The following is a 55,540-nucleotide window of genomic DNA, read 5'->3' as shown; positions in this document are numbered from 1 at the left end:
TCGGGCGCTGGGACATCGTCCGCGGCGATCCGTGGACAGGTGTCGAGGGTGTGCGGGTCGAGGGCCAGGCTCTTGGTCTGGCGCGTGGAGAGCGCGCAGCCCAGCGCCTGCACGAGCGGGCCTTTGGGGTCGATTTGTCCGCAACACCCTTGAGCGAGGCTGATCGGCGGGTCGTCGACGGCTTTGCGCGGGAGATGTTCGACGATCTCCTGGCTGGCCTCGAGCGCGCTTTGAGTCTTGGCGATTTTCGTCCTGAAGCCGCGGCCACGTGGGACGGCGGGATTAAGATCGGACTGACCGACGACAGCGGCGCGGTGCTGGTCTGGCTCGTCGCACCCTTGGCGGCCGTCCTGCCGATCTGCCGCTCGGCGCTAGCGCCGCCAAGACCTCGCGCGCCGCCGCTTGGCCGCCGTGCGGCGCTGGCCGCGGCCGCAGTGAGACTGGATGTGATATTGGGCTCGGCGGATCTGACAATCGGCGAGCTTCGCACCCTGGCCCCAGGCGACGTCCTGGTTCTTGATCGGGGTCTGCACGATCCCGTCGCGCTTGTCATTCCGGGCTCCGAGCGGCCGTTCCTCAACGCACACATGAAACCGGCTGACGACCACACGACCTTGAGCCTTTTGCCGGCCTGACGAAACGAAAAGACATGACCCTACAAAGTAAGATCACTCCACCCGCCGGTACCGCTAGCGGCGCGGCCGATGTCGGCGCCCCGCTGGTTTCCCTAGAGGCGGCCCTGTTCCAGGACGTCAAGGTCAAGCTGCGGGCGCGGCTTGGCGAGATCGAGATGAGTGTTCAGGAGCTATTGGCTCTGCGATCGGGCGAGGTTCTCAAACTCGACCGCCGGGTCAGCGAACCGGTGGACCTCTATGTCAATCAGGCCCTGATCGCCCGTGGCGAGATCGTCGCCGTCGACGATCATTTTGGCGTACGGATCGTCGAGATCGCCGCCGCGCCATGAGCCCTCTCAGGACTTCGCGATTGGGCGGGTTGACCGGGCGCTCTGTGCCGACGCTTGTCTTGGTGGCGGTTCAGGCTGGACCAGCTTTTGGCGGGGTCCTGGGCGGCGCCGCCCCAAGCGACGTGCCCTGGCTGCGCTTGGCGGCCGCCCTGATCCTGTGCCTTTTGTTGGCCCTGGCCGGCGCCCTGATCCTGCGAAAGCGCCTGGGGGCGGGCGCTTCCGCGCCCATCAAGTTGAAGGATCTGCTCGCCAGCCTTGGCGTTGTCACGCCCTTGGCGCCGCCTCAGCGTCGTTTGCGTTTGGTCGAGACTGTCAGGCTCAGCCACAACATCGACATCTGCGTCATGCAACTGGATGATCGCGACATCCTGGTGGCGGCCACAGCCCAGGGCGTCGTGCAGTTGGTTCCTACCGCCGCTAGCGAAGCGGCGAACCAATGATCTCGGTTCTGTCGCGCGCTGCGCTGATCTCGCTCTTGCTCCTGCTGTGTGGCGGCGCGCCGGCCCTGGCGGCCGTCGGCGCCGCGGTGGCCCAGCCGGTCGTCGCGGCCGTTGAGCCGCGGATCGAACCCACGACGGTTGAACCTACAACGGTCGCACCCGCGGCGGCCGCGCCCAAGACGATCACGCCCAGACCCTTCCGAGAGGCAGCAACGGCGACGCCGCGTGCGACCAGCGTCGAAAAGACCAAGACCGCTGACGTCATTCGCATCGCCGTGGTCCTGACCCTGGCCGGCATGGTCCCGATCATCGCCATCTGCATGACGCCGTTCGTGCGCATCATCGTGGTGCTGTCGATGATCCGCCACGCCTTTGGCATGCCCGAGACGCCGCCCAGCCAGGTCTTGGTCAGTTTGGCGCTGTTCCTCACGGCCTTTACTATGATGCCGACCTTCACCCAGGTGAACGACAACGCCTTGCGGCCCTTCCTGGACGGGGCGATCTCAGTCGAGCGGGCCATGGACGAGGGGGCCGAGCCAATGCGGCGGTTCATGCTGCGCCAGGTGCGCGACAAGGATCTGCAGGCCGTCTACGTTATGGCCAAGAAACCGCTGCCGGCTTCGGCCCAGGAGGTCGGGCTGATGGAGCTGACCTCGGCCTTCATGCTCAACGAGTTGCGCGTCGCCTTCAAGATCGGGTTTGTGATCCTGCTGCCGTTCCTGCTGATCGATCTGGTTGTCTCGGGCATCCTGCTGTCGCTGGGCATGCTGATGGTGCCACCCTCCACCCTGGCCTTGCCGATCAAGATCTTGATGTTCGTCCTGATCGACGGCTGGACGCTTGTGCTCGAAGGCGTCGTCGGAAGCTTTCGATGACCGACCGCTCCGAGCTGCGCGCCGCGCCGGACTCGGAAAGCCTCGACGCGGAGGCGGCGCTGTGGCGCGCGTTTGGCGAGACGCGCGCCCAAGGCGCGCGGGAGCGCCTGTTCAACCGCCACATGGATTTCGCCAAGATGGTCGCGGCCCGGCACTTTCGTCGCGGGCGCGCGCCTGACATAGAATTGCTCGAGCTGCGCCAGCTGGCCTATGCCGGCCTGCTGGAAGCGATCGATCGCTTCGATCCGGCCCAAGGCGCGCCGTTCAGGGGCTATGCCGCGCGGCGGATCATGGGCAGCATTCTAAACGGCGTGGCGAAACTCAGCGAACTGCGCGAGCAGATCTCCTTTCGCAGCCGAGTGCGGGCCGATCGGCTGCGCTCGTTGACGGCAAACGGCATGGGTCAGGCCGATGCGGCCGATGCGTTGCAGGCCTTGACCGACCTGGCCGTCGGCCTGGCCATCGGCTTCATGCTTGACGGTTCGGGGCTGGTTGCCGCGCCTGGCGAGGCCGATCCGGCGCCGAGCGCCTATGACAGTCTGGTCTGGCGCGACATGCTGCGGCGGCTGACCAACGAGATCGCCGCCTTGCCCGAACGCGAGCGGCTGATCGTGCGCGGCCATTATCTCGACGGCGTCGATTTCGAAAGTCTCGCGCGCCTGTTGCAGATCAGCAAGGGCCGGGTCTCACAACTTCACAAGGCCGCCCTAGGCCGCATCCGCGCGCAACTGGCGCGCGCCGATGTTTTCAGTTTCAGACCGTAAGGAGATCGCCATGCAAAGTCCCTCGCGCCTTTGTCCCCAACCGAAACTGACTGCGGCGCTGCAAGCGGCCGGGCAGGGGGACGATGCCGGCCTGGACGCCGTCAACGCCTTGCTGCGCGACTACTGGGACGATCCGACCTTGCATTTCCTGAAAGGATCGCTGCTGGCGGCCCTCAAGCGCTATGACGATGCGCGACTGGCCATGGGCCGGGCCCTTGAGATCGCGCCTGACTATCCCGTCGCCCGCTTCCAGCTGGGGCTTCTGCACCTGAGCTCGGGCAACGCGGACGCGGCGCGCCAGGTCTGGGCTCCGCTCGACGGCCTGCCGGCTGAGGATCCCTTGCGCCTCTTCGCGCGCGGCCTCGATCTTATGGCCCGCGACGAGTTCGACGCGGCCAGAACCCTGCTTGAGGCCGGCTTGGCCGCCAACGGCAACGGGCCGATGAATGCCGATATCCGGCTGATCTTGGAACAGATGGATCGTCCGGGGCCGGTCGCGGGCGGGGAGGGCGATGCGACCTCTTCGGCGCACTTTCTGCTAGCCCAGCAGGGCGCGCGGCGCACAACGCACTAGCTGGCGCCGCCGTGCATCATCTCGGCTAGATCGACCACGCGCCGCCGCAGCCGCCGAATCTTTGGGATCGTCTCTCCGCAGGGGTCACGCGGAGCTTGGTCGATTGAATGTCCGAAATCTGGAGCTGCTCCAAGGGCAGCTATTGGCGCGACCTCGACCATTACGAGCTCATCAGGATTGGCTGAGAAGATCGGCCCGCAAATCGCTGAAAGAGCGACGCCCGCCCGCCTTTCCTCACCCCTAAACTCGCCTCTAGGTTTCCTAGAGCGCTTGGCCACTATAGGGAGGGGGGGCGGCACGCGGTCGCGAGTGGGACGCGCGACATGGAATGGCCATTCCTCCTTGCGCTCGGCGTATGGGTTTTTCGGCAGCAGAAGGCGATACAGGGCCTTGAGCGGCGCCTGGATGACGCGGACGAGCGGAAACGACTGACGGTAGACGATGCAGCAAGGCCTGAACCCGTCTTTCCGCAAAGATCGCCATCGATCGTCTCGGCGGCGTCTGTCGGGCAGCCCGATCCAGGGTTCGCGCTCGCACCGTCCACGGCTTCGACCAGGTCTGTTGAGGCCGTTGTTGAAGACGCAACCGACCCTGCGGTCCCGCGGTCCATCGAGGCTACGCGCACACCAGAGCCCGAACCCCTCTTCATCTCAGCGCCCGCTACGGAGCGTGCTCGGAAGACGCACCCAATACGGCCGCCGGTCACGCGCGAGGCGATCTCCACGTGGTTGTCGGAGAATGGTCTGGCCTGGATCGGCGGTGGCGGTTTGGCTTTGGGCGGTCTGCTGCTGGTCGGTTACGCCGCGCAGCGCGGGTTCTTCACGCCCGAACTCCGCATTACCTTGGCGGTGATATTGGGCGCTCTGATGCTCGCGGCCAGCGAGTGGATCTTGCGCCAGAAGCAGTCAATCGCCGGCGGGCGCCATCTGTTGGCGGCGGCCGTTTCCGCCGGGGCTGGCGCAGTCACGTTGTACGGCGCGGTCTGCGCCGCCCACGGTCTCTACCAATTGATCCCACTGGGCGTGGCGGCGGTTCTTGCCGGAGCCATATCTCTGGGGCTGCTGGGACTTTCGTTGCGGCACGGCGAGCCCTTAGCCCTGGTCGCTCTGGTCGGCGCGGTGTTCGCACCAAGCTTCACGGATTTGGCCCATTGGAATTCCTTTGCACTGACAGCCTACGCCCTCCTGATCGGGGTAACGGGCTTTTCGATCGCCGCCGCGCGGCGGTGGGGCAAGGCAGGCGGCGCGACAACGATCGGCCTGTTATTGTTGAGTGTCTCGTTCATCGCCGAACCGTCATATCCTCGCGCCGATGTCCGTCCAGGCCCTGGCGGCCGTCGGTCCGTTTGCCGCGACGCTGTGGAGGAGGCGCTTTGCCGCGGACGCCGCCGGCGATCCAGCGGGGCGCGATTTTCAACGCTTGCCTGCCGTCGCCTTGGTTCTGAGCTCCCTGGCCTCGCTCAGCCTGTGGTTCGCCACCTCGACCAACGCCGTGCACCTGCCGGCCGCAGCCTTCCTGTCGGGGCTCTTAGTGGTGCTGGGCGCGATAATGGTGGCGCGCGACATTGTTCGACCAGCGCTGTTCGCGGCCCCGGTGGGCATGGCGATCACCTGCCAATTGCTGGTCATGGCGTTGATGGCCCGTTCGCCGACCTTCCCGGCGCAACTACCTTGGTTGTACGCCCTGACCAGTCTGATCCCCGCGGCCGCTCTATGGGTCGCCTTACGCTTGGCGGTCGAGCCCCGCACGCGGATGCTGGCCATCGGCGGGATGGGCGTCGCCGTGTTGGCCAGCGTGACCTGGCCCTTGCTTCGCGCGGCGCATATCGACTTCGGCTGGATCCCGGCCGCCGTACTGGCCACCGCCATGTTCGCTTTGTCGGCTTTGATCGCGCGCCGCGTCGAACAGGCGTCGGTTGATCGCGGCTTGGCGATCTGGTTGGCGGCCGCCGCTGAATTGGGCTTCCTGGCAATTCACGCCGTTACCGCCCCGCGCTTCGAACCCACAGCCTTCGCCCTGGCCGCCGCGCTCTTGGCCCTCGCCGCGTCACGCTTGCCTTGGCGAGGCCTGGCGGCGACCAGTGTTGCCGGCGGTCTGCTGGCTTTCGCCGCCATGCTGCGGCCCGAGTTCATCGGTGCGACCCTTGAGGGGCGCCTTCTGCTGCCGATCATGGCGGCCATCAGCGCCTCGACTGCCCTGCTGCTGGTTGCCGCGGCGCATTTGATCTGGAAGGGCGGAGGTGAAGCGGCGCGTAACGAGGCAGAGGCTCAGCGCGCGGCCGGATTGCTGGTTACCCTATTGGCCTTGTTTGTTGGCCTCCACGTGGTGCTCGCTGGGGGCGATCGTCGGGTCCAGGACGGCTTGTTCGAGGCCTCCATGCGGACGCTGCTATTGCTGAGTGCAGGCCTATTGTTGGTATTGCGCCAGCGCGACGACGACGGGCCGATCGCTCGTTGGCGCACTGTGATTGTGATCAGTTTGGGCGTCGCCCATGGCTTGGTGCTGCAGGGCCTGGTCTGGAATCCCTGGTGGGGCGCGGGCCAAACGCCGGCTGGACCGGCCGTGCTCAACACCCTGATCCTTTCCTATCTGGCGCCTGTGGGACTGCTGGCGGCGGTCGCCTGGCGTCGCAGGCCGGCCATTGATGCGTGGACCAGAGGCTGGGTCCTGGCCGCGCCAGTGTTTGGCTTTCTATGGGGCCTACTGGTCCTGCGTCACTGGTTCCATGACACGGAAATGGCCCAAGCGGCCTGGGGGCGACTGGAGCTTGCCGCCGACGCGGTGCTGCTAATGCTGACCGCCCGCGCCCTTTTCGAACCCCGCCTGGGCATGATGTCGCCCCAGGCGGCGTGGCTGCGCGCCGCAGCGCCGATCGTGGGCGGGCTGGCCCTGGGCGTCACGGCCTTGGTCTTTGGCTTGCTTGTGAGCCCATGGTGGGGCGCGTTCTCTGGGCCTATCACCTTGGCGAGCGGCGCCCTGCTGTTTGCCCTCCAGACCGTGGCCATCGCCCTGGCTTGGGAGGTCAGCCGCAAGGAGGCGACCGTCGGTCGGGCCGCGCTGGTCGTGGCGGTGGCTTTGAGCCTGTCGTTGGCGGCGCACCTGATCCGCTGGGCCCTCCACGGTCCGTTCCTTTCGGTCGGGGTGATCGGTCGGATCGAAGGCGCGGCCTATGCCATTCTCGCCTTGGTCGCGGCGCGCCAATTGATGGCGCCGCGTCTGGCCAATCGACCCAGCACCGATTGGCTAGTCCGAGCCGCACCAGTGGTCGGTTGGCTATCCTTGGTCGTCGCCATCTTGGTGTTCGGAATGAGGTCCAGTCCCTGGTGGGGGCCGTTCAGTCAGCCGCTGGTGCCGGCGGGTTCGGCGGTCCTGCTCTTTGGCCTTTACCTGGGCGGAGCGGCGGCCATGCTCTGGCTGCGCCGGGGGGACGGTCGGTTCGACCGCGCGGCTTTAGCGGCGGCGATCGGCACTCTGTTTGTGTTGCTGACCTTGGTGATCCGTTACGTTTTCCACGGTGCGTCCATGGGCATGGCGATGAGCGGGGAGAGTCTCGAGACCTGGACCTTCTCGGCCCTATGGGCGGTGTTTGGCCTGGTGGTCCTGGGCCTTGGCGCCGCACGCAAAGATATCGTCCTCCGCTGGTCAGGCCTGGCGACGCTGTTGTTTACCGCCGGAAAGCTGATGTTGTTTGATCTGGCCCGACTTGAAGGCGTGACGAGAGCAGCCTCATTTCTCGCCGTTGGAGCGCTGTTCGTGGTCGGGGCCTTGGTGGCTCGCCGGCTAAACGCTCGGCACAAGTCAGCACCCGAAGCTGCGAGTCCTAGCCCTTAGGAATTCAAAGGGCCGAATTGTCGGTAGAACGCGCAGCCTCGGTCGAACGCTGCCCCAATGTCCGGAATCTGGAGCTGCCCCAAGGTCAGCTCATGGCGCATCTCGAACATCGGCGGCGCGCTAGAGATCGACGTCTCCATCCTCGTCCGCGAAAACAAACTGCGAGACTCCGAGAGAACATTTCTTCGTGTTTCGTCGGCGCGGCTTTTTGATTTTAATCTCGAAAGAGTAGTTCGCACGCGTGTCCAACATGGCGCGCCACCGCCTGATCAGGCGGTGGCGCGAGGCCACATCGCGCGCTACAGCCTATTTTGTCGTTGGGGTCATATCAGCGCCCAGCCATCGCTCGCGAAACGCCAGCTGCGCCTTGGTCGGTTTCAGTTTGGCGGCCTCGAATCGAACGATCTCGAGGGAAGGATCGGCGGCGACTTTCAGCGGCGCTTCGCGGGTCTGGCCGCGCTGGATGAAGCGCACCCTGGTTGCCTCATCGGGCTTCAGCCGTTCCAGCGCGTCCTGCCAGTCTGCTTCGGTGGCGAATTCGAACCGTCCGACGCCAAGAATGCGATCGCCGGATTCCATGCCAGCCGCATAGAGGGGGCTGTCCGGCGTCGGCGCCTCGGCCAGCAATACCTCGGACCCGTTCACGCGCACCCGCTGGGCGCCCAGCCAGGCGCGCTTTGGGGCTTTGCGCTGAAGTTTCAGTCCGGCCTGGGCCAGTAGCGGCTCGAAGTCGGGCAGATGCGAGCCCTCGACGCTGGCCTTGAAAAAGCTGTCCGCGAAGGCTGCATCGCCCGTCAGCGCCGCCAACGCCTGACGCAGGTCCGCAGGCTTGTAGGGGATCTCCGGCGCCCCGTGCGTCCGCCAGAGCTGGCGCATGTAGTCGTCCAGGGTCAGGGCGGTGGGACGGCCTCGCAACTGCAGGTCCAGCGCCAGGCCGATCACCGCGCCATAGGGATAGTAGGACGTGAAGATATTGGCGTTGGTCGGGTCGAGGGCGGCGGCCGCATCGACGAAAGGCGCGCGCAGGCTCATGTCCTGAGGTGAGCCGTAGCTGCGCCCGGGACCAGTGACCACGCCGTTCAGCGTGCCGGTCAGGCCTTTCAGATACTCGTCTATGGTCGACTGGCCCGAGCGGCGGATCAATAGCGGCCCGTAGTACTGGGTGAAGCCTTCAGCCAGCCACAGGGACGGGGTTGGATTGGCCTTAGTGAAGTCGAATGGCTCCAGTTCCGCCGGTCGGAGGCGCTCGACGTTCCAGGCATGGAACAGCTCGTGGCTCGCCGTGCCCAACTGGACGAAGTTGCCCCGGAACAGCGACTGGGAATTGCTGATGAAGGTGGAATTTCGGTGCTCCATGCCGTCGCCGGTGATCTGCGGCATGTAGTCGGCGATGAAGGTGTAGGTCCCGTGGTCGAACTTGGGCAGATCGCCGAACACCTTGATGTGCTCCGGCACGATCTTCTTCAGCTTGTCGGCGAACTTGTCGGCGTCTTCATCCGTACCGGGATGATGCAGGGCCAGGCGGAAAGTGTAGGTCCGGCCCGCATCGGTCACCTGCCATTCGCGCAGCGCGAAGTCGCTGATCTCGGTCGGGCTGTCCATGAAGTACTGAAGGTTTGGCGCCCAGTAGGTGTCCGCTTCGCTGGTGGCGGGGAGCTGGGTGGCGACCTTCCAGCTGGGGTCGGCGCGCTTGAACCGCACCCGGATCGGCTTGTCGTCATAGCCGCTGGCCCACAGGAAGGTGGCGGGCATGTTGAGGTGGGCGTGGGTCGCATCGATCTGCGAATAGGTGCCGTCGCCCCGGTCGGCATAGAGGGTGTAGGTGACCTGAACCGTGCCGTCGTGACCGGCAATGGTCCAGCTGTACGGGTCGGTCCGCTCTACGGTCAGAGGCCGACCTGCGCTGTCAGCGGCACTCACCCGATAGACGTTCTTGGCGAACTCATGGATGGCGTACCGCCCTGGCGACGAACGCGACATCTGTACCCGTAGCGGCCCGGTCGGAACCTTGCGGTAGGTCGCGGTGATCTGCGCCTCGTGGTGGCGCGCATTGTCGAACGCCACATCGTAGTGCACGGGCGCGTTCGCGCCTGGGTCCTGCGCCATGGCGCCGCCAGCGGAGAACAGAGCAAAGCCCGCCAGGCCGATCAAAGAGTTCCGCATTCGTCCCCCGAAGGCTGCCGCCAATAATTCGCGGCCAGTAACAGGCAACATGCGAGGTAGGCGCAGCGGTCGCAAGGGCCGTATGCGAGCGATCGTCCGTCATCCCGCCCGAGGTGCGGCGGGGCATAGGGTCTCGTCGCCTGGACCGCTCGCGATCAGTGGGGGGTGGGGTTACCAACCGCAGGACGTCTCCAGCCCGCGACCAGACGACGAGAAAATAAGAATACGTCTAGTTAAAACTGGAGTCAAATAGCTTCGAGCATTTTTCCCACATGGAACCTCTTCGCGACGGCGGGGCGAACGCCGATGCGAAGAGCGCTAAAGCGCGCGTCATGAGTTCCCGCACATCATTCAATAACACGTTGCATAATTACTGGTTTCACCAGAAAATACTCCCCTTCGTCCGCGTTGCAGATGTCACGAGTCCCGATGCCCCGAGCCACCCCCGATGCCGCCAAGGCCGCGCACACCAAGCTTTTGCGGCAGGAAGCCGGTCGATGGCTGAAAGCGGCCCGGGAGGCCGCAGGTCTCACCCAGGCCCAGCTCTCTGAACAGGTAGGGCTGCGCTACTACACCTTCGTCTCCCAGGTGGAGAGCGGCGTCGGCCGCCTGCCGATCGAGACCCAGGCCGCCTGGGCCAAGACCCTGCATCTGGACGAGGCCGACTTCGCAAGGACGCTGCTGGCCTATTATGAACCCGAATTGCACCGGCTGCTGTTCGAGAGCGACGCCTCTCCCAGCCGGGCCTCCGCCTAGCGATCGCTGAGAGTCTTTCGTCGTGGGCACAGTCCTTTCGTTCGCCAATCGCATCTTCGGCGCCGTGCAATGGACTGCGTCGGAACGGAGCCGTCTCGAGGCGCTGACCGAGCAGTTCTTCGGCGCCGCCGACGACGGCGCGCCGTGGTGCGCTGTGACGAACGAGGATGACTAGGTGCTGGCGCACGTCGCCCGCGTCGCCGACCAGTTCCTGGTGCATTTCGTGGCGGAAGACGTCATGGCGCGCGGCGCCAATCTGCGCGACGCCCTGGGTCAATGGTTGAGCCCGGAGCCTCAACGCACCGGCGTGGTGGTGCCGTTCAACAGGGTGCATAACGGCGCGGATGTGCTGGTCCTGCTGGCGGTCGCCACCTTCCTGGAAGACCAGCTTCGCTTCAGCGCCCCGCATCTGGCGGATGGCGGGGCGTGGCTGGCGGCCGCCCCATCCGTGGTGGAGCCTGGGTCGCAGCCGGAGCTTCACGCTGAGGGCGAGCCGAAAGGCGAGGGGGCGGCGGGGCGCGAGCCGCCGTCTGACCGACCCTCTGGCCAAGCCGCAGAACCGCAGACCCACGCCGAGCCCGGTCCCGATCAGGCAACGCACCGATCACAGCCCGCCGGGATCGCCGAGGCTTCTGTTTCGGCTGAATCCGCCAAGCCCGGCATCCAGGCGGCCACGCCGAGGGAAATGCCGCAGATGCGCGGCGGCGACGGAGACGACGCGATGGTCGGCACCTCGCGGGCGGAGCGGCTGGTCGGTGGTCCGGGGAATGACTTGCTGATCGGCGGTGGCGGGCGCGACATCCTGGACGGCGGTCCCGGCGATGATCGGATTGTCCTGACCTCCGAGGCCGCCGCCTTTGGCGGGACCGGCGCCGACACCTTCGTGATCAGCGCGCCAGCCGTTCTGGACCGTCCAGACACCCTGCTGGGCACGATTTACGACTTCAACGCCAGCGAGGGAGACCGGCTCGTGGCCTCCGGAAGCGACCTCGTCATTCTGGGGCGTCCGGGGGGCGAACCGGCCGACCTTGGCTTTGCGTCGAAACCGGATGCCGACCAGCGCGTCTCGGTCGATCTCGACGGCGACGGTCGCGCCGACAACTACATTCTGCTCACCAGCGCCTCGCCCCATGCCGCGGCAGCCACGCCGCCGTCGTGCTCGCTGGCGTCTTTCCGGACTGGACCGAAATCGTCGGCTGACGGGGCCCTGGCTCCGCCGTAGATGCGACATGGTTTGATATATAATAAAAACTAGACATGATATTACTGGATATCGTTGCGTTGTCCTGCGCCACCCGCGCGCCGATCAACCAGTCTGGACCCTCCCATGACCCTGCACAGTGAACCCAGCGCGCGCGGCGTGCTGGGTGTCGACGCTCCGCCCGTTGCGCCGGTCCCCTGGCCCCGCGTGTCGGTAGTCATCTGCACCCTGGACGAACACGAGGCCATTGGCGGGGTTCTCGACGATGTCGTCGCCGATCTGGCCCACGTCCCGCACGAGATCATCGTCGTCGACGATTCGGTCGTCGATCGGACGGCTCAGGTCGTTCGATCCCGCGCCTGGTCGAATCCCGACATCCGACTGGTCCGCCGCGAGGGCGCGGGCGGACTGGCCTCGGCCGCGATCGCCGGCTGGGATGTCGCGCGCGGCGATGTCCTGGCGATCATGGTCGGCGACGCACAGCACGATCCGCGTTTGATCGGCCGCATGGCCGGCACGCCCGTCGATGTCGCCGTGGCCAGCCCTTATATGGCCGGCGGCGGCTCGGGCTTGGCGGGTTACCGCCACTGGCTGAGCCGCGCTGGCGTTAACGTCACGGGTCTGCTGCTGGGTTTGCGTCTTGCCGATCCGATGAGCGGCTGTTTCGTGATGACCCGCGCCTGGTACGAGTCAGTTCGGCCGCGCCTGTCGGGCCTGGGCTTCAAGATCCTGATCGATATCGTCGCCTCTGATCGTCGTCGGCCCCGCCTGCTGCAGATCCCGACCGCCTTGCGGCCGCGCGCTGGCGGCGTGTCGAAGCTCGACCTGCGCGTGGTTTTCGATCTCGTCGCCCTGCTGGTCGAAAAGCGGACAGGCGGAGCGCTGCCGGCGCGCATGACCCAGTTCCTGTTTGTGGGTTCGCGGCTGGTACGGCGGGGGCCTTGCTGGGCGCCTTCTGGAACTATGGCGCCGTGCAGCGCCTCACCTGGCGGCCGCTGACCGTGGCGCAGCGCGCCCGGGCGCTGATCGCCAACCTCGCGGGGAGGACAGCGCGTTGATTGCAAGCCTCAAGACCCGACTGCCGGCGCTCGATCGCCGGCGGCGCTGGGCATTGGTAGGCGCAGTCTTGCTGCTGGCCGCCTTCGCCATCCGCAGCGGGCAATTTGGCAATCCGCTGATTCACGTCGACGAGAACTTCTACCTGCTGGTCGGCGACCGGATGCTGCACGGCGCCTTGCCCTATGTGGACATCTGGGATCGCAAGCCCGTCGGCCTCTTCCTGCTCTTCGCCGCCATCCGGCTGCTGGGCGGCGACGGGATCGTCCAGTACCAGGTGGTGGCCACCCTGTGCGCCGCCGCTACAGCTTTCGTCATCGCCCGCATGGCCGCGCCCATGGCGGGGCTCAAGGCCGCGACCGTCGCCGGTGTCGTCTATCTGCTGCTGCTGGGCCTCGTGGGAGGCACGGGCGGTCAGGCCCCGGTCTTCTACAACCTCTTGGTCGCCGGGGCAGCCTGGGCGACGCTGATCGTCTCGACCCGCCCCGGCGTCTCGCCCGGCCAGATCCGCCGCCATGGCCTCATCGCCACGGGCCTGATCGGCCTGGCCATGCAGATCAAATATACGGCGGTCTTTGAAGGCGTTTTTCTGGGCGTGTCGCTGATGTGGGCGTTCTGGCGCTGCAGCGAATGGCTGTCGCATCTCGCGATCGACACCGCGCTCTGGATCGGCCTAGCCTTGGCGCCGACCCTGGCGGCTCTGGCCCGGTACGCCTGTCTGGGTCATACCGAGGCCTTCCTCTACGCCAACTTCCTGTCGATCGGCGACCGCTCCGGCGCGTCGCCGGACGAACTTCTGTATCGCCTGTCCAAGGCCTGGAAGGCTCTGCACATCCCGCTGTTCGCGGTTGTCCTGGCGGCCGTTCTGGAACCCTGGCGACGCTTTACGGCGGGGCCAGCGACCTTCGGTTTCGCCCTGATCTGGCCAGCGGCGGCGGTCGGCGGTTATCTGGTGTTCGGCACCTAGTTCGACCACTACGCCTTGCCGCTGTTCGCGCCTCTGGCGCTAGCCTGCGCGCCGCTGTTCGCCTACCGGCCCTACCGTTTCGGCGCCGTTGCAGCGGCGCTGATGATCCTGTCGGGCTCTGTCGCCAATGCGGTGATCATCCGCAAGATCCAGCTCAAGCGCGGTCATCAGGCCGAGATGACGGCCCTGGTCGATGCAATAAAGCCGCGCCTCAAGGGCTGTCTCTATGTGTGGAACGGCGACCCGATGCTCTATCACCTGAATAGATCGTGCTTGCCGACCCGCCACCCCTTCGCCGGACATTTGAATCTGTTGCGGGAGAATGGCGCCATCGGCGTCGATCAGGCCACGGAGGTGCGACGCATCCTGGCCGGACGGCCAAGCGTCATCGTTGATCATCAGCCGGCCGCCCGGGACTTCAACTTCGAGGTCGTAGAAATCGTTCAGACGGAGCTTAAACGGGCCTAAAAACCGGTCAAGGTCGTCCCGCTGAGGCGGACTCGGCTGGTCGTCTACGAACGGATACCGGGTCGCTGACGCTTCAGCGATGCGGGCGTTATTGTTCGACGTCGCCGGACCGTCAAAGAGTGGCAGAACTCGCGATACCGGTACCAATTTTGGCTTCTCTTCCTGCCGGCCGCCATGCTTATGTCCCGCCGCCGCGCCCGCTGCGGAGATGATCGGCAAGATCGCGAAAGGGAGAAAACGATGATGCGTCTAGCGAGCCTTGTCGTTCTGTTTGCCGTCAGCGCGCCGCTGGTCGCCCAGGCGGCGCCCGTCGAACCCTATCGCGACCCTGCCCTGAGCGTTCAGCAACGCGCTGCGGATCTCGTCGGACGCATGACCCTCGAGGAGAAGGCCGGCCAGTTGCGCGACGTTGCTCCAGCGATCCCCCGTCTGGGCGTCTCGCGCTATAACTGGTGGAGCGAGGGCTTGCATGGTGTCGCGCGGGCTGGCAACGCCACGGTCTTTCCACAAGCCGTCGCCCTGGCCGCGACCTGGGACGCGCCGCTGATTCATGACGTGGCCGACGTTATCAGCACCGAGTTTCGCGCCAAATATGTCGAGCGGGTCGGGGCCGATGGCGGCTCGGACAAGTATCGCGGCCTGACTGTCTGGTCGCCCAACATCAACATCTTCCGCGATCCGCGCTGGGGCCGGGGGCAGGAGACCTATGGCGAGGATCCGCACCTGACCTCGCGGATGGGCGTGGCCTTCATCCATGGTCTGCAGGGCGACGATGCCAAGGTCTTCAAGACCATCGCCACGGCCAAGCATTACGCCGTTCACAGCGGTCCCGAGGTCAACCGCCATCGCGACGACATCCATCCCTCGGCCTATGACCTGGAAGACACCTATCTGCCCGCGTTCCGCGCCAGCGTGGTCGAGGGCAAGGTCCAAGCCTTCATGTGCGCCTATAATGCGGTCGACGGTGTGCCGGCCTGCGCCAATCGGCCCTTGATCGACCCCCTGCGCAACACCTGGGGCTTCACCGGGCACGTCGTTTCGGACTGCGCGGCGGTGTCCGACTTCCACCGTGAAGACGCTCACCGGTGGGTCAAGACGCCCGAGGACGCCGTCGCGGCCGGGTTCGTAGCCGGTATGGACCTGATCTGCGGCGAGTTCGGCCCCGGCAAGAGCGCCGACCCGCAACCCATCATCACCGTGGTCCGTGACGGACGCCTCGCCGAGGCCGTGATCGACCAGGCCGCGCGGCGACTGTTCGAGGGCCGCATCAGCCTTGGCCTTTTCGATCCGCCCGGGGCCTCGGCCTATGCGCGTATCCCGGCGACCCAGAACGACACGCCGGCGCACCGCGCGCTGGCGTTGGAGACCGCCAAGGCCTCGCTGGTGCTGCTGAAGAACGACGGCCTGCTGCCCCTGAATGCCGCGCCGCGTCGCATTGCGGTGATCGGTCCCAATGCCGACAGCGTCGATGCTCTGGTCGGCAACTACAACGGCACGCCCTCGCGACCGGTCACCCTGTTGACCGGGCTAAAGGCCCGGTTCCCCCAAGCCGATATCGCCTATGTCGAGGGCGCGGGTCTGGTCGGTTCGCCGATGGCGCCGACCCCGGACGCCATCTTCTGCGTCGGTGAGACCTGCACCGCGCCCGGACTGAAGGTCGAGACGTTCGAGGGTCTGGAGCTGGCCGGTTCGCCGACCGAGGTCCGCGCCGAGACAAACGTCCTGTTCAGCTGGGGAAGACCGGCGCGTAATGCGCGGAAAACCTCGATGCGATGGACGGGCTACCTCACCCCCACCGAGACGGGCGAGCACCGGCTGCGTCTGGCGACCAGCAGCGGCTATCGGCTTTATGTCGACGAAAAGCTGGTGCTGGATGTCTGGGGTGAAGCTGCGCCGGCCGCCGCTCGGGAAGCTTCCGTTTCGCTGCGCGCAGGTCATCGCCATGCCTTGCGGATCGAGACCACCCAGACAGGCGACCGAGGCGATCAGCGCCTGAACTGGAGCCTGCCAAGCCAGGGCGCCGAGGCGGCCCTGGCCGCCGCCAGTCAGGCCGACCTAGTCGTCTTCGCCGGCGGTCTGACGGCGCGTCTCGAGGGCGAGGAGATGCAGGTCTACGCCGACGGTTTCGCGGGCGGCGACCGGACCAGTCTCGACCTGCCGGCGCCCCAGCAGGTGCTGCTCGAAAAGCTCAAGGCTGTCGGCAAGCCGGTCGTACTGGTGCTGATGAACGGCTCGGCGATGAGCGTGAACTGCGCGGACCAGCATCTGCCCGCGATCATCGAGGCCTGGTACCCGGGCGGCGAGGGTGGTCACGCGGTCGCTTCGCTGATCGCCGGCGACTTCAGTCCGTCGGGACGCCTGCCCGTTACCTTCTATCGCTCGGCCGAGGAGCTGCCGGGTTTTAGCGACTACGCCATGGCTGGGCGCACCTATCGCTACTTCACGGGCGAGGCGCTCTATCCCTTCGGATATGGCCTGAGCTACACGCGTTTTGACTATGCCGCGCCCGTGCTTGATCGCGTGCGCGTAAGGGCGGGGGAAACAGTCGCGGTGACGGTGGCCGTCACCAACAGCGGCGCCCGCGACGGCGCCGAGGTGGTCCAGCTCTATGTCTCGCGACCCGGCGAAAAGGGCCCGATCCGCGCGCTTCAAGGGTTCCAGCGTGTCGCCCTGAAGGCCGGCGAGGCTCGACAGGTTCGGTTCGCGCTGGACGCCCGGGCGCTCAGCGTCGTCGACGCCGCCGGTGCGCGCCATGTTGAGCTTGGACGCGTCGACCTGTGGATTGGCGGCGGGCAGCCAGGCGGACGCAAGGGTCTAGTCCCGCCATCAGGTGTTCCAACCAGCCTTGAGGTGTCGGGTCGAACAACGCTGGAGCCTTGACCCGCTACTGTGCTGTCAGGTCGGCCTCGGACTCCGACGCAGAGGCTTCGGCGGTCGCCTCGCCAATGGCCTGCACCACGGTCCAGGAGCGGCTCGTGATGCGGGTCGCCAGGGCTTTCTCGACGATGTTGTTGCTGAACTTCGACGCGCCGAGGCCATTGGGATAGGTGACGTAGAACTGCCGACTCTCGACGCGCAGTTGCTCGCCCTCGGTCAGCTTGGTGCGCAGGGCGCCGATCACCTTCTTGTCCGGCGGATCCTTCAGGAACAGCGTCATCAGCAGGCCCGGATCGGCTTCCGCGAATTCCGCATACGGATTGGCGGCGATAATCGCCGCCCAGGCCTGGGCGGTGCGGACATAGATGTCGGTGCGCAGGCCAAGGCGGGTGTGGATCTCGGTCTCAAGGAAGTTCTGCAGATCGGCGCCGGTGCGCTCGGGGCTGTCGAACACCAGATTGTTGGCTCCGCCGACCGCGCGCACGTCGCTGAAGTCCAGCTCGCTGAGCAGCTCTACGAAGGTCTCGGCCGCGATCGGCTTCTGGCCGCCGACGCTTGTGCCGCGGAGCAGGGCGATGTGGGTGGTCATTGAGGTCTAGGCCTGACTGTTCAGAGCGGCGAACCCGCGCTCCAGATCGATGATGAGGTCGGCCGGAGTCTCCAGGCCGATGTGCAGGCGCAGCAATGGACCTTCCAGTCCGACGGGGAAAGAGCGGCTTTTCAGTTGCGGATCGCAGTAGATGGCCAGGCTTTCATAGCCGCCCCAGGAGAAGCCCAGGCCAAACAGATGCAGGGCGTCGAGGAAGGCGTGGACCGCCTTTTCGCGCACGGGCTTCAGCACCACGCCAAACAGGCCGCAGGCCCCGGTGAAGTCGCGCTTCCACAGGGCATGGCCGGGATCGCCGGGCAGGGCGGGGTGCAGCACCTTCGCAACCTCGGGCCGCTCTTGCAGCCAGCCGGCGATGGCCAGACCGTTTTCGTGGTGGCGGGGCAGGCGGGTGGTCAGGGTGCGCAGGCCGCGCAGCATGGTGTAGGCGTCGTCGGGCGACACCGACCAGCCGATGTCCCACATGGCGTTGCCGAGCTGGTCGCCGATCACGGTGTCCAGCGTGGTGGCCGACCCCATGAAACAGTCCGAATGGCCGCCCACATACTTGGTCAGGGCTTGGACGCTGATGGTCACGCCATGGGCCAGCGGCTTGAAATAGAGGCCGGCCGCCCAGGTGTTGTCGATCAGGGTCAGCATCCCGCGCGCATTGGCCGCCGCCGCGATGGCTGGGACGTCCTGCATCTCGAAGGTCAGAGAGCCAGGGGCCTCCAGCAGGATCATCCGGGTCCTGGCCGTGGTCAGGGCCATCAGGTCGTCGGGCGTCAGGGCCGGGTCGTAATAGCTCGTCCTTACCCCGAAGCGGCTCAGCACACGGTCGCAGAACCGGCGGGTCGGCTTGTAGGCGCTGTCGACCACCAGGATCTCGTCCCCGGCCTTCAGCACCGCTAGCATGGCGCCGGTGATCGCGGCCAGGCCAGAGGGATAGAGAGTGACGTCGGGCGAGCCTTCCAGTTCGGCCAGGGCCACCTGCAGGGCGGCCGGCGACGAAAGACCCGTGATGCCGTAGCTGATCTGGTTATCGTCATAGAGCGACGCCGCATTGGGCATCAACACGGTCGAGCCGCGCTGGATCGGCGGATTGACCGTCCGCGCCGGCAGAACCGACGACGCGCCCGTGCGGATCAGGCGGGTTTCTTCATCCATGGGGTGCTCTCGGCGACGCGGCGAAGTCGTGGTTTAGGACGGCTCGCCCGATGCGCCAAGACGTCAGGCGGGTCCAGTGATGACCGGGGTATCTTCAAGGCCGCCCCATTCGGTCCACGAGCCGTCATAGACGGCGGCGCGGGGATAGCCGAGACGCGCCAAGGCCAAGGCGACGACCGAAGCCGTGATGCCCGAGCCGCAGGTCGCGGCGACCGGCTTGGCGACATCGACGCCGGCTTTGGTGAAGACTGCGCCTAGCTTGTCAGCCGCTCGCATCGTGCCGTCGGGCGCCAGCATGTCGCTCAGCGGAATGTTGCGCGAGCCGGGCATATGGCCGCCGCGCAGTCCGGCGCGGGGCTCGGGCGTTTCGCCTGTGAAGCGCCCGGCGGGGCGGGCGTCGATCACCTGCTCGCGGCCGGTGTCGAGATTGCGCCTCATCTGCTCCACCGAGCGGACGATGTCGGCCTGATAGCGGGGGGTGAAGTGGCGTTCTTGCGGCATAACGGGGCCGTCCTCGACCGGGTGGCCCTCGGCGATCCATTTGGGCAGGCCGCCGTCCAACACCACCACATCCTCGTGGCCCATGGCCCTGATGGTCCACCAGACCCGCGCCGCCGGCAGGATGCCGGTGCTGTCATAGACGACGATGCGTGCGCCATCACCCAAGCCCAGCTTGCGGACCCGCGAGGCGAACTTGATCGGGCTTGGCAGCATGTGCGGCAGGTCGGAGGTCTGGTCCGAAATCTCGTCGATGTCGAAAAATACCGCGCCCGGAATGTGGGCCAGCAGGAACTCTTTCTTCGGATCGCGCGGCGTGCCCGGCATGAACCACGATGCGTCGACGATGCGGACGTCGGGCGCCTCCAGGTGGTCGCGCAGCCAAGTGGTGGAGACGAGAGGGTCTTGGGTCATCTGCTGCGCCTTTCGGGGTCTGACTCGCCCCTGTTGGAGAACGACAGGATCGCGGCAACGGCCTTGCGGGGCAAGCGGTTCAGCACCCTTAAGCGCTGACGACATTCCAGCTGAAAAGGAGCCGCTGGATTATTTGATCTCGTGACCATCCCGCAGCAGCAGAATTGCCTGCCACCGCCTCCTGCAGGAAGACAGTTTCACCACCCAAACCGAGGAATTTCTTCAAGGCGATAGCTGCCGCCGCATCTGCTTTCGGACCGTCGGCAATGGAAAGCTCGTGGGCGAACACTGCCACGCCGACATTAGGTGACTCCCAGAGCCCCTCAGGTCCGTTCACTTGGAGATCCCCACCGAGGCTAACGAGGCCAACTGCTCGGCTGGTTTCAATGACCGCGGGTATCATCTCGATTGGCCAAGCCGCTCCACCACGTGCGGCTTCATTGACCCGAGGAGATCCGGCGGAAGATAGATGGCAAAGAGCGTTGGACTGCCCATTGCCTACATCCAGCCCGGTGTTGGCAGGCCCTTTTCGGCGAGGAACTCGGGATTGAACAGCTTGCTCTGATAGCGCGAGCCGTGGTCGCAGAGGATGGTCACGATGGTGTGGCCGGGGCCCATGGCCTTGGCCATGTGAATGGCGCCGGCGACGTTGATCCCGGACGAGCCGCCCAGGCACAGGCCTTCGTGCTGGACGAGGTCGAACACGACCCGGACCATCTCCTCGTCGTCGATCCGGAAGGGGTGGTCGATCGTCAGGCCTTCAAGATTGGCGGTGATCCGGCCCTGGCCGATGCCCTCGCTTATCGAGGTTCCTTCCGATTTCAGCTCGCCGTCCCTGTACCAGCTGTAGAGAGCCGCGCCGTGCGGGTCGGCCAGGCCGATCTTCACCGACGGCTTGCGCTCGCGCAGGGCGGCGGCGACGCCCGCAAGGGTGCCACCCGAGCCGATGGCGCAGATGAAGCCATCGACCTTGCCGTCGGTCTGCTCGAAGATTTCCGGCCCTGTAGTTCGGTAGTGGGCCTCGCGGTTGGCGACATTGTCGAACTGGTTGGCCCAGATGACGCCGTTGGGCTCGGTCTTCGCCAGTTCTTCGGCCAGGCGGCCCGAATAGCGGACATAGTTGTCGGGGTTGGAATAGGGTACAGCGTCCACCTCGACCAACTCGGCGCCGAGCAGGCGGATGGCGTCCTTCTTCTCCTGGCTCTGGGTGCGGGGGATGACGATGGTGGTCTTGTAGCCCAGGGCCGAGGCGACCATGGCCAGGCCGATTCCGGTATTGCCGGCCGTGCCCTCGACGATGCGGCCGCCGGGCTTCAGCAGGCCCCGGGCCTCGGCGTCGCGGATGATGCCCAGGGCGGCGCGGTCCTTGACCGACTGGCCGGGGTTCATGAATTCGGCCTTGCCCAGGATCTCACAGCCCGTCGCCTCGCTGGCGCGGTTCAGGCGGATGAGCGGGGTGTTGCCGATGGCGTTCAGGATGCTGGTCTTGATGGTCATGTGCGCGGATCGGGGAAGCTGAGGGCTGCGGGGCGAAGCGAACATGGTAGATCGTGTCGCGGCGAACCGAAGCAAGCCCAGTTTTCCTTAAGGCTGGCGCCAGGCAGTGAGCAAACCATGACGGAACAGGCACAGGGCGCGCTACGGCTGGTGCTGGGCGACCAGTTGAGCGAGGGCCTTTCCGCCCTGGCCGGGCTGAATCCGGACATCGATATCGTCCTGATGACCGAGTCGGTGGCCGAGGCCACGGCCTGGAAGCACCACAAGCAGAAGCTGGTTCTGGTCTGGTCGGCCATGCGCCAGTTCGCCGAGCGCCTGCGGGCTAAAGGCGTCCGCGTTCGCTATGTGACCCTGGATGATCCCGCCAATACCCGCTCGATCGGCGGCGAGATCGCGCGGGCCTTGGCAGATGAGTCGCTGGGTCGCGTGATCCGCACGGCCTGCGGCAAGTGGGGTCTTGAAGACCACCTGCTGACCTTGGCCAAGACCCTGCCGGTTCCGATGGAAACCCGCGAGGACGATCGCTTCCTGTGTTCCAGCAAGCAGTTCGGCGCCTGGGCCGAGGGGCGCAAGGAACTGCGGATGGAGTATTTCTACCGCGAGATGCGCCGCTCTACAGGCCTGCTGATGGACGGCGACAAGCCGGTCGGCGGGCAGTGGAACTTCGACGCCGAGAACCGCAAGAAGCTGCCGGCCGGCGTGCGGCCGCCGGAGCGCCTGAGAACACCGCCCAACGCCACGACGCGGGAGGTGATGGCCATGGTCGGGTCGGGGTTCGACGACCATTTCGGCCGCGTCGACACCTTTGCCTGGCCGACCAATCCCGAGGAAGCCGAAGCGATCCTCGACCACTTCTTCGATGACATGCTGGCAGGCTTTGGCGACTGGCAGGACGCCCTGAGCTGGGGGCGACCGTTCCTGTGGCACAGCCTGATCTCGCCGGCCCTGAACATCGGACTGCTGGACCCGCTGAACATCTGCCGTCGCGCCGAGGCGGCCTATCGGTCGGGCAAGGCGCCGCTCAACGCGGTTGAGGGCTTCATCCGCCAGATCCTGGGCTGGCGGGAATTTGTGCGCGGCGTCTATTGGCTGAAAATGCCCGAATACGCCCTGCGCAATGCGCTGGACGCCGAGGGCAAGCTGCCGTGGTTCTACTGGACCGGCGAGACCGACATGGCCTGCGTGGCCGACGCCGTGAGCGCCGCGCGCGACCACGCCTATGCCCACCACATCCAGCGGCTGATGGTTACGGGCAATCTGGCCATGCTGCTGGGCGTGCATCCCGACGCTGTCGACGACTGGTACATGGTGGTGTTCGCAGACGCCTATGAATGGGTGGAAATGCCCAACACCCGCGGCATGGCGACGTTCGCCGACGGAGGCATCGTGGGCTCGAAGCCCTATGCGGCCAGCGGAGCCTATATCGACCGGATGAGCGACTACTGCAAAAGCTGTCGCTATGACGTCAAGGACCGGCTGGGCGAAAATGCCTGTCCGTTCAACGCGCTGTACTGGGATTTCCTGGATCGCCACGAGAAGCGGCTCGCAGGCCTGGGGCGCATGATGATGCCGCTCAAGACCCTGTCGCGCATGCCTGACGCCGAACGGGTAGCTTTCCGCGCCAAGGCCGCAGCGACCCGCAAGGCCATGGGCGTCTAGAGCCCTTTCCGACCTGATGGCTTCATCAAGGGCGGGCGAAAAGGGCTCTAAATCAAAAGTTTAAAGCCTTTTTCGATCCGATAACCGTTTTACGCTTATCGGAAAATGCTCTAGCTGGCGCTGGCATGGGTCTCGATGACGTTCAGCAGCGCCAGAGGTCCGCCTGCCGTGGTCGCCGCGCACCAGACATTGTGCAGGCCTTCCACCTCGACCAGGCGGTTCTCGACGGCGTCGATCATGATGCCTTCGGCGATGTCGGAGGACACCTCGCCCAGAAGTTGCTCTTCCTGAAGCTCGTTGCACCAGGCGGTGACCGCGTCGACCGCCGTCGCCGCGTCGAACTGGGTGATGTAGGTCCCCCCGTGGAAATCCAGGACCATGGTGTAGAGGTTCATTGGACGCGACCTCGATGTGCTTTCGACCATCTACGCACAACGAAGATCAGGACGCGAAGCCCAAGTTTCTAGGCCTTGATCAGCCCCAGCTGGATCACATTGGTTCGCTCGGTGCGGAAACCCGCCTCGCAATAGCTGAGATAGAACCGCCATAGCCGCCGGAAGCGCTCGTCGAAACCCAGCTTGGCGATGTCCTCCCAGGCCGCCTCGAACTGGCGCGCCCATTCGGACAGGGTGTCGGCGTAGTTCTGGCCAAAGCGGTTGATCTCGCGCCATTCCAGCCCGGCTTTGCTGGTCTCGGCCTTCAGGCGTGTCTCGCTGGGTAGCATGCCGCCCGGGAAGATGTAGCGCTGGATGAAGTCGGTGTGGGTCCGGTAGTGCTCGAACAGCTCGTCGCGGATGGTGATGATCTGCAGGCCGGCGCGACCGCCCGGGCTGAGCACCTCGTTGATCTTGCCGAAATAGGTCGGCCAGTAGGCCTCGCCGACAGCTTCGAACATCTCGATGGAAGCGACGCGGTCGAAGCGGCCCTGCACGTCGCGATAGTCGATCAGCTGGATGTCGGCCTTCTCGGCCAGTCCCAGGTCGAACAAACGCTTGCGGGCGAAGTCGTGCTGGGCCGGCGAGATGGTGATGGCGGTGACCTTGGCCCCGACCTCCCTTGCCGCGAACTCGGCGAAACCGCCCCAACCGCAGCCGATTTCCAGCACGCTTTGGCCCGCCTGCAGGTCGAGGGTTCGCGCAAGCGCCGCATACTTGGCGTGCTGACCCTCCGCCAGCGCTTGACCTGGCTTCTCATAGAGCGCGGAGGAATAGGTCATGCTGGAGTCCAGCCAGCGAGAATAGAAGGCGTTGCCCAGGTCGTAGTGGGCGTGGATGTTCTTCTTCGAGCCCCTGCGGTCGTTGCGATGGAACAGGTGATAGAGGGCGTTAATGGCCCGCATCACGATATTGCCCTCGACCAGGTCATGCAGGCGGTCGAAGTTCAGCGAGAAGGCCTCCAGCACCGTCGACAGGTCTGGCGTGTCCCATTCGCCGGCGATGAAGCCCTCTGCGAAGCCGATGTCGCCCGAGGCCAGGGCCCGGCGCACGAAGCGGTAATCGCGCACCTGAATCACCGCGCTGGGGCCAGGCGTCTTGCCGTGGATGTCGAAACGCTTGCCCGAGGGCAGGATGAAGCTGAGGGAGCCGACCGCCCAGTTCTCCGCCGCGACACGCAGTGCCGTACGGAACGCGCTGGGCGCGCTCCGCAGATCGGGGTCATTCGAGAGCGCTGTGTCCAGGCAGGTCATGGCGGTCCGCATGCAGTCTCCTGGGCATTAAACGCTCTTGCGACCGTCGCCGTAAATCCCTCTTAACCTCCCTTGAGGCTTTGATAGGCGGCCAGGGCGCGTTCGCGCGCCTGGCCATGATCCACGACCGGTCGCGAGTATGTACGCTTGGCTGCCGGCGTCAGATGCGCCACCGCCGTCCACGGGCTGTGGATAAGCTTGTCGGGCAGGTTTGACAGCTCCGGAACCCAGCGGCGGACATAGACCCCGGCAGGATCGAACTTCTCGCCCTGGGTGATGGGATTGAAGATCCGGAAATAGGGCGCGGCGTCGGCGCCGCTGCCGGCCACCCACTGCCAGTTTCCGACATTGTTGGGCAGGTCGGCGTCCAGCAGCGTATCCCAGAACCAGGCCTCGCCCTGCCGCCAGTCGATCAGCAGGTGCTTGATCAGGAACGAGGCCACGATCATCCGCACCCGATTGTGCATGAAGCCGGTGGTCCAAAGCTCGCGCATGCCGGCGTCGACGATCGGATAGCCGGTCTGTCCCTTGGTCCAGGCCTCGAACGCCGTGTCATCGCGGTTCCACGGGAAGGCGTCGAACTCCGGTCGGAAGTTGGCCGTGACGATGTCCGGGCGATGGAACAGGATAGAATGGTTGAACTCGCGCCAGCCGACCTCGGACAGGAACTTTTCGCCCTGGCCCGCCGTAACGTCGCCGGCGGCGATGGCGCTGCGGGTGGCCGCCCAGATCTGGCGCGGGCCGATCTCGCCGAAGTGCAGGTGCGGCGACAGCCGTGAGGTGACCTCCACGCCGGGGATGTCGCGCTTGTCGTAGTCCTGAACTTTCGAGGCCAGGAAGGTTTCCAGGCGCTCGGCCGCGCCCGCCTCGCCGGGCGTCCAGATCGAAAAGCCCGTCGACCAGTCCGGCTTGGTCGGATGCAGCTTCCAGTCGTCCGGACGGTCGCTGGCGGGCTGTTTGGCCGAAGCGGTCAGGGCTGCCGGCGCCGGCGTCACATGGACCTCGCCGATATGCTCGCGCGCGGCGCGCCAGTAGGGCGTGAACACCTTGTAGCCTTCGCCCGAACCGTTCTTCACGCTCCAGGGCTCGTTCAGCAGGCTGGCGTTGAAGCTCTTGCAGGTCAGCCCCCGGCCCCGAAGGTCGGTCTTGATGGCGGCGTCGCGGTCGATGCTGGCCTTGTCATAGAGGCGGTTCCAGACCACCCCAGCCGCGCTGGTCTCGGCGATCAGGTCGTCCAGAACTTCAGCCGCCTTGCCGCGCCGCAGGACCAGCTGGCCGCCGCGCTGCTCGATATCGGCCGCAAGGGCTTTCAAGGACTTGTCCAGCCACCAGAGCGAGGCGGCGCCCATCGCTCGCACGCCCGGCGTTTCGTCCAGAATATAGAGCGGAACCACGGGCCGTCCGGTCGAAACCGCCGCGTCGAGCGCGGGGTTGTCGGTCAGCCGCAGGTCCTTGCGAAGCCACACCAAGATGGGTCCGTCGCCGTCCGTGTCGATCCGCACTTGCACCGTTCCGCTTCTGAGGCCACCTGTCTGGCCTGAAAATCACACTTGTCGGAAGTCTTGCCTTGAGTCAGCCCCAAGCCGTAGCCCCAAACGCTGTTGTCGAGGTCAAGACCGCGACTGGCGCGCCCGTCCGCATCGGCAACGGCGAGAAGCTGTCGATCATCGCCGGCCCCTGCCAGATGGAAAGCCGACAGCACGCGCTGGAAACGGCCCACGCCCTCAAGGAAATGGCTGCCCGCCTCGGCGTCGGCCTGATCTACAAGACCTCCTACGACAAGGCCAACCGCACCTCGGCCAACGCCCGGCGCGGCATCGGGCTGCATGACAGCCTGGCGATCTTCCAGGAAATCCGCGAGGTCACCGGCCTGCCGACCCTGACCGACGTCCACGAGATCAGTCATTGCGCGCCGGTCGCCGAGGCCGTCGACGTGATCCAGATCCCGGCCTTCCTGTGCCGCCAGACCGACCTGCTGGTCGCCGCCGCCCAGACCGGCCGGGCGATAAACATCAAGAAGGGCCAGTTCCTGGCGCCCTGGGACATGAAGAACGTCATCGCCAAGGTGACGGGCGCGGGTAATCCCAATGTCATGGCTTGCGAGCGCGGCGTGTCGTTTGGCTACAACACCCTTGTCAGCGACATGCGGTCCCTGCCGATCATGAAAGAGATCGGTTGCCCGGTCGTCTTCGACGCCACTCACAGCGTGCAGCAGCCCGGCGGCCTGGGCGGCTCCTCAGGCGGCCAGCGCGAGTTCGTGCCGGTTCTGGCCCGCGCCGCCGTCTCGATCGGCGTGGCCTGCGTGTTCGTGGAAACTCACCCCGATCCGGACAACGCCCCCTCCGACGGTCCCAACATGGTGCCGATGAGCCAGTTCGAGGCCCTGATCGCCAACCTGCTGGAATACGACGCCCTGACCAAGCGGGCCGCATGACCCGCCGGACCGTTCTCGTCACCGGCGGCGCCGGCTTCATCGGCTCCAACATCGTCGCCAGGCTGTGCGAGGATCCGGCCATCGACGTTGTGGTCTGCGACCGCCTGCGCGAAGCGGCCGGCGGCAAGTGGCGCAACCTCTCCAAACACGCCATCGCCGACTTTGTGGCGCCCGAGGACCTGATGGCCTGGCTGGCCAGGCGGGGCGGCGACGTCGAGCTGGTGATCCACATGGGCGCGGTGTCGTCGACCACCGAGCCGGACGCCGACAAGATCATCCAGTCCAACTTCGTCCTGTCGCGCGACCTTTGGGAATGGTGCGCCGAGCGTGGTCGCCGCCTGATCTACGCTTCTTCGGCGGCGACCTATGGCGATGGCTCGCGAGGCTTCGATGGTCTCGATGATCTGGAGTCGCTCAAGGCCCTGCGGCCGTTGAACGCCTATGGCTGGTCCAAGGCGCTGTTCGATATCTACGCCGTCCGCGAAGCCTCGCGTGGCCGCGCGCCGCTGCAGTGGGTGGGGCTGAAATTCTTCAACGTCTATGGCCCCAACGAGGACCACAAGGACGGCATGAAGTCGGTCGTCGCCCAGATCTGGCCCAAGGTCGCGGCAGGCGAGGGGGTCAAGCTCTTCAAGTCGCACAACCCGGACTATGCGGACGGCGGCCAATTGCGCGACTTCGTCTATGTGCGCGATGCGGCCGACATCGTCGGCTGGCTGGCCGACAATCCGCAGGTCAACGGGATCTACAACCTCGGCTCGGGCAAGGCGCGGACCTTCAAGGACCTGGCTGAGGCTACCTTCCACGCTGTGGGACGCCAGCCCGACATCGCCTATGTCGATATGCCCGAGGTGCTGCGCGGCAAGTACCAGTACTTCACCGAGGCGCGCATGGAGCGCCTGCGCAAGGTCGGTTACACGACGCCGATGACCTCGCTCGAGGACGGTGTGGCGGACTATGTGGGGGGTTATCTGAACACGGACGATCCGTATCGGTGAGCGAATATAGGGTGCGCGGCTAACGCCACGTCACACTTGCCGACCCCTTCCGCGAGCGTAATCTGACCGCCGATAAGTCGCGGCCTAACGCGACGAGGGAGCGGAACATGGTCGGCATCGCCGCCTGGGGCGCCTATGCGCCGCGTCTACGTCTGAGCCGCAAGGCGGTGGTTGAGGCCAATTACTGGGTCGCCCCCAACCTCAAGTCCAAGGGCAAGGGCGAGAGATCCATGGCCAATTGGGACGAGGACGCCCTGACCATGGCCGTCGAGGCGGCCCGCGACGCGCTGGGCTCTGACGACGACCGCAGCCACATCGACGCTCTCTATTTCGCCTCCACGACCGCGCCGTTCGCCGACCGGCTGAACGCGGGGATCGTCTCGGCCGCCCTGACGCTGGAAAAGTCGATCACCGCCAGCGACGTCACCGGCTCTCAGCGTTGCGGTCTGACGGCGCTGGCCGACGCGCTCGCCGCCGTGTCCGGCGGGGCGGCCAAGACGGCGCTGGTCGCGGCCGGCGAACATCGCAAGGCCCGCGCGGTCTCGGCTCTGGAACTCGACTGCGGCGACGGCGCAGCGGCTTTCGTCGTCACGGCCGAGGGGGGCGCGGCCGACTTCCTGGGACGCGGCAGTGTCACCGACGACTTCGTCGATCACTTCCGGGGCGCTGACAGCAGTTTCGACTATGGCTGGGAAGAGCGCTGGATCCGCGACGAGGGCATCGTCAAGCTGGTCCCGCCGGCCATCAAGCGCGCGCTTGAGGCGGCCGGTGTCGCCCCCGGCGACGTAGCCCATTTCTGCTTCCCCTCGACCTTCGCAGGCATGGCCGTCACCCTCGCCAAGAGCTTGGGCATCCCGGCCGAAGCCGTTCGCGACAACCTAGCCGCCCTGATGGGCGAGGCGGGTAGCGCTCATGGTCCCTTGATGCTGGCCCACGCCCTGGAGCAGGCCAAGGCGGGCGAGATCATCGTCGTCGCCCAGTTCGGTCAAGGCGCCGAGGCCCTGGTGTTCCGGGCCACCGGCGCGGCCAACGTCAAGCCGGCGCGCGGCGTCACCGGCAGCTTGGCCGACCGCCAGGAAGAGACCAACTACCTGAAGTTCCTGATGTTCAATGGCCTGGTCGACTGGGACAAGGGCATGCGGGCCGAGAAAGACAACAAGACGGCCCTGACCACCCTCTATCGCAACGAGGACATGATCCTGGGTTTGGTGGGCGGTCGTTGTCGCGAAACCGGCGTCGTGCAGTTCCCGCGCACCCGGATTTCGGTGGCCCCCAACAACCCCGCCGTCGACACCCAGGAGCCGTACCGCTTCGCCGAGCGCAAGGCGTCGGTGCTCAGCTATTCGGCCGACTACCTGACCTTCTCCATGGCCCCGCCCAACCACTATGGGATGATCGTCTTCGAGGGCGGCGGGCGGATCATGATGGACATCACCGACGTCGCGCCCGGCGACGTCGATACCGGCCTGCCGGTCAAGATGGTGTTCCGGATCAAGGACATCGACGAAAAACGCGGCTTTACCCGCTACTTCTGGAAGGCCGCGCCGGATCGTTCCGCCCAGGCCGCTCAAACCGCCGTCGCGGCGGAATAGGAGAACGATCATGGCGCAAGGCATCCGCGACAAGGTCGCCATCCTGGGGATGGGCTGCAGCAAGTTTGGCGAGCGCTGGGATTGTGGACCCGACGACCTGATGGTCGAGGCCTATATCGAGGCCATGAGCGACGCCGGGATCGAGCCCAGCCAGCTCGACGCGGCCTGGTTCTCGACCCATGTCGACGAGATGGGCACGGGCAAGGGCGGCACGCCGATGTCGATCGCCCTGCGCCTGCCCAATATCGCCGTGACCCGGGTGGAGAACTTCTGCGCCTCGGGCTCTGAGGCCTTCCGGGGGGCGGTCTATGCGGTGGCGTCAGGCGCCGCGGATATCGCCATTGCCCTGGGCGTCGAGAAGTTGAAGGACACCGGCTATGGCGGCCTGCCGGTGGGCAATCCCGGCACCCTGATGCCGCAGGTCATGCCCAACGGCTCGGCGCCCGGCAACTTCGCCCAGCTGGCCAGCGCCTACAGGGCCAAGCATGGCGTGAGCAAGGACGACCTGAAGCGCGCCATCGCCCACGTCTCGGTCAAGAGCCACGCCAATGGCGCCAAGAACCCCAAGGCGCATCTGCGCAAGCCGATCACCATCGAGCAGGCCCTCAACGCTCCGATGATCGCCGAGCCGCTCGGCCTGTTCGATTGCTGCGGCGTGTCGGACGGCGCGGCGGCGGCCATCGTCACCACGCCCGAGATCGCCAGGGCCATGGGCAAGAAGAACCTGACGATGGTGAAGGCCATCCAGCTGTCGGTCTCCAACGGCTATGAGAGCCAATATAACGGCTGGGACGGTAGCCACTTCCATACCGCTCGCATCGCCGCCGGCAAGGCCTATCGCGAGGCTGGCATCGAGCGGCCGCGCGAGCAGATCTCGATGATGGAGGTGCATGACTGCTTCTCCGTCACCGAACTGGTGACGATGGAGGACCTGTTCATCTCGCCCGAAGGCCAAGGCTGGCGCGATGTGCTGGACGGCTTCTACGACGCCGACGGCGGTGTGCCCTGCCAGATCGACGGCGGTCTGAAATGCTTTGGCCATCCGATCGGCGCTTCGGGCCTGCGGATGCTCTACGAGATGTACCTGCAGCTTCAGGGACGGGCTGGCGAGCGGCAGTTGAAAGACCCGGTTTTCGGCATGACCCACAATCTGGGCGGCGCGCCGGCCAGCAATGTGTGCTCGGTGGCGATCATCGGGCAGGAGGGGGCTTAAACCCCATCAAAGCTTGGTGTACGCCAAGGTTATGGGCGACCGCTTCAAGGGCTTCAAGCGCTGGATCTTCGCGGGGGCGGTGCTCTTCGCGGGGCTGCTGGTCGCCGCCGCCTTCGTGTGGCGCTACGACATCCTCAGCAACGCCCTGGACCCCAAGGTCCCGTTCCTGACCTATGAGCCGCCGTCGCCGCCGCACTATGCGCAGATCTCGTCCTGGGCGGTGCGGCCGAAGGATCCGGCGAGCTCAACGCCAGCCGATCTTCCCGCCGATGTGTTCTTCGTCCATCCCACGACCTTCGATGGTGGGCAGGACTGGAACGGCGCCATCGACCAGCCCAAGGCCCAGCGGTTCCTGAGCCGCGTGGTGTTGCCCAACTATGCCGGCCCATTCTATCGGGTAGGCCGGGTTTTCGCGCCGCGCTACCGGCAGGCCAGCCTCTATACCTACCTCACCCTTCGCGACGACGCCCGGGATGCGCGGCGGTTTGCCTATGGCGACGTACGCGAAGCGTTTCGGCTCTATCTGGCGCGCTACAACAATGGCCGGCCGTTTGTGCTGGTCGGGGTCGAGCAGGGTGGAGCGATGTCCGCGCGGCTGCTGCGCGAGGAGATCGCCGCTGATCCGGCGGTGAAGGCGCGTCTGGTCGCCGCCTATCTGATCGAAACCGTCGTTCCGGCCGAGGAGTACGGCCTCGTCTCGCCCCTGCCTGCCTGTGAGCGGCGCGAGCAGGCGGGTTGTGTCGCCGCCTGGGCCTCGGTCCCAGAAGGCGACTTCCAGCGGATCCAGGAACTGACCCACCGGTCGCTGATCTGGGACTCTGGCGACCAGCTGATCGACCTGAACGGCCGCCGGGCGCTGTGCTTCAATCCGTTGCTGGGTGGCGTCAGCCAGGAGCGGGCGCCCGCGCGCCTGAACCTGGGCGCCGCCAATGCCACGGGCCTGGAATGGGGCGCGCGACCAGCGTTCCTGCAGCGCCAGATCTGGGCGCAATGCGAGGATGGCCTGCTGCACACCAGCCGGCCCAAATCGACCTCGCTCCGCGATTCCGGCTCGTGGGCCGACCGCCGCAAGGTCGACAGCTTCAACCTGTTCTATGCCGATATCGAGGCTGACGCTCAGGGCAGGTTGGCGACCCTGACGGGCAGGTCGGTTCAGCCGTCGAGCAGCGCCTCGATCCCGCAATAGCCTGGCTGGTCGATAGCGATCCGAGCCATCGCTGTCGTGCGCAGATGGGCCAGCAAGGCGGGGTCGCGGGGTTCCATTGCGCCGGATCGGAGAGCGTCGCAGAGTTTCCGGTTCAGAACGGTAAAATCGCCTTCCACGCCGAGCAGGGTCGCAAGCCGTGCGCGCTCCCCGGCTTCGGCGGCCTCGCCCAACGCCGCTTCCCGCTGCAGTAGAGCCCGCGCGTTGTCAGCCACGCGGGCCAGGAAGATGCGGCGAGGGTCGACGGGGCCGGCGTCGTCGCGGTCAAAGGCGACGAGGGCCGACTGAAGTTCGCCGGCGGTCGGGCATCTCATCATTCCATGAGCTCCATCAGCCTAACGAGGTCGATCTCGGTCTCGCTGACCCGCCGGCCGATCATGGCCCGCTCTATCGACGGATCGGCGCCGCTGGCGAAACTGGAATACATCATCAGGCACATGACGCCCCATTTCAGCGAGCCCAGGGCCTGCCAGAACTGCAGGCGCGCCAGTGGGATCTCCTGCCCACCCGCCTGCGCATAGCCGTCCAGCAGCGCCTGATAGTTGCCAAAACCGCCTACCGGCTTGCGCCACTGCCCAAACCGCCAAGAATTGACGCAGATCCAGCCCAGGTCTTCGGCCGGGTCGCCCAGATGGGCCAGTTCCCAGTCCAGCACCCCGACCAGGCCGTGCTCGGGGTGGATCATCAGGTTGCCGTTGCGAAAGTCGCCGTGGACCAGCACGGGCGCGACCGGCTCCGGCGTGGACGCCTCCAGCCAGCGGAAGGCGGCCTCGAAGGTCGGGCGCTCTGCGGCGTGCTGGCGATAGACCGCCTCGTAGCGCGCCAGCTCCCCAAGGGCTTCGGACGTCGCCAACGGCGGTAGGCCGTCCAGCGGCGCGCCATGGATCTGGGCCAGCACCTCGCCACAGCGGCGGGCAAGGCCGGGCCGCACCGCGTCGAAGGCAGCGTCGCGCACGATCCGCTTGCCCAGGGTCTCGCCTTCGAGGCGGCGCATGACAAAGGCCTCGCCCAGCCCGTCCTCGGGACCGCAGACATGCTCGACCACGGGAACCGGAGCGCCGGTCCTGGCGGCGGCCTGGATCAGAGCGGCCTCGTAGTCCAGAGTCAGAGCAGCATCCCGCATCGCTCCACCTTCGGGCCGTCGACGCAGGATCAGCGGCGCGCCATCGTCGAGATCGAAGGCCCAGGTCTCAAGGCTTGCGCCGCCCGACAGACGCCGGGCGTTCACGGCCGTGGTCGCTTTTGGCGACAGGCGCGGCGCGAGGCGGGCGAGGGCGGCGGGAATGTCCATCGAAGCTAGGTTTCAGGCCTCACCCAGCGTCACGCAAGGGATCGCGTTGTCGACTTTCGGCGCGGATCATCACACCTTGGGCTCTCACCCAGTCTGTTCCGACCATCGAGAGTTTCATGCCTTCAGGTCTCGCCGCACTGCTGGACGATGTCGCCGGCATCACCAAGATCGCCGCCGCCTCGCTGGACGACATGGCCAGCACGGCCGGCAAGGCCGGGACCAAGGCGGTCGGGGTCGTGGTGGACGACGCAGCGGTGACGCCCGGCTACGCCGTGGGCTTCACACCCGACCGCGAACTGCCGATCGTCTGGAAGATCGCGGTCGGCTCGTTCAAGAACAAGCTGTTATTCCTGCTGCCTGGGGCGTTGCTGTTAAGCGCCTTCGCGCCGTGGGCCGTGACGCCGATCCTGATGGTGGGCGGGGCCTATCTGTGTTTCGAGGCCACCGAGAAGATCCTGGAGGCGCTAAGCGGCAAACACACCGACGACAAGCCCGAGGAACTGGCGCTCAGCGGTCCGGAGCTCGAAGCCCAGAAGGTCAATGGCGCGATCCGAACCGACCTGATCCTGTCGGGCGAGATCATGGCCATCGCCTTGAACGACGTGGCCGGCAAGCCGCTGGTCATTCAGGCCGGCGCCCTGGCGCTGGTCGGCATTCTGATCACCGTGGCCGTCTATGGCGTGGTCGGGCTGATCGTCAAGATGGACGACATCGGCCTGCACCTGGCCGAGCGCAAGAACCCGGGCGTACGCGGCTTCGGGCGCGGTCTGGTCAAGGCCATGCCGATCACCATGGAGGCGCTGACCATCATCGGCACCGCCGCCATGCTTTGGGTCGGCGGCGGCATCATCGTCCACGGCCTGGAACACTTCCATCTGACGCCGATCCCCCATTGGGTGGAAGGTTTCTCGCACTGGGCGCACGGGGCTCCCGGCGTGGGCGCCGTGACGAGTTGGCTGGCCTTCGCGCTGGGCTCCGCCGCAGTGGGCTTCGTGGTCGGCGGCGTGATAGCAGGGGCCATGCACCTCTGGCATCACCGCAAGGGCGCGGCGGCGCACTGAGCCGCCTATTTCCTGCGCCTGGACGTGGCTTTGCGGGTCGGAGGCTTGGCGACCTCCGGCGGCTGGGGCGGCGGCTCCACGAATTCCTCGGCGATCTCCCAGGTCGAGCCGTCAGCTGTTTTCCGCGCGCGTAGAATCTTGGAGACACCCTCCGCAAACTTGAACTCGCCCAAGCCCTCGGGCTGCGGGAGGAACGGCGTCGCGTCGAGCGAGATGACGCCGCCGATCCACTGCGTGCCATCGGCATACTGAATAACGCCGGCCGTTTGGGGCCGGCAGCGGCTGCCTTCGCCAGCATAGCGCATGATCCCGCCGGGACCCTGACCGCCTTCTCCGGCCTTGTAGGTCAGCAGGGTCGGTTCAGGCGTCGCCGAGACCAGCTTGTTGCATTTGGTGTTGAACGAGCCGGCCGGGAAATTGCCCCGGGCGTTGATCTCGACGACCCGCGACGGGGTCCAGCCGATCGCGAACCGGGATTTCCGGGCGGCGACGTCGGCCTTGTCCTTGTCGGTGACGATGACGGTCTGGAGCGGCTGGGCGGCGATCTGGGCGGCGCTCTGCCTGGGCGTCGGGGGAGCGGGCGCGACGTTTTGCGGTGAGCCGGCGACGTTGGCGAATACACCAGCGATGCCGGCGATCGCACGGGTCGTTGCGGGGCTGGGCGGCGGAGCCTGAGGCGGCGAGGGGAAGGCCTCGACCGTGTTGGGCGGTGCGGTCGGAATGACCTTGTTCTTGGCGTCGACCTTATGGATCACCACGGTGAATGGCCTGAAGGCGGCGCCCGCCGCGTTGCGGATCATCACGTGATATTCGCCCGCCGTCAGGTTGGCGATAATCGTGCTACTAAAAGTGATAACGCCACGGTCCGGCGCGTCGTGCCGGGCGAGGACTATTTTCTGCGGCTTGGTCCCGATCAAGACGATGGAGGCGTTCATCCACATCGAACCGTCGGCCTTGATCCGCACGCGCGTCGGCTCGTCGATCATCAGCCGGAAGGTCTTGTAGCGGTCGGAGGGGTTGGCGCCGCAATCTGCGACGCTCAGGGCCGATTGTGTCGGCACGCCCAGCACAAGATCACCATCCTTGGCGATGGGCCACTGATCAGGCGTGGTATCCGTGCACTTGCCGATGAGGTTTGACTGGGCGGCGGCCCAGCGATTGGCCTTTGCCTGGGCGATCGCTTGGTCAATGCTGTTGGTCACGCTCTCTAGCGCGCCATAGATGATCGGCGCAGCCTGCACCATGGCTGCGTTCATCTGGATCTGGCGCTGACGCTCAGCCTCGACGGCCGCCAGTTGCTGCTGATGATAGACCCGTTGCTGCTCGGCCAGCCGCTGCTGCGCCAGGATTCTGTCGGACTCGATGGCTTTGTCGCCCCGCTGGGCGTCGGTGAGAGGGCGCGGCGCGGGCTGCGGTGATGGCGAGGCCTGCTGCGGCGCATACCCTCCGCCTTGCCCCGTCGGGGTGCGCGAGACAGGCTTGGCGGCCTCGGCCTTGCGACGCTCTTCGGCCACGCGGCGAGCCTCGGCCGCGGCCTTTTCCTGACGCTGCTGATTGTCGACGGCGGCCTGACGGGCGCGATCCTGGGCCTTCAAGCGGCTCTCCAGCGCGCCATCGCGCACGGGCCCGGCGGGTTCAACCCTGAGGGACAGACTGTTGAGGAAGTTGATGATCTGGTCAGGCGTGGCGCCCTTGCCCACCCACGGCCCCATCATCCCGACTTTCTGAGTCTGGCCTGAGATACAGCCCTTGGCGCTATAGGACCCTGCATAGGGGTCGGCGAAACTGCCGATCACCTCGCCGCCACGCGAGACCGTGCCGGCGAAACGAATGGAGCTTGGCTGGGGCGCAACCCCGTCGGCAACATAGGTCTTGCCCGCCATTAGATAGACGTCGCTGGTCTTCGCCGTTCCGGCGGCCACACTGTAACCGATGTGGATTTCGCCGAAGCAGTTCAGGAAGGCGTAGGAAACACCGACTTGGCCGCCGGTATAGCCATCGCCGCTGACAGGAGGGCCGAAGGGCACATAGGCGTCGCGCTGGCTGGACGACTGGGCCGCCGCCAGACCGGGCGCGACCGCCAGGCCGACAAGCAGAGCCGCCACGGCCGCGCCTGCGCCGCTGCGCGGATTACCGTGCCACATCAGGTTCCCCCCAAACTTGAAGCAAGCTTAGGCGTGGCGGCTGTGGGGCGACAAGTCGAATTACTTCAGGGGTTTCGCGTAGCTTGTCTTGCTGGTCCCTGACCGGCGCCGACTAGACCGTTTCGGTTACGGGGAAGTCTGGCAGCGTCAGCAGGTCGTGCGGCTCGTTACGATCGTTGGCCGTCTTCAGATAGCGGCAGCCTGTGCGGCTGGTCTGAGCCTCAACCTTTACCTCGACGTCGTCGCGCATGACGAAGAAGCGCCACTTGCCGCTGTCGACCAGCTTGATGGCTTCCTTGATCGTCAGCTTCCAGGGCTTGGCGACGCCGCCGCCGATGTGGGTGATCCGCTCATAGGTGCTGTGACGGTCGTTCTGGGCGGCAAAGCTGATTTCGGCGCGTTGAGCCATGGTATCTTCCGGGTCCGCGCAGGGTAAGCAACGGCGCCGGTCAGTTTGCGTCTGCGCGCAAAGCCGGGGCGCCAAGAAGGCCTAGTCTGCTGGTGCAATGAGCGTCGATGGTTCAACGCGTTCATTAGTATAGCAGCTAGACCTGTCTTTGGGTGATCATTCGACACACAAGGTTTGCGCTTTACCAAGCTCTACCCTGCGTCGTGCTGTGGCGAGGTCGGTTTCCAGTCGAAAAGTTCCTGAAGCGTCCGCACGGCCTGACCGCGTGGCGAGGTCAGATCGGGGTCGCGAGCCAGGATCAGGCGGGCGTCGTCGGCGGCCACGGCGATCAGGTCGCGGTGGGCCACGGGGTCGGCCAGGCGGTAGGCGGGGAAGCCGCTCTGCTTGAGGCCCAGCGGATCGCCGCCGCCGCGCAGCTCAAGATCCTTCTCGGCGATCTCGAAGCCGTCATCGGACCTGCGCAGGATGTCCAGCCGCTGCTGGGCGGTGTCGGACAGGGGGAGGTCGTAAAGCAGCACGCACGAGCTCTCCCGCGCGCCGCGACCCACTCGACCGCGCAACTGGTGCAGCTGGGCAAGGCCGAAGCGCTCGGCCTGTTCGATGACCATGATGCTGGCATTGGGCACATTGACCCCGACCTCGACCACGGTCGTTGCAACCAGCACCGAGACCCGGCCATCGACGAAATCGGCCATGACGGCGTCCTTCTCGGCGGCGGGCATCTGGCCGTGTACCAGACCGACCGACGAACCGATGATCTTGCGCAGGTCGGCGGCGCGGTCTTCGGCGGCGCACAGGTCGATCTTCTCCGATTCCGAGACCAGCGGGCAGATCCAGAAGGCCTGGGCGCCACCTTCAGCAGCGCTCTTCAGGCGAGCGACGATCTCGGGCAGGCGCGGCATCGGCACGGCGCGGGTGGCGACCGGCGTGCGGCCAGGCGGCTTCTCGTCGATGCGCGAGACGTCTAGGTCGCCGAAGACTGTCAGTTCCAGGGTGCGCGGGATCGGCGTGGCCGACATGGCGAGGAGATGAACCCCTTCGCCCTTGTCCTGCAGACGGCGGCGCTCGTTGACGCCGAAGCGGTGCTGCTCATCGATGATCGACAGGCCCAGGGTTTTGAATACCACGTCGTCCTGGAAGAGCGCGTGGGTGCCGATGGCCACAGCGTGCGAACCGTTGGCCAGGCCGGCCAGCTTGTTGGCGCGGCCCGCGCCCTTGTCGCGGCCGGTCAGCAGCACCACCGACAGGCCCAGGGCCGTCAGGGCCGGGGCGATGGTCTCGTAGTGCTGGCGAGCCAAGATCTCGGTCGGGGCCATGAACGCCGACTGCAGGCCCGCCCCGGCCGCATCGGCAACGGCCAGCATGCCGACCACCGTCTTGCCAGAGCCGACGTCGCCCTGCAGCAGGCGGCTCATGCGTTCGCCGGACGCGAGATCGCCACGCACTTCGGAGAGGGCGCGGATCTGGGCTCCGGTCAGCTTGAAGGGCAGCGCCTTTTCGGCGTCCGCCGCCAGACTGCTGGGACCGACGCGGGGCGCGGGCTGGGCGCGGCGTGAGGCCTTGCGCTGTGCCAGGGCCAACTGGTGAGCCAGCAACTCGTCATAGGCCAGGCGGCGGCGATGCGGCGCCAGCGGCGCGACGTCGGCCTCGCCGGCGGGATTGTGGGCGGCGGCGAAGGCTTCGCGCCAGCCAGGCCAGGCTTCGCGGGCCTTCCAGGCCGGGTCCTGCCATTCGGGCAGTTCGGCGGCGCGGTCCAGCGCTTCGAGGGCGAAGCGGCGGAAGGTGCGCGAGGGCAGGCCGGCGGTGACCGAATAGACCGGCTCGAATTCGGGGATTTCGGCCGCTCGCTCCTCGGGCAGCAGGTATTCGGGATGGGCAACCTGAATCTCGGAGCCAAACCGCTCGACCTTGCCGCTGACCGCGCGCCGCGCTCCGGGCGGATGCTGGCGTTCCAGATGCGGACCGTGACCCTTGAACCAGGTGAGGGTCAGGAAGCCCGTCTCGTCCCAGGCGCGGATCTTCCACGGCTGGCCCAGGCGTGAGGGCGGCTGGTGGGCGTCGATGCTGACAATGAAGGTCTGGACCTGGCCGTCAACAGCGCTGTCGACCGTAGTGGCGATGCGGCGGATCACGCTCTGCGGGGCGGTGAACAGCACATCGCGAACAATCGAGCCGGCGATCTTCTCGATCAGAGGCGCGACGCGCGGCCCCACGCCTTTCAGCGTGGAGACCGGCGTAAACAGCGGGAAGAGAATCTCTGGACGCATTGACTGAACCATAGCCAAGTCGACGCCAGAAAGGGACGTCGCTTAGACGCCCCGGTTCATCACCGGATCGAGAGCGGTGACAAGATCGGTATGCTCCTCGGCGCGCGATGCGCCCGAGACGTTCAGTCGGGTGTACATGGTGGTCGCGCCATGGCGACTTTGCGCTTCGGACCAGCGCGCGGTGGCGCCGATCAGATTATTGGCCTCGCCAGCGAACACCACCACGCCCTTGGCGTCGAGATAGATGAAATTGCCAGCGATCGTCGTCCGGGGATCAGCGTCCTCGGCCAGCTTGTAGCGGTAGATAGCGCCAGAAGCGCCTTTCAATTCGATATACTGTTTCACAGGACCTCGCCTCAACTGCACGCGGCGTTGGCGGCGATCTGGTGGAGGGCGCCGAAGGCCAAATTATGGCTCATGACGCCGTGACCTTGCCGAGGAATCGTCGCGTGCGCTCTTCCTTAGGCGCTCCGAACAGCTCGCGCGAGGGGGCCTGTTCGACGATAAGGCCGCTATCCATGAAGATCGTCCGATCTGCCACATCGCGGGCGAAGTCCATCTGGTGGGTGACGATCAGCATGGTGCGTCGTTCTGCGGCCAGTTCGCGGATGACCGAAAGCACCTCGCCGACCAGTTCCGGGTCGAGGGCGGAGGTCGGTTCGTCGAACAGAATGACCTCAGGATCCATGGCCAGGGCGCGGGCGATGGCGCAGCGCTGCTGCTGTCCGCCGGACAGCTCGCCAGGCCAGGCGTCGACCCGCGCGCCCAAGCCGACCTTCTCCAGTAGCGCGCGAGCCTTAGCCTCGGCCGCGGCGCGAGGCTGGCCGCGCACGACGATCGGACCCTCGGCCACGTTCTGCAGAGCGGTGCGGTGCGGAAAGAGGTTGAAGCTCTGAAACACGAAGCCGACCCGGCCCTTAAGCGCCCGGGCCAGCGGCGCGCGCGGCGCGGCCTCGACGCCGGCGATCTGCAGGGAGCCGCCGTCCAGCAGCTCCAGCCCGGCCATGCACCGCAGCAGGGTGGACTTGCCAGAGCCGCTGGGGCCGATGATGGCCACGACCTCGCCTTGGGCGACCTCGATATCGACGCCGTTCAGCACCGTGGTCCCGTCGAAGCGCTTGATCAGCCCTTTGGCGACGACGGCGCTCACCGGCGGCCCTCCGCGGCGCGGCGTTCCAGCATGCCCTGACCGGCGGCTAGCAGGGTCGAGACGATCCAGTAGATGGCGGCGGCAGCCAGATACATCGTGAAGATCTCGAAGGTGCGGGCGGTGATCAGTTGGGTCTGGCGGAACAGCTCCGGCACCTGGATCGTGGCGGCCAGGGAGGTGTCTTTCACGAGACTGATGAAGCTGTTGGACAGGGGCGCGACGGCGGTGCGGGCGGCCTGCGGCAGGATCACCCGGCGCAGGGCCTGGCCCCGGCTCATGCCCAGCACGGTGGCGGCTTCCCACTGGCCGCGATCGACATTAGCGATGGCGCTGCGCAGGATCTCGCAGGCATAGGCGGCGATGTTCAGCGAGAAACCGATGCCGGCCGCGACCAGCGGCGGCAACTCGATCCCGAATTGCGGCAGGCCGTAATAGATCAAAAAGAGCTGCACCAGCAGCGGCGTGCCCCGGATCGCCGAGACATAGACCGCCGCCGGCCAGCGCAGCAGCAACGAGCGCGACAGACGCATCAGGGCCAGTCCAAAACCCAGCACCAGACCCAGGCTCATGCCGATCAGGCTGAGCGCCACGGTATAGCCCGCGCCCTTCAGCAGCAGCGGCGCCGACTGGGTCAGAAGGTCGAGCGTGGCGTCCATGCCTATCGGGTCACGTCGGCGCCAAACCACTGCCGGGAGATCGTCGCCAGCCGGCCCTCGCCCCGCATTGCCTCGATGGCCTGATCGACCATTACCTTCATGGCCGGATCCTTCAGCATGGCCACGCCCTGGTTCTGGGCCGCGAAGGCCGGGCCGGCGGCGATGAATTCCGGCGAGTTCTTGACGAAGTCGGCGGCGACCAGCCGGTCGTTCAGCACCGCGTCGATGCGCCCGGCCTTCAGGTCCTGGTACTTGGTGGGGTCGTCATCATAGGTGCGCACATCGGCGGTGGGCACATTGGCCCGCGCCCAGCTCTCGTAGTTAGTGCCCAAGCCTACGCCGACCTTCTTGCCGGCCAGTTCGGCGGGCGTGTAGGGGCCGGCCTTGCCCTTCAGGACGATGATCTGGATGCCCGACACCGTATACGGCTTGGAAAAGTCGTATTTGGCCGCCCGCTCTGGCGTGATGGTGATCTGGTTGACCACCACGTCGATGCGTTTGGCCTCCAGCGCGCCTAGCAGGCCGGCGAAGGGCGAGGGGCTGAACACCGGCTTGACGCCCATCTGGGCCGCCAGGGCCTTGGCGAAGTCGACGTCGAAACCGGCCAGCTGGCCGTCCTTGTCTTGGAAGTTGAACGGCGGATAGGTGCCTTCCAGACCGATGCGCAGGGTCTTGGTCGCCTCGACCCGCTGGGCGGTGGTCTGGGCGGCGCCGTCCCCGGCCTTGTCGCCGCAGCCGGCCAGGGTCAGGGCGCCGGCGCCCAGGAGAATGTTTCGACGGTCGGGGAATTGCATGCGGGCCTCGAAAATCGGTAAAGCCGTCCAGTTCTATACGCCGCCGCGACCTTCGCCAGCGCCAAGCGATTCCGCCATCCCACATCGTGCAAGGTGACGTGGAAGCAAGCTGACGCTTCGAGCGGACTCTGCCCTCTCTTGTCCACGAGTTGACGGGGAGGGACGATGTCCCAGCTATTCGATCCGGTCGCCGCTACGGCGGCCTATCTGGCGCAGCTGTCGCCCGCGGCGCACGCCAAGGCGCAGGCCTATACGCAAGGCGGCCACTGGCTGTTGATCACCCGGCCGTGGGCGTGCGCATCCGCCGGGCCATGGAGTGGAAGGCGGCGCATTCCAAATGATCCGCTCTCCCCGGCGAAAGCCGGGGTCCAGATCGAGCCCCCGAGCGGCAGAGATGAAAAAAAGCGGTTGGCGCGAAAGCCCCAACCGCCCTTGATGTATCTGGGTCCCGGCCTTCGTCGGGAAGAGCGGAGTGTTGGTGTAGCTACCGTTTGCGCACAAACACGGTGCCCGCCGAATAACCCGCCCCGAAGCTGCAGATCAGCCCCGTCTCGCCGGCCGCGAAGTCGTCATTGGCTGTGTGGAAGGCGATGATCGAGCCGGCCGAGCTGGTGTTGGCGTAGGTATCCAGGATGATGACGTTCTCGCCGGGGGCGGGATCGCGGCCCAGGACCTTGCGACCGATCATCTCGTTCATGTTGATATTGGCCTGGTGGAGCCACAGGCGCTTCAGCCCCTGGGGATCGACGCCCAGGTCACCGGCGTGCTCGATGATCATCTCGCTGACCATCGGCACCACTTCGCGAAACACCTTGCGGCCTTCCTGCACGAACAGCTTGTCCCGGGAACCTTCGCCCTCGGGCGCGGCGCGATTCAGGAAGCCGAAATTGTTGCGGATGTTGTTGGAGAACACCGTCTTTAGGCGCGTGCCGAGGATTTCCCAGCCGCCGGTCGCCTGCGAGGCCTCTTCCACGATCACGGCCGTGGCCACGTCGCCGAAGATGAAGTGGCTATCGCGGTCCTTGAAGTTCAGATGGCCAGAGCAGATCTCGGGATTGACCATCAGCACGGCCTTGGCCGAGCCGCTGGCCACAAAGTCGGCGGCGGTCTTGATGCCGAACGTTGCCGAGGAGCAGGCGACGTTCATGTCGAAGGCGAAACCTTCGATGCCCAGCGCCTGCTGCACCTCGATGGCCATGGCCGGATAGGCGCGCTGCATATTGGAGGCGGCGCAGATCACCGCGCCGATTTCCGACACCGGCTTGCCCCAGGCGGCGATGGCCTGTTTTGCGGCTTCCACGGCCATTTCGGCCAGTATCGAGATCTCGTCGTTGGATCGCTCGGGCAGGACGGGGCGCATCAGGTCCGGATCGATGATGCCGTCCTTGTTCATCACGAAGCGCGACTTGATGCCCGAGGCCTTCTCGATGAACTCGGGCGAGGAGGTGGCCAGGGCGACCACGTCGCCGGCGGCTATGGCCTGCGCATTGGTCTCGTTGAAGCGCTCCACGAAGGTATTGAAGGCCTCGACCAGTTCGGCGTTCGAAATGCTGAATGGCGGGGTGTAGAGCCCCGTGGCGGCGATGACGGCTTGATGCAAGCGACTGATCCCGATGATGCGCGCGGGCCTCTTCGGGCTCGCGATCTTCTGCTTATGGCGACGTTGATATCATGGATGACGCCGTCGTCATCATCGAGGCTTTGAGGTCGCGACCTCTGGGCCACGTTGCGGCTTCGACACGCAATGACCTCAAACGTGACCGTGAACCGCCCCATGTCGGCCGTGTTCGGCCCCTAGCTGAAAGGCTGCTGAGGGCGCTGAAGAATGACTACCAGTAGGAGTACCGAAAAATGAAAACTCTCATCGCCGCGACGCTCGTCGCCGCTATCCCCGCCCTGTCGCACGCGCAAGTCTCGCCTGAATACTACGGCTCGGTCGGCTATGGCTCGACCCGGGCCGATGGCGCGGATGTCGGCGCCATCCAGGGGCGCCTCGGCGCCAAGCTCACCCCCCATTTCGGTGTCGAAGGCGAGGTTGGTGTCGGCGTGACCGACGACAAGACCGATGTCGCCGGGGTCCCGGTGAACGTCGAGTTGAAGCATCAGGCTGCGGCCTATGCCGTAGGCTATCTGCCCGTGACGCCGAATATCGACCTGTTGGCCCGCGCCGGCTACGGCACGACCAAGTTCAAGGCGTCGAGCGGCGGCGTGTCCGCCACTGACTCCCAGGATAGCTGGAACTACGGTGTCGGCGCCCAGTACAGGCTGGACGACAAGAATGGCCTGCGCGCCGACTGGACCAAGTCGGAATATACAAACTCCAAGGCCGACGCCGATACCCTGGCGGTGTCATACGTCCGCAAGTTCTAGAGCGTTTTGTCCCGGGCCGAGAGGCCCGGGGCGGTTTCTATCCCCGTTCTTTACGGGGATAGAGGGGCCTCGGATTCAGCAAGATCAAAGGCTTGCGATTTTCTCGTTTTTCTCCGTCCGCACCCCTTGGGACCGCCCGCATACTGATCTCACCTGACAGCACGGGAAGGGCGTCCGGCCGGCGACCAGCGACGGCTGTCAGGGGTGATCGAGCGGGGTCTGCGGGAGTCGCGAGAGCGGGACCGGCAGGCTTAAAGGAGGACAGGGGACGTAAACCTGTCCATCGGGGATCTGCCACGGTCCCCGCCCGTCCGAAGGTTCGCTCCGGGTCCTCCGGGAGAGCCGAGGCTTAGCCAAGCGCTGGGTCCGGCTACGAAGGGGAAAAGCCCGGGTGGGGCAAAAGGTTGAACAGGCCTGCGCACCCCGGCCAGAGGGATAACGATCACGCGGAGCGTTCGTCTTCGTCGAAACGGTATTCAGCTACTCACACATCCGGGCGAGGCCCGGGCGCTCTGCGACCCTTCCCACCAACTCGGCGGTTTCCCGCGTGAGGTCGCCAAGCCGTGTCCGCCAGACTGCGATAGCGGTCAGGAGGGGGCCGGCAGCGCCGGCCAACCAGATCACTTGACGGCGATCACCCAGAGCCCGACGCTGTCGGAAAAATACGGGGAGGGCGGCGTTAGCTTGGACAAGGCGATGCTGATTCAGCTTATCGGTTCGGCGGTCGCCATCAGCGCGCTCGTCGGCTTGGCGGCCTGGGCGGGAATCGCTCGGTCGACACCGCCGCTCGACGCGGGCGGCCTTGCAACGCTCCTGGCGCAGGAGTTTCCCGATCATCACCCCACGGCGACCTGGATCTCAGCCGACGGCTCCGGCGCCCTGGCCCGCGAAGGCGACACCGTGCTGGTCCTGTGGAAACGCGGCGACAGCTATGTCGCCCGCGACGTCGCCTGGCCCGTCGTGGCCGCCGCTCAGTCGAAGAACGGCCGGCTGGTCCTGAAGACGGGCGACGCCGCGCCGATCTTCGCCGTCACCGACGATGTCTGGCCTCCCCAGGCCCTAAAGGAGCTCGCCGCGTGAAAGACTTCGATCCGGTCCAGATGGCGATCCCGTTCTTCGTCCTGGCGGTCATTCTCGAGATCGTGCTGGCTCGAATGGGCAAGGCCAAGGCCAATTATGAGACGCGCGACACCGCCATGTCGCTGTCCATGGGGCTGGGCAGCACCATTGCCGGCCTGCTGACCGGTGGCCTGATCTTCGCGACGGCGATCTGGGCTTATGAGCACCGGCTGTTCACGATCCCTGTGACCGCGATGTGGGCATGGGTGGTGCTCTTCTTCGCCGAGGACCTGACCTATTACTGGTTCCATCGCATCGCCCACGAGCGGCGGTTCTGGTGGGCCAGCCATGTCAATCACCACACCTCGACCCACTACAACCTGTCTACGGCGCTGCGGCAGACCTGGACGGGCGGTTTGGTGGGCTCATGGATGCTGTGGCTACCGCTGTCGTTCCTGGGCTTCCCGCCGGCCATGGTGGCGATCCAGAAGGGCATCAGCCTCGTCTATCAGTTCTGGATCCATACCGAGGTGATCAAGCGCATGCCGCGCTGGTTCGAGGCGGTGTTCAACACCCCCTCGCATCACCGGGTGCACCACGCCCGTAACGCCCGCTATCTGGACGCCAACTATGCCGGCGTCCTGATCATCTGGGACCGGATGTTCGGCACCTTCATCCCCGAGGTCGACGAGGAGCCCTGCCGCTATGGTACGGTAAAGAACCTTGGCAATTTCAACCTGTTCCACAACGTGTTCCACGAGTTCATCGGTATCGGGAAAGATCTGGCCGGGGCGAAGTCGCCGCGCGAGGTGCTGGGCTACATGTTCGGCCCGCCCGGCTGGAGCCCCGATGGCTCGCGCGATACGTCGCACACGCTCAAGGCAAGATGGCGGGCGCGGATATCGGCGGAGACCAAGATCCTCCCCCCGACGGGGGAGGTGGTCGCGAAGCGACCGGAGGGGGAATAGGAACGGGTGCTCGGCTGAACTTCCCTCTCCGTCGGCTTCGCCGACACCTCTCCCACGGGGAGTAGAGCTAATCCCGCAGCAGCGGCAGGCTGAGCCCGGTGGCCGGCCGCGCCGCCAGGATCTCGCGGCGGAAGCGGAACAGCTCGGCCGGACGGCCCCCGGTCTCGGCATCTAGGCGGCCCAGGCCCTCGACCAGCTCCTCGCGTTCAACGACGCGGCGGAAGTTCTGCTTGTGCAGCGGCACGCCGGCTATGGCCTCGACGATGCGTTGCAGGGTCGAGAGGGTAAACTCATCCGGGGTCAGCTCGAACACCACGGGCCGGTACTTGATCTTGCCCCGCAGTCGCGACAGGCCGGTGGCCAGGATGCGGCGGTGATCGGAAATCATCGGCTCGCCCAGAGCCGCCGACAGGGCGGCCGGTTCGGCCGGATCGTCGCCGTCGGCCCGGGCCCGGTCACGGGCGGCTTCGGGGGCAAGGTCAGCCTCGTAGAGAAGCTCGTAGCGCTCCAGCACCCGTTCCTCGTTCCACGGCGCGTCGTCGAGGGCGAAGGCCAGGCGAGCCCGGGACCATTTGCCGACGTCGTCGGAGGCCCAGCGTTTCAGGGCCGGCGCGATGGCGGCGTCCAGCAAGGCGGGCCGGCCATGACGCCAGTCCTCCCACGGGAAGAACCGCGACCACGGCGCCCACACGGTGTCGGGCGCTTCGGTGTCGATGGCGTCCGGCGTCAGGCCCAGATAGCCCACCGAGACGACCCGCGCCGCTCCGGCCCCGACCTCGGCCCGGGGGGCGTCGCGGCCCTTGTCGCCGAACGTGTAGAGCTGTTCGACATAGCCTAGCTGGAAGCGGGTCTGCTCGGTGACGAAGGCCCGCAGGCCCAGCTCGAAGGTGCGATGGCCCTCCGGGTCGAACGGCCCGAACGGCAGGCCGGGCAGGGGCGAGGCGACATCGGTGATGGCGTCGTGGGGTCGCACCGTCAGCACCACGGCCTCGCCGTCGCGGATGGCGACAACGACGGCCGAAAGTCCGATGACGACTGATGCTGTCATGGGGATGCGCTCATTCGGTGTCGAACGCCGCGTCCGCAGGGGCCTCGAAACCCGCCGCCTTGGACAGCACATGGAAGCGCTGAACGTAGCGGGCCTGAGCCTCAAACGGCTGTACCGGCGTGATGCGCAGGTCATAGCCGACCGGTGGGGCGCCAAAGATGGCCAGGGATTCGGCGTGCTCGAACCCGGCCAACTGGGTGGCTTCGAAGAAGGCGCAGGCGCGGTCAGCCTGCTTGATCAGCTTCTGGATGGCCGGTGGCGTTTTCACAGGCAGTCCAAAACGGATGTGGATAGCGTCCTCAAGCCGGGCCTCGAAATCCTTGTAGCTGACGCCCAGCGCCGCCTTGAACGGGCTGATCATGTCGCCGATCACATATTCCGATGCGTCGTGCAGCAGGGCGGCGAGGCGCCAGCGGGGCTCAAGGTCAGGCTTGATATGGGCAGCGATCTCCTCAACCACCAGGCTGTGTTGGGCGACGGAAAAGCCGTGCTCGCCAATGGTCTGGCCGTTCCAGCGGGCGACCCGGGCCAGGCCGTGGGCGATATCCTCGATCTCGATGTCCATAGGCGACGGGTCGAGCAGATCCAGCCTCCGACCGGAGAGCATTCTCTGCCAAGCGCGGGGCGCCGCACCCCTATGCAGCCCTTTGGCCACGAGATCGTTCCTTACGGTGAAGGTGGATTGACTGACCCATTGGTTGACAAAGATCAATGATGGGTCTGCCCTCACCTGTGAAAAAGCGCTCCAAAGGAGTTCGATCATGAGCTGGGCAAGAATTATGGCTCCTCTCGCGGGAGCAAAGGCCGATCGGGAGCTCCTGACGTCTGCCGCCGGGCTGGCGAAGGCGTTCGAGGCCGAGCTGGCCTGTATCCATGCGCCCGCCGATATGGCCGACCTGATGCCCTGGATGGGCGAGGGCTTCATGGGCGGGGTGCAGGTCACCGCGCTGGAAAGTCTGAAGGAAGCCGCTCTGGAGGGGGCTGGCGCCGTGAACGCCCTGGCGGCGGAGATCGGCTATTCGCGAACCCGGATCATCAGCCTGGACTCGCCCGTCTGGGCGGGTCTGGCCATGGAGGGCCGGCTCTCGGACGTCATCGTCTTCGATAGTATTGCAGCGCGCGGCAAGGGACCGCTGGCGGAGGCCTTCCAGCAGTTGGTCGCCGACGAGCAGCGGCCCATCGTCGTCGCCCGTCCCGGAATGAGAGTGGGCGGCGTGGCTCTGGTCGCATGGGATGGAGGCAAGGAAGCCAGTCGCGCCATGCGCACGGCCTTACCCCTGCTACAGAAGGCCTCGTCGGTGATCGTTGCTGGCGCGCCCGGCGCATCGTCCCGCAATTTCGACCTGGGCCGCCTGGTCGAATTTCTGTCCGCTCGCGGCGTGACGGCGACCAGCCTGACCCTGCCGGGCACCGGCGACGCTGCTGGCCTGTTGCTCGGCACGGCGCGTGAAGTCGGGGCTGATTTCCTCGTAGCGGGCGCTTTCGGGCACCCGCGTCTGCAGGAGTTCATCTTCGGCGGCACGACCCGCAGCCTTCTCAATGGCGACGGCCCGTCGCTGTTTCTTTCGCACTAACCGTCAGTCATTCACCCAAAGGGAGGCTTAAATGTCCCTGTCTCGCATCGTGATGCGCCTTGCCCGCAATCCTGGCACCGAGTTCGCCGGCGGCGACGATCATCGCGGCTACGTCCTGACCGCGCCCCTGACCGCCGACGGTCATCTGGACGAGGCGGCCTACGCCAAGAGCAAGGCGTCCTGCAGCGTTCGCCGGTTCGCGCCCGATGATGACGCCGTGGATGGTCTGCTGGCCCGCAAGGGAGCGCGCTGGTTCTTCGACTACGACGATTCAGACACCACCGACGACGAGCCGGTGCATCGGTTGGGTGAGCACAGGTTTGCCTTGGGCGAATATGTCACCATAACCGACGAGGATGGTCGGCCTCTGACCTACAAGGTGATGGAGGTCGTGCCAGTCTCGAACTGACTCAGCCGCCAACGTTGTGGCGGACCAGGGCCTTCATGTCCTTGAAGACGTCATGGTCGCCGGAATCGCGGTTCTTGGCCTTGATGGTGGCGACGGCGAGCGGGCCGCCCTTGGGTCCGCGCGCCTCGTAGCCAACGACGCGGTAACCGCTGGGCGCCTTGTCGCTGGCCAAGATCAGGGTTGAGCGGATCGAGTCGCCGCCCTTGCTGTGGCGGATCTCGGCGCCGTCGTCACTGGCGCGGATGTTGACGTGGCCATCTTCGCTGTCGTCATTCCGAGCCTGTATGTTGACCGTCTCCTTGCGGTCGTCGCCCTTCATCGTGACGTTCTTGTCGATCTTGACCTCGGAAGCGCCGCCTTCGTTGCTGTTGATCGTGATGTTGCCGATCTTGATATCGGCGCCTTCGTCGCTGGCGTCGATGCGGATGCCGGGCAGATGGATGCTGGTCTTGTTCCGGTCGGGCTTGTCGCCGGTCTTCACCTCGGTGGCGGGCTTGATCGAGGGCATCAGGGTCTTGAGTTCAGCCTCGATGGGGGCGAGGGCGGCCTCGGCGTCGCCGCCGTTCATGGAGACCAGCCGCAGCAGCACTTCGGCTTCGTCGCCGGCGTAGGCGCAGGAAAGTCCGTCCGCCGCGACACTGACGCGCTTGAGGTCGCCCTGCTTTTCCGGGCAATCGAGCCTGGAGATCACGCGAACCGGCTCGCGGCGCGCATGTCGCTCGTGCTTCGCGGTTTTCGCCGTTTCCGCGCGATGACAGCCGACCAGCGCCAGGGCGCTGGTGGCGGCGAGCACAGCGATCCAAGTCGAATGACGCATGACCATCCCTCTGTTTTCAGCGGAAAGTGAGGGCGGTCGTGCAAGCCGTCCAGTGAATTCCGGGTAAGGCCCTATTGCCCCGGACGGCCGCCAGCGCCCTCGCGTCGGGCCAGGAAGGCCAGGCGTTCAAACAGGTGCACGTCCTGCTCGTTCTTCAGCAGGGCGCCATGCAGCGGCGGGATCAGCTTGGTCGGATCCTTCTCGCGCAGCATGGCTTCGTCGATATCCTCGACCATCAACAGCTTCAGCCAGTCGAGAAGTTCGGAGGTCGACGGCTTCTTCTTCAAGCCGGGCACCTTGCGCATGTCGTAGAAAATCCGCAGGGCCTCGGCGACCAGCTTCTGCTTGATGCCCGGATAGTGGACGTCGACGATGGCCTGCATCGTCGCCTCCTCGGGGAAGCGGATATAGTGGAAGAAACAACGGCGCAGGAACGCGTCCGGGAGTTCCTTCTCGTTGTTCGAGGTGATGATGATGATCGGCCGGACCTTGGCCGAAATCGTCTCGCCGGTCTCGTAGACATAGAACTCCATGCGATCCAGCTCTTGCAGCAGATCGTTGGGGAACTCGATGTCGGCCTTGTCGATCTCGTCGATCAGCAAGACAGGACGAACCGGGGCCTCGAAGGCCTCCCAGAGTTTGCCCTTCTTGATGTAGTTGCGGACGTCCTTGACCCGCTCCTCGCCTAGCTGGCTGTCGCGCAGGCGAGTGACGGCGTCGTATTCGTACAGGCCTTGGTGAGCCTTGGTCGTCGACTTGATATGCCAAGTCAGCAGGGGCGCACCCATGGCCTTGGCGACCTCATAGGCCAGCACCGTCTTGCCTGTGCCGGGTTCGCCCTTGATCAGCAGCGGACGCTCAAGCGCCACAGCAGCGTTGACCGCGACCTTCAGGTCGTCGGTCGCCACATAGTTGGAAGTGCCTTCGAAGCGCTGTCTCATACCACCCTCTGCCGGATCGATCCGGTCTCGAACAAGTGTTCAAATCGAGGGTTCAAACTACCGAGCGGCGCGCACTTGGCAAGAGCGTGCGGAATTGAAACCGGAGGGATCGTCGGTGTGATGGCCCTCGCCGGGTTCAGCGTTTGCAGCCAGTCTTGAAGCTAGGCGCCTGCTTCGAGATCTGAGGGCAGCTCGACATCGCCGATCTCATCGTCTTCATCGAGGCCGGTCACCGGCTCCAAAGGCTCGCGATCGACCTCCAGGCTTTCATCGTCGCGATCGCCTTCAAGTTCGTCAGCGAGGTCATCCAGTTCGCTCTCGTCGAGGATGTCGAAACCCTCATCGACCTCGTCTTCATCGCTGTCGCCATCAGCCTGGGTAACGTCGTAGACGTCCTCGATCTCGTCGAAATTGGCGATGTCCTGGCCGTCGCGGGTCAGATTGGTTTCGTCTAGCACCTCGGCGGTATCCTGCGCGTCGGGGGCGTCGTCCAGTTCCAGCTCGGCCATGGCGAGATCTCCAGAAGCAGCAGGCCCTGCGCTTGCTGCTTCGAATCAATCCCGTCGCCAGCGGGTCGTTCCCTAGACGGGGTAGGTTTCCGCCAACGCCGCGGCGACCTCCCGCATGGTCGGCGCCCAGTCGTAATAGTCCGAGGACGAGAAGCAGCGAATCTGCGGGTACCAGGGCAGGCTTTCCGTGCCCAGACGGGTCCAGGATGCGGCGCCGCTGATCTGCCAGACGGTCGCCCCGCAGGCTCCGGCCAAGTTGATGGTGGCGTTCGAGAAGCCGATGATCAGGTCCATGGCGCAGCACATGGCCGCGACGTCATCGAGATCTTTTTTCAGATCGATGCCTTCGGGCTGCCAGATATCGATCCCGAGTTCGGCCTTGGCGTAGGCGATCTCTTCGTCGCAGTCGCCGTACTGAAGATTGACGAAGGTAACGCCGGGAGTCTCCAGGATGGGGCGCCACAGGTCGAAGGGCGAGAACTGGCGGGCCCGTTCGCCATTGAGCTTCAGGCTCTTCCACAACAGGCCGACCTTCGGGCCCTTCGGCGCGGCTTCAAGCTGCTTGCGCCAATAGGCGACGCGGTCGGGATCGGCGACCAGGAAGTTGGGGCGTTTGGGGAACGACTCCACCGACGGTCGCAGCACCGGCAGCAGCGAGCCGATGGGGGCCCATTGGTCGATCTTGCTCCAGTCGGAGACATTGGGCGCGGTCCGGCGCACCCGGCCTTCGTAGGCCACGGTCCGGTGAGCGGTGACCTCGGCGTTCGGGAACGACCTCTGGAAGAGCGGAATCAGGCGGTGCTCGACAGCTATCGACAGCGCGCCATCGGGGCCGATAGCATCGATCACGTCGGGCAACATGTTGGCGAACATCACTTCGTCGCCCAAGCCCTGTTCGGCGCAGATCATCATCCGCTTACCGGCCAAAGACTGATCGGCCGACCAGCGCGGCGCATCGATCAGGAAACGCGGAGCGTCAGAGAGGTCGGACGAGAAGCGCGACTCGTAGACGGCCCAGCCTTCGCCGAGGCGGCCAAGGCAGAGGAGGATCGTCGAGCGAGCAAATTGCATCATCGCCAGGTCTTCTCGCGAATCGGCATGAGCGATGGCCGATTCGCAGTCCTCCAGCGCACCCTGGACGTCGCCCAGGTCGAGACGGGCATAGGCGCGGTTGTGATAGCCCTTGCCAAAAGCTGGGGCGAGACGAAGCGCTTCGTCGAAGAAGGTCAGCGCCTGCCGCCCGTCGCCCAGACTGCACATCACCGTGCCCAGGGTGTTCCAGAGGATAGGCTGGCTCTGGTCCTCCATGATCGCCGGACGAAGGAGGTCGATAGCCTCAGCGCACTGATTGAGGTCGCGCAGGGCGCAGGCCAGGTTATTGGTCGCCTCGACGCAGTCGGGCCGGGCCAGCCGGTAGTGGGCGAAGAACTTCGCCGCCAGTTCCGGCATATCCATACGGTAGGCCAGTCGTCCCAAGTCTCCGGCGACGGGGCCGTGGTCGGGCAACAACTGCAGCGCCGCCTCATAGGCGCGCATGGAAGAAACAAAGTCGCCGTTCTTTTCGCGGGCGATGGCCAGCACGTGCCAGGCGACGCCTTGTCGTTCGTCCTTTTCCAGCACCTCAAGCGACAGCGCGTCGGCTTTCTCAAAGTCGCGCGCATGGATAGCGGCGATCGCCTGGGCAAGCAGGCGCGCGGTCTCGCGGTTTTTCAGCTCGCCGGCAGCGCGCTCGAGTCTGGCCAAGGCCTCTGCCGAAGCGGAGTCGCCCATGGTCGTTCCGGCGATTCCGCGCTGGACGATCGCCGCCGCGGTGATCTCCTGTTGGGCGAGCGTGCTGCTGGCGCCCTCTAGAGCGCGTTTGCGCGACATGCTTATGACCTTGCGGGTTTGGAGTTAACCATCCTGTGAGGCAGTATGCTTAACTGAGTCCTAAGCTGCGGCTCACGGTCGCAGGGTCAGCAAGACGGTGTTAACCCGACCCGTACTAGTTTTCTCCCGACCCGCCGATAATGGCGGACCGGGCTCGCGGCGACTGCAGAGGGAACCGAATAAGTGCCTTTGAAGCTTTCGCTGAAGCCCGGCGAGAAGTTCGTTTTGAACGGTGCGGTGGTCCAGAATGGCGACCGCCGTGGCGTTCTCGTTCTCCAGAACAAGGCCTCGGTCCTTCGCGAAAAGGACATCATGCAGCCGGATCAGGTGACGACGCCATCACGTCGCATCTACTTCCCTGTGATGATGATGTACCTTGAAGAAAGTGTCGCTGACCGGTTCTACGAAGACTTCGCCACGCGCCTGAACGAGTTTATGAGTGTGGTGCGTAACCCGGTCGTGCTTGCTGATTGCATTGCGATCTCAAAGCACGTCATGGCGCGCGAGTACTACAAAGCGCTCATGTTGAGCCGAAAATTGATCGAGTACGAAGACGAGAGGTTGGGGCATGTCTCTTCGAGCCTATCAGCAGGCCGCGACGAGGGCTGAAAATCCGCGTGAGCTGGAATACCGCCTTTTCGGGCAAGTGACGCGCGCTCTCATGGACGCGTCGCAGGCCCCGGAAGACGATATCGCCAAGCGGATCGACGCGCTCGACTGGAATCGCCGCGTTTGGTCGGCGATGGCCACCGACTGTTCCTTGCCTGAAAACTCCCTGGCGCCTGAGCTGCGCGCCAGCATCATCTCGCTCAGCCTTTGGGTGGGGCGCCACTCCAGCGCGGTCATGCGCAAGGAGGAGGATTTCGAGCCGCTGATCGATATCAATCGCACGATCATGCAAGGCTTGGCGGGGCGCGTCGAAGGCGGCTGATCCATCAGGCGCCAATTGCCCAGCTTGTTTAGGAAGTTCCTGCCGCCCGGCGAATGTTGCATTCGTCGGGCGGTTTCATTTCCGGCTTAAGACCGGAATAAATTCATAAAAAACAGCACTTTAGAATCCGGCCTCGCGTGAGCGCGGTTGGCCCGTCCTTTGCGATGGTTACCTCAGGCAAAACGCCCAGCCGGCTCGCGCCGGAGAAATCCGACCAAAACGGTAGGTGACCTATGATGAACTCAATCAACACCAACGCCGGTGCGCTCACCGCACTGCAAAACCTCAACTCGACCAACTCGGAGCTTTCAACAACCCAAGGCCGCATCAACACCGGCAAGAAGGTCGCCAACGCCAAGGATAATGGCGCGATCTGGTCGATGGCCAAGATGCAGAGCTCCAGCTCAAGCTCGTTGAACGCCGTGAAGGATTCCCTCCAGCGCGGCCAATCGACGATCGATGTGGCGCTCGCAGCTGGCGATACGATCACCGATCTGCTCAGCAAGATGAAGGAAAAGGCTCTCGCTGCTTCCGACACCTCGCTGAACACCGCGAGCTTCAATGCCCTGAAGGCAGACTTCGAGTCGCTGCGTGATCAGATCACGAAGGCGGCCACGAACGCCAAGTTCAACGGCGTCAGCATTGCTGACGGCACGACCTCGGCCCTGACCTTCCTGGCGAATGCCGATGGCGTTGGTTTCACCGTTACCGCCAAGACGTTGTCGCTGGTCGGCATCGGCCTGGCGGCCGGCTCGACCTTTACCGATGCGGCCACGGCCAAGACGATGATTGCGACGATCACGACTGCTCTCACCACCGCGACCAACAAGCTGTCGTCGCTGGGCACCAACTCTGTCGGTCTGGACACGCACCTGACCTTCATTGGCAAGCTCCAGGACAGCCTGGAAACGGGTGTTGGCAATCTGGTCGACGCAGATCTGGCGAAAGAAAGCGCCAAGCTCCAGTCGCTGCAGACGAAACAGCAGCTGGGTGTGCAGGCTCTGTCTATCGCGAACCAGACACCGCAATCGATCTTGTCGTTGTTCAAGTGATCCGACATGCCGGGCGACCTTCGGGTCGCCCGGCGCCTCCTTGGCCCGGCGCCTAGTGCCCGGCAATAATTGCCTGCGACCAAAGGCTCTCGGCAGTTTCTGCCGGGGGCCTTTGTCGTAAACAGATCTATAACGTAAACTTTTCAATGGATTGTCGAAAGTTGCCGGGTGGGCAGCTTTGGCCCGGTCATTGCTTCCTATCTTTTCGAGCAAAAAGCTCCCGGCAGTCAAAATGACGTCGGGCATCCTCGAATAGGACCTCATTTCGCAATGGCGCTGAACAGCATCAACACGAACAGCGGCGCGCTTATCGCGCTGCAAAACCTGAACTCCACC

55 protein-coding genes and 1 pseudogene (1 of these 56 cut by a window edge) are annotated in these 55,540 nt (G+C 65.5%); 30 read left to right on the top strand and 26 right to left on the bottom strand.

Annotated features, from left to right (window positions below; all coding sequences use genetic code 11):
- From ACP69S_RS16505 to ACP69S_RS16470, 8 genes and pseudogenes are all read left to right on the top strand, one after another.
- Positions 1-635, top strand: the 3' portion of a protein-coding gene (locus tag ACP69S_RS16505) for a FliM/FliN family flagellar motor C-terminal domain-containing protein (protein WP_425999049.1). The gene continues 124 nt to the left of window position 1, outside the view; the window shows 635 of its 759 coding nt (coding positions 125-759); its start codon lies off the left edge, out of view; it ends in the stop codon at positions 633-635.
- Between the two features lie 14 nt (positions 636-649).
- Positions 650-964 carry a flagellar motor switch protein FliN gene (gene fliN / locus ACP69S_RS16500; protein WP_425999047.1) on the top strand — a complete coding sequence of 105 codons (315 nt, stop codon included), beginning with the start codon at positions 650-652 and terminating at the stop codon, positions 962-964.
- A gap of 44 nt (positions 965-1,008) precedes the next feature.
- Entirely contained in the window at positions 1,009-1,404 is a 396-nt protein-coding gene (locus tag ACP69S_RS16495; RefSeq protein WP_425999046.1) for a hypothetical protein, read from the top strand.
- The gene (gene fliP / locus ACP69S_RS16490) at positions 1,401-2,279 is read left to right on the top strand and encodes a flagellar type III secretion system pore protein FliP (RefSeq protein ID WP_425999044.1); all 879 of its coding nucleotides are present in this window, start codon (positions 1,401-1,403) and stop codon (positions 2,277-2,279) included. The genes ACP69S_RS16495 and fliP overlap by 4 nt, the downstream gene beginning before the upstream one ends.
- Positions 2,276-3,043, top strand: coding sequence for a sigma-70 family RNA polymerase sigma factor (locus tag ACP69S_RS16485; RefSeq protein WP_425999042.1), 768 nt, complete (start codon positions 2,276-2,278; stop codon positions 3,041-3,043). Before fliP ends, ACP69S_RS16485 begins: the two co-directional genes overlap by 4 nt.
- 10 nt (positions 3,044-3,053) lie before the next feature.
- Positions 3,054-3,617 (top strand): tetratricopeptide repeat protein, encoded by a 564-nt coding sequence (locus ACP69S_RS16480; RefSeq protein ID WP_425999040.1) that lies wholly within the window; start codon positions 3,054-3,056, stop codon positions 3,615-3,617.
- Positions 3,618-3,940: 323 nt separating this feature from the next.
- Positions 3,941-4,882: pseudogene (locus ACP69S_RS16475) on the top strand (DUF2339 domain-containing protein); the annotation flags it as partial.
- Between the two features lie 154 nt (positions 4,883-5,036).
- Positions 5,037-7,448: a DUF2339 domain-containing protein gene (locus ACP69S_RS16470; protein WP_425999038.1), complete on the top strand. Its 2,412-nt coding sequence runs from the start codon at positions 5,037-5,039 to the stop codon at positions 7,446-7,448.
- Between the two features lie 306 nt (positions 7,449-7,754).
- Here ACP69S_RS16470 and ACP69S_RS16465 read toward each other — a convergent pair whose 3' ends face one another.
- Complete coding sequence (locus tag ACP69S_RS16465; RefSeq protein WP_425999036.1) at positions 7,755-9,611, bottom strand: M61 family metallopeptidase; 1,857 nt, start codon at positions 9,609-9,611, stop codon at positions 7,755-7,757.
- Positions 9,612-10,040: 429 nt separating this feature from the next.
- Between ACP69S_RS16465 and ACP69S_RS16460 the strand changes: the two genes are divergently transcribed.
- The 7 genes from ACP69S_RS16460 to ACP69S_RS16430 all read left to right on the top strand — a co-directional run bounded on the left by ACP69S_RS16460 (position 10,041) and on the right by ACP69S_RS16430 (position 16,939).
- Positions 10,041-10,367, top strand: a complete 327-nt coding sequence (locus ACP69S_RS16460) for a helix-turn-helix domain-containing protein (RefSeq protein ID WP_425999035.1) — start codon at positions 10,041-10,043, stop codon at positions 10,365-10,367.
- A 22-nt stretch (positions 10,368-10,389) separates the two neighbouring features.
- Positions 10,390-10,542: a hypothetical protein gene (locus tag ACP69S_RS16455; protein ID WP_425999034.1), complete on the top strand. Its 153-nt coding sequence runs from the start codon at positions 10,390-10,392 to the stop codon at positions 10,540-10,542.
- Positions 10,543-11,589, top strand: a complete 1,047-nt coding sequence (locus ACP69S_RS16450; RefSeq protein WP_425999032.1) for a calcium-binding protein — start codon at positions 10,543-10,545, stop codon at positions 11,587-11,589. It begins immediately after the preceding gene.
- Between the two features lie 105 nt (positions 11,590-11,694).
- Positions 11,695-12,567, top strand: coding sequence for a glycosyltransferase (locus ACP69S_RS16445; RefSeq protein WP_425999030.1), 873 nt, complete (start codon positions 11,695-11,697; stop codon positions 12,565-12,567).
- A gap of 127 nt (positions 12,568-12,694) precedes the next feature.
- Positions 12,695-13,591, top strand: coding sequence for a hypothetical protein (locus ACP69S_RS16440; protein WP_425999029.1), 897 nt, complete (start codon positions 12,695-12,697; stop codon positions 13,589-13,591).
- Between the two features lie 15 nt (positions 13,592-13,606).
- Positions 13,607-14,059, top strand: a complete 453-nt coding sequence (locus ACP69S_RS16435; protein WP_425999027.1) for a hypothetical protein — start codon at positions 13,607-13,609, stop codon at positions 14,057-14,059.
- 240 nt (positions 14,060-14,299) lie between these two features.
- Positions 14,300-16,939, top strand: coding sequence for a glycoside hydrolase family 3 C-terminal domain-containing protein (locus tag ACP69S_RS16430; protein WP_425999025.1), 2,640 nt, complete (start codon positions 14,300-14,302; stop codon positions 16,937-16,939).
- Between the two features lie 4 nt (positions 16,940-16,943).
- Here ACP69S_RS16430 and ACP69S_RS16425 read toward each other — a convergent pair whose 3' ends face one another.
- From ACP69S_RS16425 to ACP69S_RS16405, 5 genes are all read right to left on the bottom strand, one after another.
- Entirely contained in the window at positions 16,944-17,525 is a 582-nt protein-coding gene (locus tag ACP69S_RS16425) for a DUF1697 domain-containing protein (protein WP_425999023.1), read from the bottom strand.
- Positions 17,526-17,531: 6 nt separating this feature from the next.
- The gene (metC, locus tag ACP69S_RS16420) at positions 17,532-18,689 is read right to left on the bottom strand and encodes a cystathionine beta-lyase (protein ID WP_425999021.1); all 1,158 of its coding nucleotides are present in this window, start codon (positions 18,687-18,689) and stop codon (positions 17,532-17,534) included.
- A gap of 63 nt (positions 18,690-18,752) precedes the next feature.
- Positions 18,753-19,601: a 3-mercaptopyruvate sulfurtransferase gene (gene sseA / locus ACP69S_RS16415; RefSeq protein ID WP_425999019.1), complete on the bottom strand. Its 849-nt coding sequence runs from the start codon at positions 19,599-19,601 to the stop codon at positions 18,753-18,755.
- 88 nt (positions 19,602-19,689) lie between these two features.
- The gene (locus ACP69S_RS16410; protein ID WP_425999017.1) at positions 19,690-19,938 is read right to left on the bottom strand and encodes a hypothetical protein; all 249 of its coding nucleotides are present in this window, start codon (positions 19,936-19,938) and stop codon (positions 19,690-19,692) included.
- A gap of 161 nt (positions 19,939-20,099) precedes the next feature.
- Positions 20,100-21,098 (bottom strand): cysteine synthase A, encoded by a 999-nt coding sequence (locus ACP69S_RS16405; RefSeq protein ID WP_425999015.1) that lies wholly within the window; start codon positions 21,096-21,098, stop codon positions 20,100-20,102.
- Positions 21,099-21,215: 117 nt separating this feature from the next.
- Between ACP69S_RS16405 and ACP69S_RS16400 the strand changes: the two genes are divergently transcribed.
- Positions 21,216-22,757, top strand: coding sequence for a cryptochrome/photolyase family protein (locus ACP69S_RS16400; RefSeq protein WP_425999014.1), 1,542 nt, complete (start codon positions 21,216-21,218; stop codon positions 22,755-22,757).
- A 110-nt stretch (positions 22,758-22,867) separates the two neighbouring features.
- On the opposite strand, the gene ACP69S_RS16395 is transcribed toward ACP69S_RS16400, so the two are convergent.
- From ACP69S_RS16395 to ACP69S_RS16385, 3 genes are all read right to left on the bottom strand, one after another.
- Positions 22,868-23,152 carry a hypothetical protein gene (locus ACP69S_RS16395; RefSeq protein ID WP_425999012.1) on the bottom strand — a complete coding sequence of 95 codons (285 nt, stop codon included), beginning with the start codon at positions 23,150-23,152 and terminating at the stop codon, positions 22,868-22,870.
- A 68-nt stretch (positions 23,153-23,220) separates the two neighbouring features.
- The gene (locus ACP69S_RS16390; protein WP_425999010.1) at positions 23,221-24,456 is read right to left on the bottom strand and encodes a class I SAM-dependent methyltransferase; all 1,236 of its coding nucleotides are present in this window, start codon (positions 24,454-24,456) and stop codon (positions 23,221-23,223) included.
- 50 nt (positions 24,457-24,506) lie between these two features.
- Positions 24,507-25,952 carry a cryptochrome/photolyase family protein gene (locus tag ACP69S_RS16385; protein WP_425999008.1) on the bottom strand — a complete coding sequence of 482 codons (1,446 nt, stop codon included), beginning with the start codon at positions 25,950-25,952 and terminating at the stop codon, positions 24,507-24,509.
- Between the two features lie 59 nt (positions 25,953-26,011).
- Between ACP69S_RS16385 and kdsA the strand changes: the two genes are divergently transcribed.
- From kdsA to ACP69S_RS16360, 5 genes are all read left to right on the top strand, one after another.
- Entirely contained in the window at positions 26,012-26,878 is an 867-nt protein-coding gene (gene kdsA / locus ACP69S_RS16380; protein WP_425999006.1) for a 3-deoxy-8-phosphooctulonate synthase, read from the top strand.
- Positions 26,875-27,876, top strand: coding sequence for an ADP-glyceromanno-heptose 6-epimerase (rfaD, locus tag ACP69S_RS16375; RefSeq protein WP_425999005.1), 1,002 nt, complete (start codon positions 26,875-26,877; stop codon positions 27,874-27,876). Before kdsA ends, rfaD begins: the two co-directional genes overlap by 4 nt.
- 107 nt (positions 27,877-27,983) lie before the next feature.
- A complete protein-coding gene (locus tag ACP69S_RS16370) occupies positions 27,984-29,468 on the top strand; it encodes a hydroxymethylglutaryl-CoA synthase family protein (RefSeq protein WP_425999004.1) in 1,485 nt (494 codons plus the stop codon).
- A 10-nt stretch (positions 29,469-29,478) separates the two neighbouring features.
- Positions 29,479-30,681 carry an acetyl-CoA acetyltransferase gene (locus tag ACP69S_RS16365; protein WP_425999002.1) on the top strand — a complete coding sequence of 401 codons (1,203 nt, stop codon included), beginning with the start codon at positions 29,479-29,481 and terminating at the stop codon, positions 30,679-30,681.
- A gap of 31 nt (positions 30,682-30,712) precedes the next feature.
- On the top strand, positions 30,713-31,867 hold the full coding sequence (locus ACP69S_RS16360; protein WP_425999093.1) for a DUF3089 domain-containing protein: 1,155 nt from the start codon (positions 30,713-30,715) through the stop codon (positions 31,865-31,867).
- Here ACP69S_RS16360 and ACP69S_RS16355 read toward each other — a convergent pair.
- Both ACP69S_RS16355 and ACP69S_RS16350 read right to left on the bottom strand, forming a co-directional pair.
- Positions 31,834-32,199, bottom strand: a complete 366-nt coding sequence (locus ACP69S_RS16355) for a DUF6285 domain-containing protein (protein WP_425999001.1) — start codon at positions 32,197-32,199, stop codon at positions 31,834-31,836. The two genes, ACP69S_RS16360 and ACP69S_RS16355, sit on opposite strands and share 34 nt — an antisense overlap.
- Positions 32,199-33,176 carry a phosphotransferase family protein gene (locus tag ACP69S_RS16350; RefSeq protein WP_425999000.1) on the bottom strand — a complete coding sequence of 326 codons (978 nt, stop codon included), beginning with the start codon at positions 33,174-33,176 and terminating at the stop codon, positions 32,199-32,201. The genes ACP69S_RS16355 and ACP69S_RS16350 overlap by 1 nt, the downstream gene beginning before the upstream one ends.
- Before the next feature lie 116 nt (positions 33,177-33,292).
- Between ACP69S_RS16350 and ACP69S_RS16345 the strand changes: the two genes are divergently transcribed.
- Positions 33,293-34,237 (top strand): DUF808 domain-containing protein, encoded by a 945-nt coding sequence (locus ACP69S_RS16345; protein ID WP_425998998.1) that lies wholly within the window; start codon positions 33,293-33,295, stop codon positions 34,235-34,237.
- A gap of 5 nt (positions 34,238-34,242) precedes the next feature.
- Here ACP69S_RS16345 and ACP69S_RS16340 read toward each other — a convergent pair whose 3' ends face one another.
- The 8 genes from ACP69S_RS16340 to ACP69S_RS16305 all read right to left on the bottom strand — a co-directional run bounded on the left by ACP69S_RS16340 (position 34,243) and on the right by ACP69S_RS16305 (position 43,257).
- Positions 34,243-36,381, bottom strand: coding sequence for a flagellar export protein FliJ (locus tag ACP69S_RS16340; RefSeq protein WP_425998996.1), 2,139 nt, complete (start codon positions 36,379-36,381; stop codon positions 34,243-34,245).
- A gap of 112 nt (positions 36,382-36,493) precedes the next feature.
- Positions 36,494-36,790 carry a DUF3892 domain-containing protein gene (locus ACP69S_RS16335; RefSeq protein WP_425998994.1) on the bottom strand — a complete coding sequence of 99 codons (297 nt, stop codon included), beginning with the start codon at positions 36,788-36,790 and terminating at the stop codon, positions 36,494-36,496.
- 191 nt (positions 36,791-36,981) lie between these two features.
- Positions 36,982-39,057, bottom strand: coding sequence for an ATP-dependent DNA helicase RecG (gene recG, locus ACP69S_RS16330; protein ID WP_425998992.1), 2,076 nt, complete (start codon positions 39,055-39,057; stop codon positions 36,982-36,984).
- A gap of 42 nt (positions 39,058-39,099) precedes the next feature.
- Positions 39,100-39,402 (bottom strand): hypothetical protein, encoded by a 303-nt coding sequence (locus ACP69S_RS16325; protein ID WP_425998990.1) that lies wholly within the window; start codon positions 39,400-39,402, stop codon positions 39,100-39,102.
- A 70-nt stretch (positions 39,403-39,472) separates the two neighbouring features.
- Positions 39,473-40,207, bottom strand: a complete 735-nt coding sequence (locus ACP69S_RS16320; RefSeq protein WP_425998988.1) for an amino acid ABC transporter ATP-binding protein — start codon at positions 40,205-40,207, stop codon at positions 39,473-39,475.
- Complete coding sequence (tcyL, locus tag ACP69S_RS16315; protein WP_425998986.1) at positions 40,204-40,863, bottom strand: cystine ABC transporter permease; 660 nt, start codon at positions 40,861-40,863, stop codon at positions 40,204-40,206. The genes ACP69S_RS16320 and tcyL overlap by 4 nt, the downstream gene beginning before the upstream one ends.
- A 2-nt stretch (positions 40,864-40,865) precedes the next feature.
- The gene (gene tcyJ / locus ACP69S_RS16310; protein ID WP_425998985.1) at positions 40,866-41,657 is read right to left on the bottom strand and encodes a cystine ABC transporter substrate-binding protein; all 792 of its coding nucleotides are present in this window, start codon (positions 41,655-41,657) and stop codon (positions 40,866-40,868) included.
- A 484-nt stretch (positions 41,658-42,141) separates the two neighbouring features.
- Positions 42,142-43,257 (bottom strand): beta-ketoacyl-ACP synthase III, encoded by a 1,116-nt coding sequence (locus ACP69S_RS16305; RefSeq protein ID WP_425998983.1) that lies wholly within the window; start codon positions 43,255-43,257, stop codon positions 42,142-42,144.
- A gap of 251 nt (positions 43,258-43,508) precedes the next feature.
- Between ACP69S_RS16305 and ACP69S_RS16300 the strand changes: the two genes are divergently transcribed.
- From ACP69S_RS16300 to ACP69S_RS16290, 3 genes are all read left to right on the top strand, one after another.
- Complete coding sequence (locus ACP69S_RS16300; RefSeq protein ID WP_425998981.1) at positions 43,509-44,027, top strand: porin family protein; 519 nt, start codon at positions 43,509-43,511, stop codon at positions 44,025-44,027.
- Between the two features lie 696 nt (positions 44,028-44,723).
- A complete protein-coding gene (locus tag ACP69S_RS16295; protein WP_425998979.1) occupies positions 44,724-45,107 on the top strand; it encodes a hypothetical protein in 384 nt (127 codons plus the stop codon).
- A gap of 20 nt (positions 45,108-45,127) precedes the next feature.
- Positions 45,128-46,054 (top strand): sterol desaturase family protein, encoded by a 927-nt coding sequence (locus ACP69S_RS16290; protein WP_425999091.1) that lies wholly within the window; start codon positions 45,128-45,130, stop codon positions 46,052-46,054.
- 67 nt (positions 46,055-46,121) lie between these two features.
- On the opposite strand, the gene ACP69S_RS16285 is transcribed toward ACP69S_RS16290, so the two are convergent.
- Positions 46,122-47,174 carry an NUDIX hydrolase gene (locus ACP69S_RS16285; protein WP_425998977.1) on the bottom strand — a complete coding sequence of 351 codons (1,053 nt, stop codon included), beginning with the start codon at positions 47,172-47,174 and terminating at the stop codon, positions 46,122-46,124.
- The gene (locus tag ACP69S_RS16280; protein WP_425998975.1) at positions 47,113-47,757 is read right to left on the bottom strand and encodes a YfbR-like 5'-deoxynucleotidase; all 645 of its coding nucleotides are present in this window, start codon (positions 47,755-47,757) and stop codon (positions 47,113-47,115) included. The genes ACP69S_RS16285 and ACP69S_RS16280 overlap by 62 nt, the downstream gene beginning before the upstream one ends.
- 106 nt (positions 47,758-47,863) lie before the next feature.
- Here ACP69S_RS16280 and ACP69S_RS16275 point away from each other — a divergent pair, with 106 nt between their 5' ends.
- Both ACP69S_RS16275 and ACP69S_RS16270 read left to right on the top strand, forming a co-directional pair.
- On the top strand, positions 47,864-48,676 hold the full coding sequence (locus tag ACP69S_RS16275) for a universal stress protein (protein WP_425998972.1): 813 nt from the start codon (positions 47,864-47,866) through the stop codon (positions 48,674-48,676).
- Positions 48,677-48,707: 31 nt separating this feature from the next.
- Positions 48,708-49,085 carry a hypothetical protein gene (locus ACP69S_RS16270; RefSeq protein ID WP_425998970.1) on the top strand — a complete coding sequence of 126 codons (378 nt, stop codon included), beginning with the start codon at positions 48,708-48,710 and terminating at the stop codon, positions 49,083-49,085.
- Position 49,086: 1 nt separating this feature from the next.
- Here the strand turns inward: ACP69S_RS16270 and ACP69S_RS16265 are convergent, their stop codons facing one another.
- The 4 genes from ACP69S_RS16265 to ACP69S_RS16250 all read right to left on the bottom strand — a co-directional run bounded on the left by ACP69S_RS16265 (position 49,087) and on the right by ACP69S_RS16250 (position 53,221).
- Positions 49,087-49,902, bottom strand: a complete 816-nt coding sequence (locus tag ACP69S_RS16265; RefSeq protein ID WP_425998968.1) for a hypothetical protein — start codon at positions 49,900-49,902, stop codon at positions 49,087-49,089.
- A 71-nt stretch (positions 49,903-49,973) separates the two neighbouring features.
- On the bottom strand, positions 49,974-50,843 hold the full coding sequence (locus ACP69S_RS16260) for an AAA family ATPase (protein ID WP_425998966.1): 870 nt from the start codon (positions 50,841-50,843) through the stop codon (positions 49,974-49,976).
- 161 nt (positions 50,844-51,004) lie between these two features.
- Positions 51,005-51,352, bottom strand: a complete 348-nt coding sequence (locus ACP69S_RS16255) for a primosomal protein (RefSeq protein WP_425998964.1) — start codon at positions 51,350-51,352, stop codon at positions 51,005-51,007.
- 72 nt (positions 51,353-51,424) lie between these two features.
- Positions 51,425-53,221 carry a tetratricopeptide repeat protein gene (locus ACP69S_RS16250; RefSeq protein WP_425998962.1) on the bottom strand — a complete coding sequence of 599 codons (1,797 nt, stop codon included), beginning with the start codon at positions 53,219-53,221 and terminating at the stop codon, positions 51,425-51,427.
- Positions 53,222-53,404: 183 nt separating this feature from the next.
- Here ACP69S_RS16250 and flbT point away from each other — a divergent pair, with 183 nt between their 5' ends.
- Together flbT and flaF are read left to right on the top strand one after the other, a co-directional pair.
- Positions 53,405-53,830 carry a flagellar biosynthesis repressor FlbT gene (flbT, locus tag ACP69S_RS16245; protein WP_425998960.1) on the top strand — a complete coding sequence of 142 codons (426 nt, stop codon included), beginning with the start codon at positions 53,405-53,407 and terminating at the stop codon, positions 53,828-53,830.
- A complete protein-coding gene (gene flaF / locus ACP69S_RS16240) occupies positions 53,790-54,152 on the top strand; it encodes a flagellar biosynthesis regulator FlaF (protein ID WP_425998958.1) in 363 nt (120 codons plus the stop codon). The genes flbT and flaF overlap by 41 nt, the downstream gene beginning before the upstream one ends.
- Before the next feature lie 103 nt (positions 54,153-54,255).
- Here flaF and ACP69S_RS16235 read toward each other — a convergent pair whose 3' ends face one another.
- Positions 54,256-54,540 carry a hypothetical protein gene (locus tag ACP69S_RS16235; RefSeq protein WP_425999095.1) on the bottom strand — a complete coding sequence of 95 codons (285 nt, stop codon included), beginning with the start codon at positions 54,538-54,540 and terminating at the stop codon, positions 54,256-54,258.
- Between ACP69S_RS16235 and ACP69S_RS16230 the strand changes: the two genes are divergently transcribed.
- Positions 54,428-55,204, top strand: coding sequence for a flagellin (locus ACP69S_RS16230; protein WP_425999089.1), 777 nt, complete (start codon positions 54,428-54,430; stop codon positions 55,202-55,204). The two genes, ACP69S_RS16235 and ACP69S_RS16230, sit on opposite strands and share 113 nt — an antisense overlap.
- Positions 55,205-55,540: the final 336 nt, after the last annotated feature.

It is taken from the genome of Caulobacter sp. DWR1-3-2b1, from assembly GCF_049895765.1.
Lineage (GTDB): Bacteria > Pseudomonadota > Alphaproteobacteria > Caulobacterales > Caulobacteraceae > Caulobacter.
Note: the sequence above shows the minus strand (reverse complement) of the source record. Positions and strands in the feature narration are given on the sequence as shown.

Bases quoted from the DNA above. Each gene is read 5' to 3' on its own strand.
- fliN (WP_425999047.1), top strand. From the start codon at position 650: ATGACCCTACAAAGTAAGATCACTCCACCCGCCGGTACCGCTAGCGGC.
- fliP (WP_425999044.1), top strand. From the start codon at position 1,401: ATGATCTCGGTTCTGTCGCGCGCTGCGCTGATCTCGCTCTTGCTCCTG.
- ACP69S_RS16485 (WP_425999042.1), top strand. From the start codon at position 2,276: ATGACCGACCGCTCCGAGCTGCGCGCCGCGCCGGACTCGGAAAGCCTC.
- ACP69S_RS16480 (WP_425999040.1), top strand. From the start codon at position 3,054: ATGCAAAGTCCCTCGCGCCTTTGTCCCCAACCGAAACTGACTGCGGCG.
- ACP69S_RS16465 (WP_425999036.1), bottom strand. From the start codon at position 9,611: ATGCGGAACTCTTTGATCGGCCTGGCGGGCTTTGCTCTGTTCTCCGCT.
- ACP69S_RS16460 (WP_425999035.1), top strand. From the start codon at position 10,041: ATGCCCCGAGCCACCCCCGATGCCGCCAAGGCCGCGCACACCAAGCTT.
- ACP69S_RS16445 (WP_425999030.1), top strand. From the start codon at position 11,695: ATGACCCTGCACAGTGAACCCAGCGCGCGCGGCGTGCTGGGTGTCGAC.
- ACP69S_RS16430 (WP_425999025.1), top strand. From the start codon at position 14,300: ATGATGCGTCTAGCGAGCCTTGTCGTTCTGTTTGCCGTCAGCGCGCCG.
- ACP69S_RS16425 (WP_425999023.1), bottom strand. From the start codon at position 17,525: ATGACCACCCACATCGCCCTGCTCCGCGGCACAAGCGTCGGCGGCCAG.
- metC (WP_425999021.1), bottom strand. From the start codon at position 18,689: ATGGATGAAGAAACCCGCCTGATCCGCACGGGCGCGTCGTCGGTTCTG.
- sseA (WP_425999019.1), bottom strand. From the start codon at position 19,601: ATGACCCAAGACCCTCTCGTCTCCACCACTTGGCTGCGCGACCACCTG.
- ACP69S_RS16405 (WP_425999015.1), bottom strand. From the start codon at position 21,098: ATGACCATCAAGACCAGCATCCTGAACGCCATCGGCAACACCCCGCTC.
- ACP69S_RS16400 (WP_425999014.1), top strand. From the start codon at position 21,216: ATGACGGAACAGGCACAGGGCGCGCTACGGCTGGTGCTGGGCGACCAG.
- ACP69S_RS16395 (WP_425999012.1), bottom strand. From the start codon at position 23,152: ATGAACCTCTACACCATGGTCCTGGATTTCCACGGGGGGACCTACATC.
- ACP69S_RS16390 (WP_425999010.1), bottom strand. From the start codon at position 24,456: ATGCGGACCGCCATGACCTGCCTGGACACAGCGCTCTCGAATGACCCC.
- rfaD (WP_425999005.1), top strand. From the start codon at position 26,875: ATGACCCGCCGGACCGTTCTCGTCACCGGCGGCGCCGGCTTCATCGGC.
- ACP69S_RS16370 (WP_425999004.1), top strand. From the start codon at position 27,984: ATGGTCGGCATCGCCGCCTGGGGCGCCTATGCGCCGCGTCTACGTCTG.
- ACP69S_RS16365 (WP_425999002.1), top strand. From the start codon at position 29,479: ATGGCGCAAGGCATCCGCGACAAGGTCGCCATCCTGGGGATGGGCTGC.
- ACP69S_RS16360 (WP_425999093.1), top strand. From the start codon at position 30,713: ATGGGCGACCGCTTCAAGGGCTTCAAGCGCTGGATCTTCGCGGGGGCG.
- ACP69S_RS16355 (WP_425999001.1), bottom strand. From the start codon at position 32,199: ATGAGATGCCCGACCGCCGGCGAACTTCAGTCGGCCCTCGTCGCCTTT.
- ACP69S_RS16350 (WP_425999000.1), bottom strand. From the start codon at position 33,176: ATGGACATTCCCGCCGCCCTCGCCCGCCTCGCGCCGCGCCTGTCGCCA.
- ACP69S_RS16345 (WP_425998998.1), top strand. From the start codon at position 33,293: ATGCCTTCAGGTCTCGCCGCACTGCTGGACGATGTCGCCGGCATCACC.
- ACP69S_RS16340 (WP_425998996.1), bottom strand. From the start codon at position 36,381: ATGTGGCACGGTAATCCGCGCAGCGGCGCAGGCGCGGCCGTGGCGGCT.
- ACP69S_RS16335 (WP_425998994.1), bottom strand. From the start codon at position 36,790: ATGGCTCAACGCGCCGAAATCAGCTTTGCCGCCCAGAACGACCGTCAC.
- recG (WP_425998992.1), bottom strand. From the start codon at position 39,057: ATGCGTCCAGAGATTCTCTTCCCGCTGTTTACGCCGGTCTCCACGCTG.
- tcyL (WP_425998986.1), bottom strand. From the start codon at position 40,863: ATGGACGCCACGCTCGACCTTCTGACCCAGTCGGCGCCGCTGCTGCTG.
- tcyJ (WP_425998985.1), bottom strand. From the start codon at position 41,657: ATGCAATTCCCCGACCGTCGAAACATTCTCCTGGGCGCCGGCGCCCTG.
- ACP69S_RS16300 (WP_425998981.1), top strand. From the start codon at position 43,509: ATGAAAACTCTCATCGCCGCGACGCTCGTCGCCGCTATCCCCGCCCTG.
- ACP69S_RS16295 (WP_425998979.1), top strand. From the start codon at position 44,724: ATGCTGATTCAGCTTATCGGTTCGGCGGTCGCCATCAGCGCGCTCGTC.
- ACP69S_RS16290 (WP_425999091.1), top strand. From the start codon at position 45,128: ATGGCGATCCCGTTCTTCGTCCTGGCGGTCATTCTCGAGATCGTGCTG.
- ACP69S_RS16285 (WP_425998977.1), bottom strand. From the start codon at position 47,174: ATGTGCTGTCCAAGGCGGCGGGTTTCGAGGCCCCTGCGGACGCGGCGT.
- ACP69S_RS16275 (WP_425998972.1), top strand. From the start codon at position 47,864: ATGAGCTGGGCAAGAATTATGGCTCCTCTCGCGGGAGCAAAGGCCGAT.
- ACP69S_RS16270 (WP_425998970.1), top strand. From the start codon at position 48,708: ATGTCCCTGTCTCGCATCGTGATGCGCCTTGCCCGCAATCCTGGCACC.
- ACP69S_RS16265 (WP_425998968.1), bottom strand. From the start codon at position 49,902: ATGCGTCATTCGACTTGGATCGCTGTGCTCGCCGCCACCAGCGCCCTG.
- ACP69S_RS16260 (WP_425998966.1), bottom strand. From the start codon at position 50,843: ATGAGACAGCGCTTCGAAGGCACTTCCAACTATGTGGCGACCGACGAC.
- ACP69S_RS16255 (WP_425998964.1), bottom strand. From the start codon at position 51,352: ATGGCCGAGCTGGAACTGGACGACGCCCCCGACGCGCAGGATACCGCC.
- ACP69S_RS16250 (WP_425998962.1), bottom strand. From the start codon at position 53,221: ATGTCGCGCAAACGCGCTCTAGAGGGCGCCAGCAGCACGCTCGCCCAA.
- flaF (WP_425998958.1), top strand. From the start codon at position 53,790: ATGTCTCTTCGAGCCTATCAGCAGGCCGCGACGAGGGCTGAAAATCCG.